The 54,338-nt window shown below is 40.9% G+C and carries 47 protein-coding genes, 3 tRNA genes and 3 pseudogenes; 30 read left to right on the forward strand and 23 right to left on the reverse strand.

The window, feature by feature from the left end:
- Positions 1 to 458 (forward strand): annotated as a pseudogene (locus MF4640_RS10265) (IS30-like element ISAba125 family transposase); the annotation flags it as partial.
- Positions 459 to 482: 24 nt separating this feature from the next.
- On the opposite strand, the gene MF4640_RS10270 reads toward MF4640_RS10265, so the two are convergent.
- A complete protein-coding gene (locus MF4640_RS10270; protein ID WP_078389502.1) occupies positions 483 to 1,364 on the reverse strand; it encodes a hypothetical protein in 882 nt (293 codons plus the stop codon).
- Positions 1,365 to 1,715: 351 nt separating this feature from the next.
- On the opposite strand from MF4640_RS10270, the gene MF4640_RS10275 reads away from it, so the two are divergent.
- From MF4640_RS10275 to MF4640_RS10345, 15 genes are all read left to right on the forward strand, one after another.
- Entirely contained in the window at positions 1,716 to 2,624 is a 909-nt protein-coding gene (locus MF4640_RS10275) for an inovirus-type Gp2 protein (RefSeq protein ID WP_078389503.1), read from the forward strand.
- Positions 2,625 to 2,728: 104 nt separating this feature from the next.
- Positions 2,729 to 3,007, forward strand: coding sequence for a hypothetical protein (locus tag MF4640_RS10280; RefSeq protein ID WP_078389504.1), 279 nt, complete (start codon positions 2,729 to 2,731; stop codon positions 3,005 to 3,007).
- Between the two features lie 22 nt (positions 3,008 to 3,029).
- Positions 3,030 to 4,061 (forward strand): DUF932 domain-containing protein, encoded by a 1,032-nt coding sequence (locus MF4640_RS10285; protein WP_078389505.1) that lies wholly within the window; start codon positions 3,030 to 3,032, stop codon positions 4,059 to 4,061.
- 176 nt (positions 4,062 to 4,237) lie between these two features.
- The gene (locus MF4640_RS10290) at positions 4,238 to 5,296 is read left to right on the forward strand and encodes a YqaJ viral recombinase family protein (RefSeq protein WP_078389506.1); all 1,059 of its coding nucleotides are present in this window, start codon (positions 4,238 to 4,240) and stop codon (positions 5,294 to 5,296) included.
- 195 nt (positions 5,297 to 5,491) lie between these two features.
- On the forward strand, positions 5,492 to 6,376 hold the full coding sequence (locus MF4640_RS10295; protein WP_078389507.1) for a hydrolase or metal-binding protein: 885 nt from the start codon (positions 5,492 to 5,494) through the stop codon (positions 6,374 to 6,376).
- Positions 6,377 to 6,455: 79 nt separating this feature from the next.
- A complete protein-coding gene (locus MF4640_RS10300) occupies positions 6,456 to 6,686 on the forward strand; it encodes a helix-turn-helix transcriptional regulator (protein WP_078389508.1) in 231 nt (76 codons plus the stop codon).
- Positions 6,687 to 7,057: 371 nt separating this feature from the next.
- A complete protein-coding gene (locus tag MF4640_RS10305; RefSeq protein WP_227518642.1) occupies positions 7,058 to 8,566 on the forward strand; it encodes a hypothetical protein in 1,509 nt (502 codons plus the stop codon).
- Entirely contained in the window at positions 8,557 to 10,617 is a 2,061-nt protein-coding gene (locus MF4640_RS10310) for a hypothetical protein (protein ID WP_227518643.1), read from the forward strand. The genes MF4640_RS10305 and MF4640_RS10310 overlap by 10 nt, the downstream gene beginning before the upstream one ends.
- Before the next feature lie 12 nt (positions 10,618 to 10,629).
- Complete coding sequence (locus MF4640_RS10315; protein WP_078389510.1) at positions 10,630 to 11,322, forward strand: hypothetical protein; 693 nt, start codon at positions 10,630 to 10,632, stop codon at positions 11,320 to 11,322.
- 459 nt (positions 11,323 to 11,781) lie between these two features.
- On the forward strand, positions 11,782 to 11,994 hold the full coding sequence (locus tag MF4640_RS10320) for a hypothetical protein (protein ID WP_078389511.1): 213 nt from the start codon (positions 11,782 to 11,784) through the stop codon (positions 11,992 to 11,994).
- A gap of 28 nt (positions 11,995 to 12,022) precedes the next feature.
- A complete protein-coding gene (locus MF4640_RS10325; RefSeq protein ID WP_161944380.1) occupies positions 12,023 to 12,958 on the forward strand; it encodes a Fic family protein in 936 nt (311 codons plus the stop codon).
- Between the two features lie 147 nt (positions 12,959 to 13,105).
- On the forward strand, positions 13,106 to 15,439 hold the full coding sequence (locus tag MF4640_RS10330; RefSeq protein ID WP_078389512.1) for a type I restriction-modification system subunit M: 2,334 nt from the start codon (positions 13,106 to 13,108) through the stop codon (positions 15,437 to 15,439).
- Positions 15,439 to 16,797 carry a restriction endonuclease subunit S gene (locus MF4640_RS10335; RefSeq protein ID WP_078389513.1) on the forward strand — a complete coding sequence of 453 codons (1,359 nt, stop codon included), beginning with the start codon at positions 15,439 to 15,441 and terminating at the stop codon, positions 16,795 to 16,797. Before MF4640_RS10330 ends, MF4640_RS10335 begins: the two co-directional genes overlap by 1 nt.
- Positions 16,794 to 20,060 (forward strand): type I restriction endonuclease subunit R, encoded by a 3,267-nt coding sequence (locus MF4640_RS10340; RefSeq protein WP_078389514.1) that lies wholly within the window; start codon positions 16,794 to 16,796, stop codon positions 20,058 to 20,060. Before MF4640_RS10335 ends, MF4640_RS10340 begins: the two co-directional genes overlap by 4 nt.
- Before the next feature lie 59 nt (positions 20,061 to 20,119).
- Entirely contained in the window at positions 20,120 to 21,991 is a 1,872-nt protein-coding gene (locus tag MF4640_RS10345; protein WP_078389515.1) for a DUF262 domain-containing protein, read from the forward strand.
- A 220-nt stretch (positions 21,992 to 22,211) separates the two neighbouring features.
- On the opposite strand, the gene MF4640_RS10350 is transcribed toward MF4640_RS10345, so the two are convergent.
- Positions 22,212 to 23,408 (reverse strand): tyrosine-type recombinase/integrase, encoded by a 1,197-nt coding sequence (locus tag MF4640_RS10350; protein ID WP_078389516.1) that lies wholly within the window; start codon positions 23,406 to 23,408, stop codon positions 22,212 to 22,214.
- A 180-nt stretch (positions 23,409 to 23,588) separates the two neighbouring features.
- A tRNA-Ser gene (locus tag MF4640_RS10355) sits at positions 23,589 to 23,679 on the reverse strand.
- Positions 23,680 to 23,800: 121 nt separating this feature from the next.
- On the opposite strand from MF4640_RS10355, the gene MF4640_RS10360 reads away from it, so the two are divergent.
- Positions 23,801 to 25,678 (forward strand): potassium transporter Kup, encoded by a 1,878-nt coding sequence (locus MF4640_RS10360; protein WP_078389517.1) that lies wholly within the window; start codon positions 23,801 to 23,803, stop codon positions 25,676 to 25,678.
- Positions 25,679 to 25,739: 61 nt separating this feature from the next.
- On the opposite strand, the gene MF4640_RS10365 is transcribed toward MF4640_RS10360, so the two are convergent.
- On the reverse strand, positions 25,740 to 26,312 hold the full coding sequence (locus tag MF4640_RS10365; protein ID WP_039890721.1) for a hypothetical protein: 573 nt from the start codon (positions 26,310 to 26,312) through the stop codon (positions 25,740 to 25,742).
- 257 nt (positions 26,313 to 26,569) lie between these two features.
- On the opposite strand from MF4640_RS10365, the gene MF4640_RS10370 reads away from it, so the two are divergent.
- Both MF4640_RS10370 and MF4640_RS10375 read left to right on the forward strand, forming a co-directional pair.
- Positions 26,570 to 27,658 carry a DNA/RNA non-specific endonuclease gene (locus MF4640_RS10370; RefSeq protein WP_078389539.1) on the forward strand — a complete coding sequence of 363 codons (1,089 nt, stop codon included), beginning with the start codon at positions 26,570 to 26,572 and terminating at the stop codon, positions 27,656 to 27,658.
- 76 nt (positions 27,659 to 27,734) lie between these two features.
- Positions 27,735 to 27,980 (forward strand): hypothetical protein, encoded by a 246-nt coding sequence (locus MF4640_RS10375; protein ID WP_078389518.1) that lies wholly within the window; start codon positions 27,735 to 27,737, stop codon positions 27,978 to 27,980.
- Positions 27,981 to 28,070: 90 nt separating this feature from the next.
- On the opposite strand, the pseudogene MF4640_RS10380 reads toward MF4640_RS10375, so the two are convergent.
- A pseudogene (locus MF4640_RS10380) lies at positions 28,071 to 28,244 on the reverse strand (aquaporin); the annotation flags it as partial.
- Between the two features lie 241 nt (positions 28,245 to 28,485).
- Positions 28,486 to 29,499, reverse strand: a complete 1,014-nt coding sequence (locus MF4640_RS10385; RefSeq protein ID WP_078389520.1) for an AraC family transcriptional regulator — start codon at positions 29,497 to 29,499, stop codon at positions 28,486 to 28,488.
- Between the two features lie 110 nt (positions 29,500 to 29,609).
- Here MF4640_RS10385 and MF4640_RS10390 point away from each other — a divergent pair, with 110 nt between their 5' ends.
- On the forward strand, positions 29,610 to 30,248 hold the full coding sequence (locus MF4640_RS10390; RefSeq protein ID WP_078389521.1) for a hypothetical protein: 639 nt from the start codon (positions 29,610 to 29,612) through the stop codon (positions 30,246 to 30,248).
- 344 nt (positions 30,249 to 30,592) lie between these two features.
- Here the strand turns inward: MF4640_RS10390 and MF4640_RS10395 are convergent, their stop codons facing one another.
- Both MF4640_RS10395 and hisF read right to left on the reverse strand, forming a co-directional pair.
- Positions 30,593 to 30,988: a hypothetical protein gene (locus MF4640_RS10395; protein WP_227518644.1), complete on the reverse strand. Its 396-nt coding sequence runs from the start codon at positions 30,986 to 30,988 to the stop codon at positions 30,593 to 30,595.
- Between the two features lie 140 nt (positions 30,989 to 31,128).
- Positions 31,129 to 31,890, reverse strand: a complete 762-nt coding sequence (gene hisF / locus MF4640_RS10400; RefSeq protein WP_319823149.1) for an imidazole glycerol phosphate synthase subunit HisF — start codon at positions 31,888 to 31,890, stop codon at positions 31,129 to 31,131.
- Between the two features lie 110 nt (positions 31,891 to 32,000).
- Here hisF and MF4640_RS10405 point away from each other — a divergent pair, with 110 nt between their 5' ends.
- Genes MF4640_RS10405 through MF4640_RS10415 form a run of 3 tightly spaced genes read left to right on the forward strand, consistent with a single transcriptional unit; the run spans position 32,001 to position 34,015 of the window.
- Entirely contained in the window at positions 32,001 to 32,951 is a 951-nt protein-coding gene (locus MF4640_RS10405) for a homoserine kinase (RefSeq protein ID WP_078389524.1), read from the forward strand.
- A gap of 13 nt (positions 32,952 to 32,964) precedes the next feature.
- A complete protein-coding gene (locus MF4640_RS10410; protein ID WP_078389525.1) occupies positions 32,965 to 33,594 on the forward strand; it encodes a DUF1294 domain-containing protein in 630 nt (209 codons plus the stop codon).
- 28 nt (positions 33,595 to 33,622) lie between these two features.
- Complete coding sequence (locus MF4640_RS10415) at positions 33,623 to 34,015, forward strand: DUF4870 family protein (protein WP_078389526.1); 393 nt, start codon at positions 33,623 to 33,625, stop codon at positions 34,013 to 34,015.
- Positions 34,016 to 34,175: 160 nt separating this feature from the next.
- On the opposite strand, the gene MF4640_RS19265 is transcribed toward MF4640_RS10415, so the two are convergent.
- Together MF4640_RS19265 and MF4640_RS10420 are read right to left on the reverse strand one after the other, a co-directional pair.
- On the reverse strand, positions 34,176 to 34,385 hold the full coding sequence (locus tag MF4640_RS19265) for a hypothetical protein (RefSeq protein WP_153042474.1): 210 nt from the start codon (positions 34,383 to 34,385) through the stop codon (positions 34,176 to 34,178).
- Positions 34,337 to 35,236, reverse strand: a complete 900-nt coding sequence (locus MF4640_RS10420) for a DMT family transporter (RefSeq protein WP_078389527.1) — start codon at positions 35,234 to 35,236, stop codon at positions 34,337 to 34,339. The genes MF4640_RS19265 and MF4640_RS10420 overlap by 49 nt, the downstream gene beginning before the upstream one ends.
- Before the next feature lie 92 nt (positions 35,237 to 35,328).
- Between MF4640_RS10420 and MF4640_RS10425 the strand changes: the two genes are divergently transcribed.
- Entirely contained in the window at positions 35,329 to 35,877 is a 549-nt protein-coding gene (locus tag MF4640_RS10425) for a helix-turn-helix domain-containing protein (RefSeq protein WP_078389528.1), read from the forward strand.
- Positions 35,878 to 35,949: 72 nt separating this feature from the next.
- Here the strand turns inward: MF4640_RS10425 and hisA are convergent, their stop codons facing one another.
- The 5 genes from hisA to hisB all read right to left on the reverse strand — a co-directional run bounded on the left by hisA (position 35,950) and on the right by hisB (position 39,486).
- Complete coding sequence (gene hisA, locus MF4640_RS10430; protein ID WP_004691558.1) at positions 35,950 to 36,681, reverse strand: 1-(5-phosphoribosyl)-5-[(5-phosphoribosylamino)methylideneamino]imidazole-4-carboxamide isomerase; 732 nt, start codon at positions 36,679 to 36,681, stop codon at positions 35,950 to 35,952.
- A gap of 79 nt (positions 36,682 to 36,760) precedes the next feature.
- A complete protein-coding gene (locus MF4640_RS10435; protein WP_078389529.1) occupies positions 36,761 to 37,429 on the reverse strand; it encodes a 3'-5' exonuclease in 669 nt (222 codons plus the stop codon).
- A 92-nt stretch (positions 37,430 to 37,521) separates the two neighbouring features.
- Positions 37,522 to 37,986 (reverse strand): DUF805 domain-containing protein, encoded by a 465-nt coding sequence (locus MF4640_RS10440; protein WP_078389530.1) that lies wholly within the window; start codon positions 37,984 to 37,986, stop codon positions 37,522 to 37,524.
- A gap of 289 nt (positions 37,987 to 38,275) precedes the next feature.
- Positions 38,276 to 38,893, reverse strand: coding sequence for an imidazole glycerol phosphate synthase subunit HisH (hisH, locus tag MF4640_RS10445; RefSeq protein ID WP_078389531.1), 618 nt, complete (start codon positions 38,891 to 38,893; stop codon positions 38,276 to 38,278).
- The gene (hisB, locus tag MF4640_RS10450; protein ID WP_078389532.1) at positions 38,893 to 39,486 is read right to left on the reverse strand and encodes an imidazoleglycerol-phosphate dehydratase HisB; all 594 of its coding nucleotides are present in this window, start codon (positions 39,484 to 39,486) and stop codon (positions 38,893 to 38,895) included. The genes hisH and hisB overlap by 1 nt, the downstream gene beginning before the upstream one ends.
- Before the next feature lie 92 nt (positions 39,487 to 39,578).
- Between hisB and MF4640_RS10455 the strand changes: the two genes are divergently transcribed.
- The 4 genes and pseudogenes from MF4640_RS10455 to MF4640_RS10470 all read left to right on the forward strand — a co-directional run bounded on the left by MF4640_RS10455 (position 39,579) and on the right by MF4640_RS10470 (position 41,324).
- Positions 39,579 to 39,956, forward strand: a complete 378-nt coding sequence (locus tag MF4640_RS10455) for a GNAT family N-acetyltransferase (protein WP_004691552.1) — start codon at positions 39,579 to 39,581, stop codon at positions 39,954 to 39,956.
- A gap of 185 nt (positions 39,957 to 40,141) precedes the next feature.
- Positions 40,142 to 40,217: transfer RNA gene (locus tag MF4640_RS10460), tRNA-Phe, on the forward strand.
- 136 nt (positions 40,218 to 40,353) lie between these two features.
- Positions 40,354 to 40,429: transfer RNA gene (locus tag MF4640_RS10465), tRNA-Phe, on the forward strand.
- A gap of 142 nt (positions 40,430 to 40,571) precedes the next feature.
- Positions 40,572 to 41,324: pseudogene (locus MF4640_RS10470) on the forward strand (class I SAM-dependent methyltransferase).
- A gap of 10 nt (positions 41,325 to 41,334) precedes the next feature.
- Here MF4640_RS10470 and MF4640_RS10475 read toward each other — a convergent pair.
- From MF4640_RS10475 to ompR, 4 genes are all read right to left on the reverse strand, one after another.
- Positions 41,335 to 41,754, reverse strand: coding sequence for a GNAT family acetyltransferase (locus MF4640_RS10475; RefSeq protein WP_004691549.1), 420 nt, complete (start codon positions 41,752 to 41,754; stop codon positions 41,335 to 41,337).
- Positions 41,755 to 41,882: 128 nt separating this feature from the next.
- Positions 41,883 to 43,400, reverse strand: a complete 1,518-nt coding sequence (locus MF4640_RS10480) for an acetyl-CoA hydrolase/transferase family protein (RefSeq protein ID WP_078389533.1) — start codon at positions 43,398 to 43,400, stop codon at positions 41,883 to 41,885.
- A gap of 206 nt (positions 43,401 to 43,606) precedes the next feature.
- A complete protein-coding gene (locus MF4640_RS10485; protein WP_078389534.1) occupies positions 43,607 to 45,067 on the reverse strand; it encodes an ATP-binding protein in 1,461 nt (486 codons plus the stop codon).
- A 304-nt stretch (positions 45,068 to 45,371) separates the two neighbouring features.
- Positions 45,372 to 46,136, reverse strand: a complete 765-nt coding sequence (gene ompR / locus MF4640_RS10490) for a two-component system response regulator OmpR (RefSeq protein WP_004691545.1) — start codon at positions 46,134 to 46,136, stop codon at positions 45,372 to 45,374.
- A gap of 336 nt (positions 46,137 to 46,472) precedes the next feature.
- On the opposite strand from ompR, the gene MF4640_RS10495 reads away from it, so the two are divergent.
- The gene (locus tag MF4640_RS10495; RefSeq protein ID WP_078389535.1) at positions 46,473 to 48,824 is read left to right on the forward strand and encodes a Tex family protein; all 2,352 of its coding nucleotides are present in this window, start codon (positions 46,473 to 46,475) and stop codon (positions 48,822 to 48,824) included.
- 57 nt (positions 48,825 to 48,881) lie between these two features.
- Here the strand turns inward: MF4640_RS10495 and MF4640_RS10500 are convergent, their stop codons facing one another.
- The 4 genes from MF4640_RS10500 to MF4640_RS10515 all read right to left on the reverse strand — a co-directional run bounded on the left by MF4640_RS10500 (position 48,882) and on the right by MF4640_RS10515 (position 52,223).
- Positions 48,882 to 49,199 (reverse strand): hypothetical protein, encoded by a 318-nt coding sequence (locus MF4640_RS10500; RefSeq protein ID WP_029575131.1) that lies wholly within the window; start codon positions 49,197 to 49,199, stop codon positions 48,882 to 48,884.
- 95 nt (positions 49,200 to 49,294) lie between these two features.
- Complete coding sequence (locus MF4640_RS10505; RefSeq protein ID WP_010327664.1) at positions 49,295 to 49,618, reverse strand: hypothetical protein; 324 nt, start codon at positions 49,616 to 49,618, stop codon at positions 49,295 to 49,297.
- Between the two features lie 131 nt (positions 49,619 to 49,749).
- Positions 49,750 to 50,625, reverse strand: coding sequence for an SDR family NAD(P)-dependent oxidoreductase (locus MF4640_RS10510; RefSeq protein ID WP_238893368.1), 876 nt, complete (start codon positions 50,623 to 50,625; stop codon positions 49,750 to 49,752).
- A gap of 320 nt (positions 50,626 to 50,945) precedes the next feature.
- Complete coding sequence (locus tag MF4640_RS10515; RefSeq protein ID WP_078389536.1) at positions 50,946 to 52,223, reverse strand: O-acetylhomoserine aminocarboxypropyltransferase/cysteine synthase family protein; 1,278 nt, start codon at positions 52,221 to 52,223, stop codon at positions 50,946 to 50,948.
- A gap of 295 nt (positions 52,224 to 52,518) precedes the next feature.
- Here MF4640_RS10515 and ettA point away from each other — a divergent pair, with 295 nt between their 5' ends.
- Entirely contained in the window at positions 52,519 to 54,180 is a 1,662-nt protein-coding gene (gene ettA, locus MF4640_RS10520; protein WP_004691537.1) for an energy-dependent translational throttle protein EttA, read from the forward strand.
- Positions 54,181 to 54,338: the final 158 nt, after the last annotated feature.

A 54,338-nucleotide genomic window follows, 5' to 3' on the forward strand; every position in this document is an offset into this window, starting at 1 on the left:
AAGACAATAAAAGTTCGATAGCAACACTTATTGAACGAAATACACGGCTCTGTATCTTGGCAACATTACCTGATGCAAAGGCAGAATCAGTGCGCAAGGCTTTAACTGAAGCTCTGAAATATTTACCCGCAGAACTGCGTAAAACATTGACCTATGACCGTGGACGTGAGATGTCAGAACATAAAATCCTCGAAGAAGATTTAGGCATAGATGTATATTTCTGTGACCCACATTCGCCATGGCAGAAAGGCACATGCGAAAATATGAATGGTTTAATTAGGCAATATTTACCTAAAGGGATTGATTTAAACCAGGCAGATCAGCATTATTTAAATCAAGTTGCCATGTCACTGAATACTCGCCCTAGAAAAGCGTTAGATTGGCTTACACCATTAGAGAAATTTGCTCAGCTTGTTGATTATCATAAGGCTTTTGAAACTGTCGCACCTCATGTTTGAATTCGCCAGCCTTTCCTTTTTTGATCACTTATATTCTCTATATTCTTCATATGCCTTATTAATCAATTCTTCTAGAACATTACTTTCAGACATATTTTTTAAATGTGCTAATTTCTCTAAATGGTTTTTTGTCTTTTTCTTTAATGGTAAGTGAAAATATTTTTTAGGGTTTTCTTTATTTTTTTCTCTAAAAATATTTTGCTGCCATGATTTTTTAAGTTTATTTATTTCAATACAATATTTTTGTAGGTCATTAATATAGAGAAAGTCCCAATATCCTAAAAGTTTCTCCAGTTGGTCATTAGAGTTAGTAGGGGTGAAATTAGGAGAAGTAATTATGCGATTTTTTCTTTCTGTATATTTTAAAGCCCAATCTATAAATTCAGGATTTTCTATATATTTACTTAGAAATACTACTGGATTGTCCTTATTGCTTATTTGTTTTAAATAATGTCTTAATTCATCAACTTGTATATTAAAATTAAATAATTCAATATGTATTAAAAAGATAAGAGAGAAATAAGGATTTCTGAAATTATATCTTCTTGGTATATCTTCTTTATATTTGTATTTAAGATTATTGATAATTGCCCAGCATAATCGACTATCTTTTTCTAAAAATTTTAGATCTTCATTCAGAATATATTTATGTTTATTTTCATAACAATTTTCTAAAAAAATCTCTAAATTCTTGGGTGTGGAATTTTTGAACTCAATTTCTAAATAATCAGCTATTTCTTTAAAATTATGTCTGTCATTAATAAGTTTAAGAACACCCATTTTACTCATATCATTTTTATCAGCCCAACGATCTACTATCCAGATTAAGGATTCATCCTTAAATTCTTTAAAAATTTTTATAGTAAGTTCATAGTTAGGATGATCTTTATCAATAGTGTTTAACATAAGATTTTTACATAAATATTTGTAGTGATTACTGTAGTATTTATAGTAGTTTTTTTCAATACTAAAACTATACTGGACTCCTCGAAATCATAGTTTATACACGTTTTTTGGTAGTCATCACTATGCTTTTGCTTAATTCTAGCTTTTTTAAGGCTAGAGACTAAGTGTAAAGCAGGGAGGAAATATGCTTAATGTGGGGATTAGATGCTGTACCACAGGTGAAGTTTGGACTCTCTAGAGCTTTGGTTATATATATTATCTTTTATTAGCTAACACCTGATTGAGAAGTAAAAATTATATATATACTGAATTCCCTATACCTATGTAACTATCACACACATAGGTTTAAACATGAGAGCTTCAATTAATCAGGCACAACTTACACTTGAGATTGAGAACTTCTTAAAACATTTAAAAGGAAAAAGTAGGGAATGGGATGAATTCTATTCACAGCTTACTAATCTGTTATTAGACTTTGATGATATTTATGATCCTGATGATGAATACCCAGGTAATCTTAAATTCTTTGTAATTCTGAGATATGACTTACAAAGCATAGACTCTGATGAAGTTGATCTTAAAGATGAATTGGAAATGATTGGGTATACAGAGATCAGACAATGGTTTTTAGATTTATCTGAGGATTTTGAAAAAGATTATAAGATGATCGAAAAACAGAAAGATGAAAATAAAATTGAAGTGCAGGAATATTGTAGGTCAATACTTAATAAATGCAGTCGAATATTAGTTGCTCGTGTAGACTTGGGTTATTTGCAAGAATATTCTAGTCGAATCAGAGTTGAAGATATTTATAAGGACTTAGATATACTGCTTAATCGTATCCAAAATAAAGATGGCATATTTAAACATGTGATCGGGTATATATGGGGAGTAGAGCAAGGTGGTAAAAGTAAAGGTTTTCATTGCCATTTAGCAATCATTTATGATACTGCCTTTCGTGATGGAAGCGCAGCATATTGGGGGAATAAAATTATCGCGCTTTGGAGTGAGATTACTCGAGATTATGGTCAAGGCTATAATTGTTGGAACCGCGAACGCGTAAAGGAGCTTCGAGGTAGAGATGAGCTAGGGATCGGTTTGATTTATCGTCGCGATTCAACCCAAGTGACAAATTTCATTGAGGCAATGGAATACCTCACTGATCATGACAAACGTACCCTTCAATACTTACGAGTTAAACCAAGAGGGCGAAGAGTATTTGGTAAAGGCCAGTTAAGAGTGCAGTATGATAGACGCTAAATGAAAATAATCTCAGATATACATTATCTAGATGAAAACGAGTTTTTTTAACTTTGCAAGGCTTGCCCATCGGTGAGCCTTTGTCATTTCTGGAGATGTATATTATGAGTTTAAATTGTCCTTATTGTTTTTCCGATCAGGTTATTCAAGTGGTTAATCAGCAGGTGAATGGTTCTGATTCTACAGGTCTAGCAGCGTCCGCATCGTTCGCAACCATCGGTGCAACCATTTCAAAGGGTTTACCTTTACCTGTATCACCACTGCTTGGCGGGCTTGCAGGTGCGGTCATTGGTGGTCTATTTAGCAGCATGTTTGATGAGCCGAAAAAGCCTGTCACCATGACCTACTATCACTGTAACCAATGTCAGCAGAACTTTCGCTGAGTCAGCATAGGAGATCGAATCAATGGCACATCACATTGAACAAATCGCCTATGTTGGCGAAACTCCTTGGCATGGTCTGGGTAATCAGCTAAGTCCGAATCAACCACTGGAGATCTGGGCACAGCAAGCCGGGATGGACTGGCGGATTGAATCCTCGAACGTCAGCTACATGGCGCAGAATGAACGTGGTCAGAGCATCATCATGCCATTTGAAGAACAGCGAGTGTTGTATCGCTCAGATACCCATGCACCCTTGTCTGTGGTCAGTCAGCGTTATCAGGAAGTTCAGCCTAAAGAGATTCTGGAGTTCTACCGAGATCTGACAGAGCAATCTGGCTTTGAGTTAGAAACCGCAGGGGTTTTGAAAGGTGGGAAGAAGTTCTGGGCTTTGGCACGTACCGGGCAAAGTACCGCTTTAAAGTCTAAGGATGTTAGTAATGGTTATATCCTGCTGGCTACTGCGTGTGATGGCACTTTGGCAACGACAGCACAGTTCACCAGTATCCGAGTGGTCTGTAACAACACGTTAGCCATTGCTCTACGCGGACAAAGTAGTAGTGCTGGTGTAGTGAAGGTTCCACATAGCACCAAGTTTGATGCAGAGAAAGTGAAACAGCAATTAGGTATTTCAGTGCGTGCATGGGATGAGCACATGTATGAAATGAAACAGCTCACGCAGCGTAAGGTGAGTCAACAGGAAGCCAAGGCTTACTTTGATGCCGTGTTTAATAATAGCACCATGTCAATTTCCGATCCTGAAGAAAACATTATTCAGTTCTATCGTAATGTCGCGCAGCAAGTTCAGGAGAAAAAGCCTGAACCGAATGGTCGTGCCATGAATAAAGCTTTGGATATGTTTAATGGTCAAGGACGCGGTGCTGACCTGTCATCCGCTAAAGATACGGCTTATGGATTACTTTGTTCGATTACGGAGTTTGTGGATCATGAACGACGTGCCATGAGTACAGATCACCGTCTTGATTCAGCTTGGTTTGGTGCAGGTGCTAGTGTGAAACAACGAGGATTGGAGCAAGCGCTTGCTTTGATCGCCTGAAATTAACTGACTCACTCATGTCGAAATCAAGTCACCCCAAACAAATGCTAGTCATAGCACTCATGTAACCCCCTCTTAATTAAAACAGCAAACAAATCGCCATACCCGACCTCGTGTCGGGTATGGCTTTTTTATGCATTTCTTTTATAGAGATCAGAATTTATAAGGATAATTCCATGAATCAAATTGTATCTATTTCCCATCAGCCTACGACGGTAGGATCAAAGATCGTAGTCAATCCAACCATCACCACCAAACGCTCAACAGCAGCCAAGCGATTGGTTAATACCAAAGGGATGGAATATCAGGATTGGCTCGAAGTTCGTAAACAAGGTATCGGTAGCAGTGATGCCGCGACTGCCTGTGGTCTCAATCCCTACATGTCGATGCTGGAACTCTGGCTGATCAAAACCGGACGACAGGCTCAATCCATAGAAGATGAAAGCTCAGGTGTAGCACCGTTGTATTGGGGCAAGCAGCTGGAACCTTTGGTGGCAGAGTTCTATAGCATGCACACCAATAACAAGGTGCGACGGATCAATGCGGTACTTCAGCATCCTGATCCCGATAAACAATTTATGTTAGCCAATCTGGATTACAGCGTTGTCAGCAGTGATGACGTTCAGATTCTGGAATGCAAAACAGCAGGTGAGCATGGGGCAAAATTGTGGCGTGATGGTGTGCCTTTATACGTGCTGTGTCAGGTGCAACATCAACTAGCAGTGACTGGTAAACAGGCAGCGCATGTTTGTGTTTTGATCTGTGGGCATGAAACCAAGATATTCAAAGTGACACGGTCTGAATCAGTGATTGAGCATATTGTTAAAGCAGAACGTTATTTCTGGGAGTGTGTAGAAAAGGATACTCCGCCATCAGTCGATGCCAGTGAATCCGCAGCTAAAGCGATTCAACAACTTTATCCAGCGCATGTACCTTTAACGGTAGAGGATCTTTCGCAAAATGAAAATGCCAATTTGATGTTCGACCAGCTCATCAAAATGAAAGAAGAGATTCAGCATCAGCAGGAACGCTTTGACGAACTTAAACATGAAATCCAGATGATGATGCAAGACAAGGAAAGGGCAGTCTTTGCACATGGTTCAGTGGTCTGGAAGAAAGCCAAGGATTCTATCAGTCTCAATACCAAGGCATTGCTTCAGCACCAGCCTGAACTCATCGAGCTTTATCCACTTGAAAAGCAGGGCAGTCGTCGATTTAACATCTATACCGACTAAGCCCTATCTACAGCACCCAATCAAAAATTCACAAAAATCGCTCCCCGCTCTCTACCCTTCGGTAGAGAGCAAATCGGTCGCGATCTCTGTAGCACTTTATCTGGCTCTACATTCTTTGGGTAACTTATTTGGTCCTTGTTCCGACCTACATACATAGACCCAAATTTGTAAGGTAATACATTAAGGAATATCAACATGATTAAAGGTTTAGCAATTACTCCACCAATTCTGGGGCGTATTAGTATCGGTCGTATGATCGAAAAGAATGGCAAGCGATTGCCTGAAAAAGATGACCAGTTCACCATTACTTCCCAGATTCAAAGCAAAGAAGGCTGGGTGAAGCATCCACTGGATGATCAGCTTCGAGCGAATACTCCCAATCAAAAGCTACGCTCAATCCCCGTCAGAATGATCTTTAATGATCCTGACTTAAACCTACGTGCTGAATACACTTTGTTTGATCGCCAGACTGGAAGACCTGTTTGCATGGGCAATGGTGAAACCTGTCAACGCTTAACCAATCAAGGCGTGGAGCAACATCCATGTCCATCCCCTGATTTATGCGCTTTGGCTCAAGGAGGGAACTGCAAGCCCTACGGGCGTTTGCATGTGAATTTGGATGAATCAGATGAGTTTGGCACCTTCATCTTTAGAACCACGGGTTTTAACAGCATTCGGACTTTGGCAGCTCGGCTCAGTTATTACCATGCGGCATCAAATGGTTTGTTGTCTTGCCTCCCATTGCAGTTGATATTGCGGGGCAAGAGTACGACACAGAGTTATCGTCAGCCGGTGTATTACGTGGATTTAACTTTAAGGGAAGGGATTAGCTTGAATGAAGCGATTATTCAGGCGAAGCAAATTGATGAGCAGAGCAAGCAGGCGGGGTTTTATCAGGAGGCTTTGGACTTTACTGCAAGGAAGGGCTTTGGGAATGGAAGGATGGACGTAGATATGGAGGAAGGTTTGGATGTAATTGAGGAGTTTTATCAGCCTGTTGAAGGCCAGCAGATTGAGGAAACGCAGCCTGAATTTAATATTCAGCAGGGATTGAAAGGATCAGTGACGGCTTTAAATTAAATCGTACAGGGTAAAACCTTACGAGATTGCCGTATCTCATGAGCGAGTTGCTCGAAATCATGAGATAGGAGTAGACATCATGAATGCATTTGTTGGTCAAACTTTCCCGATGAATCAAATCGTTAATATTAAAGAGGTGGTTCAATTTACAAGTATTAGTCGAGCTAAAATCTATGAAATGATCAATGAGAAATCAAAATACTACGATCCTACTTTTCCAAAGCCTGTGCGACTAAGTGAATCTCGTGTTGGCTGGTCAGCTTGGGAAATAAATCAATGGATTGAAGATAAGTTGGAGGGTCGTGAATAAAAAGCTTATTGAATTCTACTAAAAGTTGGATTTGTTATTAAACTTGATATTGAGAGGAGTAGCTATTCTGAATGTAGTTACTCCTTTTTTCTTATTAAATAGTTTGTTAGGTCGAGCCCCACGAAAATATGATTTGCTTAGTGTAAGCCATTTTGCGTTGTATCTAGCTTAAACGTTAGTTCATTAATATGTTCTATTAGATTTCTTATGAATAATTTTTTTGTGAAAAATCAATAAAAAAGTAAAATTGTGTGATGGAGTTAATGTTAAATTTTGTTTATTATCTGTATGTTTTATGTGTGAATAAAAGATCACTTTAAAATCTAATAAAGAAATTATAGATGTAACTAGAAACTTTAATGAAGAGGGAAATGATGAAAAAGGCTTTATTGACACTATTGTGTTTGGGCGTTGTTCAAATGAGTAATGCTGAAATCATTAAAGTGAATGGGGAAGGGGTTGCACCTGTTATTAAAAAAGATTTAAACAGTACACGAAATCAAGCATTTAATAATGCAAAAAAAGATGCTGTGATTACTCTGATTAAACGTATTAATGGCCCTCAAGCCATGAACGAAGCGAATCAATATTTAGATGATATTGTAAAACAAATCGATAGCAGCTACGTGTTAAACCGAGGCAGCAATACCAATAGTAACAATGAGCTAGTTACCCAAGTTAGTCTAGAAATGGATGATCAAGAATTTCGTTCAATTCTCAATGATTTAGGGCTGGCGAAGAAAAGTAGCCGAACAAGTCCAATTATGATTGTAATGGATGAATATTTTGGGGTACCAAAAGATAACTCAAAACCTGTTAAAGAGTTCACATCATATTTTTCTGATCGTAGTTATAGCTATGATGAAGATGCGAGTTACAAAGCTAGCGAAAGTGCCAAATCCAGTGCTTCAGATTCTTATTCTTCAAAAGGACGTTCAGCTGCTGCATCTGGTTATGCTTATGATAATTACTATGGGGCGGGTGTTGGTGTTTCCGCTCGTTCAGCAAGCCATAATAATTCAGGTAAATCAGCTTCTTCAAGTAGCTACAACGCTAGTGAATCAGCTAAATACAGTCAATCCGAACGACAAAATGATATCCAAAGCTTTGTGAAATATGTGGAATATCAGACTCCAAGTACTAAAGCTGAGCGTGATAATCAAACCTTAAATTCAATTGCGAGTTCTGCTTCACGTTATGATTTGCGGTTGCTCGATTCTGACCGTTTTAGAAGTCAGTATTTGAATGGTCGGAGTATGTCGATTCAGCAACTGATGAGTGATACAGAGTTGAATAAACTCGTAATCGCTGCACGAAAAGAAAAAGCCGATTGGTTTATGGCGGGTAGCTCTTATATTTATGATCGTGGTCGTTCGAGTGCTACTGGGCAATTTGTCTGTGATGGTGCCGTTAGCTTCAAAATTTATTCAGTCGATGATTCAACTTTGATGGGTGGTGAAACCCGTACAGAATCTTCGACAGGTGCGACTACAGATTCTTGTCGTACGAATGTTGCTAAGAAACTTGGCGAATTGGCCGTTAGCCAAGTAGGGCCACAGATTCTGGGTTATGCAAAAAATCGCACTATGTATGGTAAAGAAATTACCATTTTTGTGAAAAGTGTTTCTGGCAATGTTTCTTCTCGTTTAGGTGATGATTTATACATTGCCTTAGATGAAATGGATGGTGCAGAAAATATCGATATTCGCACTCAGGATGGAAAATTGGTCGAAATGACCATGACTTATAAGAGTGAGAAACCTGTTAGTGCAGAATTGGCTAAAGCACTACGTAAAGTAAATCCAACTCTATCAAGTGCTGAGCGTTTACAAGCTGGCAATACGATTACGCTTTGTATTGGTGGTACACAATGCAAATAAAGTTAAAAGCTTTATGTTTAGCTATGCCGATGCTTGTTTCGGCATGGGCAAACGCGAATATTCAAATCTACCCATCGAAAGGAATTTTTGGGCTAGAGCAACCTTGTCGTAATGATCCTAGCAAATACGAAGCGAATGGGTCTTCAATTGTATGTGACTTCAGTCAAGCGATTGACAATGAAAGCATTCGTAAACAAGTTGAGCAACTTTTTGTACAAAGTTTAAAGCAAGGTTTTAATGAACAGATAGTCGATACTATTTCACAAAAAACGAAAAATCGTACTTATATTGCATCACTAGAAGTTTTACGCGCAAGTGAATACATTGTGAGGAAGGATTCTACCGCCGAGATTTTTCTTCCAGTGACCTTAAGTCTCAAACTCACCAATGTGTTATCTGGAGAGGTTATATATAGTGACAGTAAGACCTTGTCACAACCTATTCAGGTACTTGCTACAGAGATTGATTCCAGCGTAACCAAAACAGCAATTAAGCAGAAATTTCAAAGTACTTTGTTGATGCTAACGCAACAAGTGACTCAAGAATTAAAATCAAAACTTAAAGTTTCTGAAATAGAAACTCAAGTGATTGATCAGTGGAAATCTTATCTGGTTTTAGATAAAGGCTTTAAGCAAGGGATTGCTGCACAAGATGAGCTCAGTTCAGCAGATGGTGATTTGATTCGTGTAGTGCATGCAGACAGTGATTATGCTGTGGCTGTACCAGTGTTGATGCAGAGCAGTAGTAAGCACTTTAGTAAAGTTTCAAACAATACACGACAGGCTATGAATAAGCCCAAAGCTTTGGTGGTCGATGTGCTGACTTATCAAGGCGAATCGAAAGATTTAATCGAACAAATTTTTTCTGATGCAGTGGGTGAGCAAGCCTCATTTACTTTAACACCAGTCAATCGGCGTTATAGTGCGATGGCACAAAGTATTAGCGAGCAAACTGGATTAGCGCAAAGTGAAGACATTAACCAACGTGAATTACCTGAATTTTTCATTCGAATAAATGTCATCCCTGTAATTGCTTATCAGCAACAAATTGGAAAAATAACTCAGCAACAGGTTTTTCATAGTGAAGTCTTTGCTGAAATGATTGATCGTTCTGGCCGGGTAATTTACTCCGCGCATGCGACCGATGATATCAAAGATGTGATTTCAGATGGAATGGGATTTTCTCTCGAGGCTCGTAAAGAAGTTGTATTGAAAAATGCACTTTTGAAATTAGGCCAACAATTTCAAAAAGGGATTCAATTTACTCGTTCTGATTTAAAAGTCTCTGGTTCAAGTGGTCAGAACATAGTTATTGATGATGCTGGAGAGCGCTTAAGTACAGGAATGAAAGTCCATGTTTATCATTCAGATAAAGCAGCAGGGCGTAATATTTTAATTCCTACATGGGAAGCGACTGTTTTAGAGCGCCAAGGCACGAAAGTTAATGCGCAATTAGATTTTCCAGTGAACAGCATTGATCGTTTACCTGTGCGTTCAGGGGACAGCGTTTTGCTTGATAGCTCTGCCCCAGTGGGAGATTCAAAACAATCTCGTGTCTTATGTTTAGGACTGCATACTGAGCAAGTTGGTGAAATTCCATTTTATGGTTTTGGTCCATTGATTTATCACGCTTTTACCAGTCAATCAAAACGACCATTCTATGCGACAGGTTCAGGCTTTAAAGGACAGACTTTACTAAAAGACTCAGTGATTGCCATGACTGAAAATGCAGGGTTTAAAAAAGATATGAAAGTTAACTTTCATATTCCAACAGATGAATGTTTACAGCCAGTGCTTAAGCTTGAAGTGAAACAAGACAGTATTCGATGTAATGCAGACAAAAGTAATTGTGATGCCACATTAGTTATGGCTAGTGGGGCGCGCAGATTTAACCAAAAGGCTGAAAAAATAGGGGCTTATGGTTTGCAACAAGAAATTGGATTGAAGGGTATTGATTATCAGCATCGTCATGAAATGTATAACATTCAGATGTTTGAGGCTTTACCAAAAATTTTAAATCAAATCGTGCAAAAAGCCGATTCTTCACAATAGGGGTAACAGGGTATGAAAAAAATTGCGATTGTTTTAGCAGCAACTGCTTCAATAAGTGCATCAGGTGTCTATGCGGGTTTTGGATCGTTGAGTAATCTTTCGTCATCATTATCTGAATCTGTAACTGGCGTATCTTCTTCAAATATGGACCTCAATGGTTTTTTCACGCAGGCTAAAGCAACAAATGCAATGTTTATTCAGAGTCGTACGGCTTTAGCTTCATTGCTTGCAAGTAAGCAGGATTCAGATGAATTAAAAGCAAAACAGAAAAGCTTGAAAACGACCTCTGACTTGAAAGAAAAAGAAGCAATTCAAAAACAGATTGTTGCATTATCAGACAGTGTTTTAGAAGCTTCACAAAAAGATGAGGAAGCAACTGTAGCTAAACTTTCGGCTCTGAATGCTGAGCAGAAAAAACATTTATTGAATTCTGCAACTAATTTTGCCATAGCAAGCCTAACTGCTCGCGAATTAGCTGTAGGAGCTAAAAAGGTGAGCACCAGTTTAATTGCAAATCCAAGCAGCCTAACTAATACAGGAATGTCTTTAGTTGATGCTAAAGGTATGGTTGGTGATATCACAGGTATTGCTAAAAATTCAACGATGGCTTTGGTGGAATACCCGAAACTGTTTAAAAAAGCGGGTATCGAATTTAAAGTCCCAACAAGTTCGTCAGAAAAACCAAAAACTCTTAGTGATATTTAAAAAAGATTGTTTTGGATTAATCGTTAAATTAATTAAAGAGCCTATTGAGTAGGCTCTTTTTTATTTTTATACCCTTGTGAGCTTTCGATTATTAAGCAACAGTTAGCCCTTGCTAAGAGGTTATTAATAAAGCTATTGAACAGTTAAACAAGCATATCCCAGAAATAAACCAGACAATTGATGACGGCGTTGATCTAAATCGTAATTTATGCTGCTCCGAGTAGGAAACTGTAAAATAGTAAATAAAGTGCATGTAGTCCATTGATATCCTCTTGTTTGTTAAATAGAGCTCATCTCAATTATTCTTAAATGGTTGTAAATTATTTTTTATATCTGCAAAAATAGCGGCAAATTTTTTTGTTAAAATAATTTATATTATTGATATTAATTAATTTATATTTTTTTATTTCGGCAAAAATAACCTACAATAATTTCAGTTGTTTTGTTAAGGTGGTTAAAGTGGATATTACCCCTATAGCACGTGTGTACTCACCTGAGCTTGAAGAGAAATTATTAGAAATAGCTCGTTTGGATGCGCGGTTGGATGCTACTGTACCTGTCACTATGCGTGAGTCGGTAGAAGGCTTACTTCGAGTAGTGAACTCGTATTACAGTAATAAAATCGAAGGTAACCCGACTAAGCCAAGTGAATTGATTGGATTGGTAGATTGATTCAACTGAGCATAAATCGAAAGGGCTTTTGGAAATTAAGCGCCATATTGAAGTTCAAGTAAAACTAAATTTTGAGAATAATCCTCGTGAGGATGTTGCGAAGCAAGATTTTATAAAAGCAATTCATAAAGCTTTCTATGCTGAATGTATACCTGATGAGCTTTTAGTTTCGTCCAGCGATAACGCTAAGTTTTATGAAATTGAGCCAGGCGAATATAGGGCTACGGATGTTGTTGTAGGACAGCACAGACCCCCAAAACCAGATTTAGTGCCTACCTACATGAGTTGGTTTGCGAGTGCTTATAAAATTGAATATTTGCATGGTTTAAGTAAGTACTACGCTATGGCCGCATCGCATCATCGCCTTGCTTGGATTCATCCATTTTTAGATGGGAATGGGCGAGTAACCCGTTTATTTACTGATTGCTTTATGCGAGCCATTGGTTTGAAAAGTTATGGATTATGGTCAATGTCTCGGGGTTTTGCTCGATCGAGTGAGCAGTACTATCGTTACCTATCGATTGCTGATAGACCACGACAAGGTGGAGAAGATGGTCGTGGAATCCTAGCTGATGCGGGTTTAGTAAGTTTTACTGAATATTTTGTGGATGTCGCAATTGATCAAATGACTTACTTCACCAGTCTTTTAGAGCCTTATAAGCTGGAAGAAAGAATCAATGTTTATTTCCAATTGCGCTTTAATGGTGGTTTGTTTGACAGTAAAGGCAAGCCATTAAAAAAACTACCATTGGAAGCGAAAGATATTTATAAAACGCTTTTATACAATGGCCCACATACGCGTAAAGAGTTACAAGATAAGTTGCAAGTGAGTGAACGGAAACTAAGGGATATCATCACTGAAATGGCGAAAGATCACCTGATCTTTGCTCCACCTAAAAGGCCTTTACAAGTTCGTTTATCACCACATGCTGTTGAGGTTTTATTTCCTTATTTATTTCAATAGCTAAAACATAATGAACAAACGATCAATAACGTCAGCACAGCATGTACAGACGTTATTTTTTTTATCTCTAGAAAATCTATGCTTTTTTCAGGCACAATCAAACTAATTTAAAAATGCTATAGCTTTCACGCTTTGGAAATTGCTGGTATGTCAAATAATAACTTTTCTCAAGTTGCAGCCTTCATTTGGTCGGTTGCAGATTTACTTCGGGGCGACTTTAAACAATCGCAATATGGACGTGTCATTTTACCGTTCACTTTGTTGCGTCGCCTAGAGTGTGTCCTTGCGGAAAGTAAAGCTGCGGTCGTGGCAGAACATGAAAGAATTCAGCCTCTTAACCTACCTGAAGAAGCACAAGAAAAGTTCTTATTACGTGTCACCAATGAATTGGCATTCTTTAATACATCGCCTATGGATTTAGGCAAGATGGGTCAAACCGATATTAAAGCCAATCTCAAAACCTATGTGCAAAGTTTTTCTAAAGATGCACGTGAGATTTTTGAGCATTTTAAATTTGATGAATTTGTTGGTTTGCTCGATGATGCCAACTTACTCTATAAAGTCGTCAAGATGTTTGCCACGACTGATCTCAGTCCTGAAGCTGTTTCTAACCATGAAATGGGTTTAGTGTTTGAGGAACTGATCCGTCGTTTTGCCGAAGGTTCGAACGAAACAGCAGGGGAGCACTTTACCCCCCGTGATATCGTGCGCTTAACTACTTCTCTGGTATTTATGGAAGATGATGAAGCCTTAAGTAAAGAGGGTATTATTCGTACCATATACGACCCAACGGCAGGTACGGGCGGCTTTTTATCATCAGGGATGGAATATGTATTAGAGCTCAACCCGAATGCGGTGATGCGTGCTTTTGGTCAGGAGCTAAATCCTGAGTCTTATGCCATCTGTAAAGCAGACATGCTGATTAAAGGTCAGGATGTCAGCCGAATCAAACTCGGCAATACTTTATCCAATGACCAGCTCTCACACGATAAATTCGACTACATGCTGTCCAATCCACCTTTTGGTGTGGACTGGAAAAAGATTGAAGCTGATATTAAAGATGAACATCAGGTCAAAGGCTTTGATGGGCGTTTTGGTGCAGGCTTGCCGCGTGTATCGGATGGTTCGTTATTGTTCCTGATGCACTTGATTAGCAAAATGCGTAATCGTGATCAAGCCAATGATCAAGGTAGCCGTATTGGGATTATCCTCAATGGTTCACCACTCTTTACGGGGAATGCAGGCAGTGGTGAAAGTGAAATCCGTCGTTATATTCTAGAAGCGGATTTGCTTGAAGCGATTATCGCTTTACCGAATGACATGTTCTATAACACTGGCATTGCGACTTATATTTGGGTACTGAGCAATAAAAAAGACGCTGAGCGCAAAGGAAAAGTACAGCTGATTGATGGCAGTCATCTATACAGCAAAATGCGTAAGTCTCTCGGCTCTAAGCGTAATGAGATGAGCGAAGATGATATTAAAACTATCATCCGCAGTTTTGGTGACTTTGAAGTGATGGATGCACGTACACTGGATAAACCCGCAGATGTAAAATCTAACCGTGGTCGCCAGTCTGCCAGTCCAAAAACTGAAACTGCTAAAACCTTTGCCAGTAAAATCTTTAACAGCTATGAATTCGGTTACCGCCGCGTGACCATTGAGCGTCCATTGCGTTTATCGGCACAGATTACAGATGAGGCGATTGCTTCTTTACGTTTTGCACCCAAGCCATTTAATGCGGTGATGCAAAGCATTTATGCGCAGTTTGGTACGACATGGACAGATGCATCCACAGACCAAAGCTATGGGGATTTATCCGAGGTTGCGCTTGAAGTACGTGCCTTAGTTAAAGCCGAATATCCCGAGCTGAAAGAAAAAGACATTAAAGATGTATTGGATAGTAAAATCTGGTTATTCCAAAAAGAACTCATGCAAAAGGCGCAAGCCTTACAAGACTACATTGGCACAGCGCAATCAGACGACTTTAATCAGTTTGATGAAACCTTAAAGCAAGCCTTTAAAGCGACTGATATCAAGCTCGACGCACGAGAGAAAAAACAATTCCTCGATGCCATTACTTGGAAAAACCCTGAAGCGGAGCCAGTCATTAGTAAAGTGGTAAAAGGTGCTGAAAACCCGCTTTATGGTCAGTTTAGCTATAAAGGTAAAGTGGTTGAGTTTGTACAAGATGGTGATTTACGTGATGCGGAAAATATTGCGCTTAATCCAAACGTAGATACCACAGATTTAATCGAGTCTTATTTTAAACGCGAAGTTCAGCCGCATGTGCCGGATGCATGGATTAATGCCGATAAGTGTGATGAAAAAGATGGCGAGATTGGCATCGTCGGTTATGAAATTCCTTTTAACCGTCATTTTTATGTTTATCAACCGCCGCGTGATTTAGCCGAGATTGATGCGGATTTAGATGCGATCAGTAGCGAGATTATGAAGCTTCTTCAAGAGGTGCATTCATAATGACGCAATATCAACAATATGCAGAGTATCAAGATTCAGGCGTTGAATGGTTGGGGGAGATTCCTAGCCATTGGAAAGCAACAGCTTTGAAAAGATATGCAAGAATTACGGATGGAAGTCATCATTCTCCAAAGATTGAAAGTGAAGGCTTTCCATTTGTATCTGTTACTGATGTAGGCATTAATAATATTAACTTTGTCGATGCAAAGAAAATTACAGAAAATGATTATTTAAGGCTAGTGAAAGAAGGTTGTAAGCCTGCTGTAAATGATGTGTTATTGACAAAAGATGGCACAATTGGTCGTGCTTGTCTTGTCACAGAAGATATGCCCGACTTTGTTATTTTATCTTCTTTAGGTTTAATTACTCCAAATACAAAAATTAGTAGTCATTTTCTTTATTATTATCTAGTGTCTGGGATTAATGTAGATCAAATGAATAGTGTCATTCATGGTTCTGCATTAAAACGTATGACAATCAATAAAATAAATGACTTGATTTTTACTTTCCCCGATTTTTACGAACAAGAAAAAATCGCCAATTTCCTCGACCATGAAACCGCAAAAATTGACAGCCTGATTGAAAAGCAACAACAGTTGATTCAATTACTTAAAGAAAAACGTCAAGCGGTGATTAGTCATGCGGTGACCAAAGGTTTAAATCCTAATGTTCCGATGAAGGATTCTGGGGTGGAATGGTTAGGGGAAGTGCCGGAGCATTGGGATATTGTACAGGCAAAATATATTGCTGATATCACTAGAGGTGCGATATTAAGACCTGTTGATGCTCCAGAATACTTTGATGAGGAAGGGGAATGGGCTTATTTGAATATTTCTGATGCAACTAAATGTGATAAGTATTTAGATGAGTCAAAGTTAAGACTTTCACAATTAGGAAGTACCAAAAGTGCAAGAGTTTATCCAAATAATTTAATAATCACGGCATCAGCTACTATAGGTAAAGCATTTATTAATAGAATAAAAGTCTGTGTCCATGATGGCTTTATTCCTTTTTGTAATATCAAATTAGATATCAACTACTTGTATCATTATGTATCTAATCCTTACTTATATGCAGCGATGGGCAAGTCCAATACACAAAAGAATATCTATTTGGATGAAGTGAAAAATATGATGGTGACTGTTCCCCCTAGATGTGAACAAGTTGCGATTGTTAAGCATATAGAATCTAGCCAATTTAAATATGATGGTCTAATGCAAAGTGCAAATTCTGCTATCAAATTAATGCAAGAACGCCGAACCGCACTCATCTCGGCCGCCGTCACCGGCAAAATCGACGTCCGCAACTGGCAAAATCCAAATAAAAACAATGAAGCTAAAACGGAGTTTAGCGCATGAGTCTAGATGCAACCCGGGAAAATAATTTCCAAAACGACATGATTCAGCACATGCAAGCCAACGGTTGGGTATTGGGTACAGCCAAACATTATGACCGTGAAAATGCACTGTATCGCGCAGACGTTTTAAACTTTGTACAAACTACCCAAGCAGAAGAATGGAAAAAGTTTTGCCAAAACTATCCTGTCGACTCAGAACAAAAATTTATTGATGCCTTAGTGGTACAACTCAAAAAAGCCGACATCAATGCCACAGATCAAGCTTCACGTAGTTACGGTACATTGGGTGTGTTACGTCATGGATTAAAAATCCGTAATGCCCGTTTTAAATTGTGCCAGTTTAAACCTGAGCATAATCTCAATGCCGATACCTTGGCACGTTATGAACAGAATATTTGCCGTGTCGTGCCTGAGTTGGTGTATAGCCCATACGCGACAAAAGCAGAATTAGAAAGTACCGGTGTACAAGCCAAAAAATGGCGCATTGATCTGGTACTGTTTATTAATGGTTTACCTGTTTCTACATTGGAGCTTAAATCTGAATTTAAGCAAACTGTGCAAAATGCCATTACCCAATATAAAAAAACGCGCTTACCGAAAGACCCCGATACCAATAAGCCAGAACCTTTACTGACCTTTAAACGTGGGGCATTGGTGCATTTTGCCGTGAGTCAGTATGAAGTCTATATGACCACACACTTGGCAGGCGATAGCACCTTTTTCTTGCCCTTTAATAAAGGGACGCATGACGGCGGTGCAGGCAATGATGCACCTGAAGACCAAACCCGCTATGCCACAGACTATTTATGGAATGAAGTTTTAACGCCTGATAATTTGCTGAATATTCTCGGACGTTTTGTTCACTTGAATATTGAAGACAAAGAAGATGCCGAAGGACGTAAATACAAAAAAGAAAGCCTGATCTTTCCACGTTACCATCAGTGGAATGTGGTAACCAAACTGGTTCAAGATGCCAAAGATAATGGCACAGGGCATAAATACCTGATCCAGCACAGTGCCGGTTCAGGTAAATCTAATTCGATTGCGTGGACAGCGCATCAGCTTTCTACCTTGTACGATGAACGCGGCAATAAACAGTTTGATTCTGTAATTGTGGTGACGGATCGCACCATTCTAGATGCCCAGTTACAAGATACGATTTATCAGTTTGAACATGCCGATGGCGTAGTGGGACGGATTAACAATAAAGAAGGCGATGGCTCCAAGTCGGAAAAACTGGCAACGTCACTGGAAAAATCTCAACCGATTATTATTGTCACCATTCAGACTTTTCCCTTTGTCCTTAAAGCCATTGAGAACAGCACGGCACTCAAAGAAAGATGTTACGCAGTCATTGCCGATGAAGCACACTCATCACAAAGCGGCTCAACGGCGCGACAACTCAAAGAAGTCTTGATGACCGACAGTAATGATGAAGATGTCATGCTGTCCTCGGAAGATATTTTGGATGCAACCTTGGCAGCGCGTCGTGCTAATCCAAACGTCAGCTATTATGCCTTTACCGCAACCCCGAAAGCCAAAACCCTAGAATTGTTTGGACGTTGCCCAAATCCTTTATTACCACCATCGGCAGAGAATAAACCTGAAGCCTATCATGTCTATTCCATGCGCCAAGCTATTGAAGAAGGCTTTATTTTAGATGTCTTGAAGAACTACACCAACTATAAAGTGGTGTATAAACTGACGCAAAAACTGGCTGAAAAAGACCATGAGGTGGATGCCAAAAAAGCCAAGGTGAAGGTCAATCAATGGGTACGTTTGCATGACCACAATATTTCACAAAAAGTAAAAGTGATTATTGAGCATTTTAAAAAGAATGTGATGGGCTTATTGGGTGGTCAAGCCAAAGCCATGGTGGTAACCAGTTCACGTAAAGAAGCCGTGCGCTATAAACTGGCCTTTGATAAATATGTCACCGAACAAGGTTATCAGTCGATTCAAGCCATGGTGGCATTCTCGGGTGAAGTAGAGTTTAACGATTCAGATCCGAATAGCAGTGCATTAGTCGGGCAGAAATTTACTGAAAACAACATGAACCCGAATTTAAAAGGGCGTGAAATGCGTAAGGCATTTGACAGTGATGATTATCAGGTGATGCTGGTCGCCAACAAGTTCCAGACTGGTTTTGATCAACCGAAACTCTGTGCCATGTACGTGGATAAAAAACTCGGTGGGGTAGAGTGTGTACAAACCTTGTCGCGTTTAAACCGTACCTATCCGGGTAAAGCTGAGTCAGGCACTTTTGTGCTCGATTTCTTTAATGAACCTGATGAAATTTTAGAAGCATTTCAGCCGTATTATCAAACTGCTGAACTGGCAGATGTCACTGATCCCGATAAAGTTTTTGAGCTGTTTAACAAGCTCAAAAGCAATGGCGTCTTCTTGTGGTCGGAAGTCGAGCAGTTTGCTACGGCATTCTTTAGCCGTAATAAGTCCAATGCAGTACTGGCAAATATCTGTAAGCCTGCCATTGAGCGTTGGCAGCAGCGCTATAACACGGCGATTGCTGCATACAGTAAAACCAAAGACATGCTGGAACGCTGTAAACAAACGGGTGATGCTGTCTTGATTGGTAATGCAGAAAAGGATTTTGCTGAAGCCAAAAAAGTCAAAGATGAACTGGAAATCTTTAAAAAGGATTTAGGCACTTTCACTCGCTTTTATGAGTTCATGTCACAGATCGTTGATTATGATGATAAAGAGCTGGAGAAGCTAAGTCTGTTTGCGCGTAACCTGAGACCGATGCTACGTGAAAATATCATCTTAGATGATGAAATTGATTTAAGTAATATCGAGATGAGTCACTATCGGTTGTCTAAACTGCGTCAGATTGATATTGAGCTACAAGCCAATAGTACCGAACATCAGCTAGAGCCAAGTAATGATGTCGGCAGTGCAACAGCGAAGGACAAAAAGGAAGATTTTTTATCCAGCATTATTCATCGTTTAAATGAAGTCTTTGTGACAGATAAGCTGACCGATCAAGACATGGTTAATTATGCCAATACCATTGCAGATAAGGTCTATGAGAACAATGGGGTGATGTCACAGATTGCCAATAATACACGTGAGCAAGCGATGCTAGGTGATTTCCCTCGTGCTATTGATGATGCCATTCTAGGCAGTCATGAAGCGCATAGAGAGCAAATGATGCAATTGCTTTCAGATCCATCTAAGGCACATATTTTTGGTCATTTGATTTTTGATATGTTGGCGAATCGTGAGCAGATGCCACTACGTTAGGTAATTAGAGAATGCGGTACTTAAAAAGTTAATAATTTTAGAGATGGAGAGGGGGTAAAATGCAAATTGATGCTCAAGTAAAAAGTATTTCAGATATTAATCAATTCTTTATTGTTCCAGATTATCAGAGAGAATATGTATGGAAAGCTAATGATCAAGTAAAACAATTTATCACAGACATAGATAATGCTTTTGAGACTTCGAATAATGATTCGAGTTACTATTTAGGATCAGTCATTATTGTTAAAAAACAAGATAATTATGATGTCATAGATGGTCAGCAACGTCTTACTACAATTGTATTAACTCTTTGTGCATTAAAAGATTTTTTAGAAAGCATTACCCGTACTGAATCTGCTGAAAACTTTTATAATGCGATTAAATCATGGTTGTCTACTTTCAACATGAAGACGGCATCCCATCAAAACCGCGTAGAGTTGCAATACGAAGAAAGCCAAAATTATTTAAGCTATCTTATCCATAAAAAAGAATACAAAGGAAAAGTCACGCCATCTATTCAAAAAATGCAGGCTGCCTATGATGCAATGTATGAGTATGTTGCAAGTTTGAATAATGAAAGACAAGAGCATTTAGTTGATTTTATTGCTTTCTTCTTTAATAAAATAGTCCTAGTTTTTATTGTTTCTGCAGATCTTCATGGCGCATTGAAAATATTTGAAACCAGTAATCAGCGTGGCGCAAGTCTAGATGCTATGGATTTGGTTAAAAATCTGATTTTTAGTGAAGCTAATGAAAAAGACTTTCCTGATATTAAAGCTAAATGGAAAATAGTTGTTGGTAATATTCATGCCTGCAAGGAAGGGGAGAATCCATTACGCTTTCTACGCTATTTTTTAATGGCACGCTACTGTGATAATGGAATTTTACGTGAGGAAGATATCTATAAATGGATCATTTCTGAGGGCGAGCCATTAATCAACTATAAAAATAAGCCAATAGAATTTGTGAATGCATTATTAAGTGCTTCAGAGCGCTATTCTAAATTGGTTAATGCGACAAGTTTGGTCGATCACCATCAAACTTATCCTGCTGTGGTTAACATAGGCTACATTAATAAATATATGTCCAGACAGCATTTATTGCTATTATTGGCATTAGATGTGAATTGTGAAGATGAAGTAATTAATTATCTAGCGAAACAACTAGAAACTTTATTTTTTGTGAACAATACCTTAGGTATACAAGCTAAATATAATGAGAATAATTTTAGTATTTGGGTGCAATATTTCCGCGGTTTAAAAACTATTGAACAAGTAAAAGTTGCTGTTGAAAAAACCATTGCAAAATATATTACTAAAAAGGCAGCGGAATTTAAACAAACTCTCTTAACGAAACGTCATGATGCTTTTAATCCTCTTTATCGTTTACGTTATATTTTAGGTACTTTAGAAAATAAAGCAGCTGAACTTTGTAATATGCCACTGAAAGATCATGGATTTATCCAAAATCTTCAAGTCGAACATATTTTACCTCAGACACCTAAAGCAGATGTAATTCCTGAAGCATATGGAGCTGACTATTTAGAATATTCTAGTCAGGTTTACATGTTAGGTAACGTGACATTATTAGAAAGTCAGATTAATCAGGCAGTTAATAATTTTAATGACTTAAGTGCAGATTGGTTTAAGCAAAAGCAATCTGAATATAAAAATTCAGCACTAGTATTGAGCAAAATGCTAGATGTTGAATTTAGTATTGGTAAAAATACCTCAACGAATCAATTTATTCATGATTATAAATATGCTTTTAATGAATGGAATAAGGAGCAGATTCAACAGCGTCAGCAAGTTTTACTTAATTTAGCTCTTTTGTCTTGGACAATTAATGGACAAAGAATAGACCAATATAAGTTTACTGATGAAGATGAGCAACGTAAAAACATAGATCAAGTAACTATAGAGATATTATAAGAAACTATAGGTCAAGGCGATCTTAAGTTATTTTACCTAGTTCACTATGCTGTTTAATTATTTAAATAATATCCAAATTTTATTTCAGCAGCCACTTCGGTGGCTGCTGAAATAAAAAACCTACCATAGAAACTTGTAAAAATTTTAAGTAGAAAAAGTATTGTCTCTGCAAAATAGCCATATAAAATGGAATCAGAAATTGAGTTTATTACATAGACTTTTACATCACCTTTCGCTTAGGAAAAGGCACTATTTTGTTTCTCAAACTATCAATAAAGTCTGACCATTCCTGCATCATCTTAGTTCTATATTCTAAATGTTGTGCATGGTTGTAGGCTTGAGAGACGGCATTTCCGACAGTATGTGCTAACTGTATTTCAATTGCATCATGCATATAGCCTTGCTCATGTAGTGTAGTAGATGCAAGTCCACGGAAGCCATGACCAGTCATTTTTCCCGTATATCCCATGGTGCGAATCGCACTTAACAGAGCATTGTTGCTCAGAGGCTTAGCTGTACTGTGGTTATAAAAAACAAATTGCTTATTACCAGTAATGGGCTGTAACCCTTTTAGTAATTCAATAGCCTGCCTAGATAAAGGAACAATATGTGGTAACGCCATTTTCATCTTATAAGCTGGAATTCTCCATAAATGATTATCAAAATCAATCTCATTCCATTCCATGTTAATGAGCTCGGCAGTTCTTACAAATGTTAGAGTCATAAACTGTAAAGCTGTCTTAACCAAGATATTGCCGTGATAACGATCCATCCGTTCTAAGAAAGGCGGAAACTCAGAAATATCTAGGCGAGCCATATGTTTTACTTTACGTGGCTTGAGAGCTTCTTTAAGGTGGGGTGTAGGGTCGTTCTCAATGAGTCCTTTACGGATCGCATAACGAAAAATACGCCCAGCTAAAGGAATAGAGCGTTTAGCCATCTCCTGAGCACCACGTGCTTCAATTTGCTTAGCACAAGCAAGGACATCTTTTCCTTTAATTTGATCAATAGGTATATTACCTAAAGCAGGGAACAGGTCTTTTTCAAATACAGATAGGTCACGTAAATATGTACCTTCTTTAATAACAGTTTTACGATCCTCCATCCACTCCATAGCAAGCGCTTTGAAAAGAATGCTTTCATCGGCTTGTTGTTTCTTTTGCTTTTTCTCTTTATTGGGATTAATCCCATCTTTAAGCTTTAATCGTGCTTCATCTCTAGCACGGCGAGCCTGTGCAAGCGTAGTTTCAGGGTATGTACCAATACTGAAGATATTCTCTTTTCCATTCAAACGAAACTTCATTCGCCAATGCATTCCTCCAGAAGGAGTGACCTCTAGATACATGCCTTTTTCATCAGAGTATTTAGTTTTCTTTTCTGAAGGTTTTATTTTTCTGACTTGAGCATCTGTAAGCATGGCAATAATTCCGCAGAATTGGGGGTATAATTTTAGGGGTAAAATATTATACCCCTAGTTATACCCCCAATTGCATCCAGCTTGCAATAGATCAAGTAGATTGTATAAGACGTAAAAAAAGCTTAAACCCTTTAGATTTAAGCTTTTTTAGACCTTATGGGACTTCATAAGAGTTAAATTTGGCGGTGAAAGAGGGATTCGAACCCTCGAAACGCTATAAACGTTTACACACTTTCCAGGCGTGCTCCTTCAGCCACTCGGACACTTCACCATGGCGGAGGATAATATCGAAAAACATAGCCATCGACAAGGTGAAACAATTGAATTCGAGCAAAAGTTTTAGCTCAATGATATGATTCGCAAAAATAGTGTCGATAATTGAAGACAAGCTTATGCAAAGTACTGCAAAAAAAGCCGCCTTGCCTGCGATGACCTTGGCAGCATTAGGGGTCGTGTTTGGGGATATTGGAACCAGTCCACTCTATGCATTGAAAGAATCCTTCCACGCTGCACATGGCTTGGGCATCACCCCTGCAAACGTATTAGGTATTTTGTCCATTATCTTCTGGACCATGACCATGGTCATTACCATTAAATATTCTGCAATTGTCATGCGCGCAGATAACAATGGTGAAGGTGGGATTATGGCTTTGCTTGCACTCAATTTGCGCAATACCAATTTTAGCCATCGGAAAAAATTACTGTTAATTTCGATTGGCTTTATTGGGGCTTCACTATTTTTTGGGGATGGGATCATCACCCCAGCCATTTCAGTCTTGTCTGCCGTAGAAGGCTTATCCATCGCAACCGATGCACTTGACCCTTATATTGTGCCAATTGCGATTAGCATCGTCACTGCTGTATTTGTCATGCAAAAGTATGGGACGGCCTTTGTCGGTAAGTTCTTTGGCCCACTGACCTTATTGTGGTTCTTCTCTCTCGGTCTTCTAGGGATTTCGAGCATTATTCAAACACCTTTGGTTTTGGGCATGCTGAGCCCACATTGGGCATTTCAGTTTATCGTGACCAACCCTTTAATGGCCTTTTTCATTATGGGTGCGGTAGTGTTGACCGTCACAGGTGGCGAAGCTCTGTACGCCGATATGGGACATTTTGGTCCTGTGCCGATTCGTTTGGCTTGGTTTATTGTAGTTTTGCCGTGTTTACTGCTTAATTATGCAGGACAAGGTGCATTGCTGCTGCGTGATCCGACTGCGATTGAAAATCCATTTTACCTGTTGGTGCCAGAGTGGGGCTTGTACCCAATGATCTTCTTGGCCACTATGGCCGCAGTTATTGCTTCACAGGCGGTAATTTCAGGCGTCTTCTCTTTAGCGCGTCAGGCTATTCAATTGGGCTATTTACCACGTTTAAATGTGAAACATACTTCAGACTCGGAACAGGGGCAGATTTATGTACCTTTATTGAACTGGATATTGTTGGCATCGATTATTGTCTTAATTTTAATCTTCCAAACCAGCTCACAGCTTTCGCATGCCTATGGTCTGGCGGTCACCATGACCATGTTGTGTGACACCTTATTGATTGCGGTATTTATTCGCTATACATGGAAATGGAGCATGCCAAAATTGGTGCTGCTAATTATTCCATTCCTTGTTTTAGATTTGGTCTTGGTGAGCGCGACCTCACTTAAAGTATTATCGGGCGGTTGGGTTCCATTGCTGATTGGCGGTATTGCGTTCATGTTATTAATGACATGGAAACAAGGTCGCGAGTTAACCTTTGCCAAGCTTCAGCAAGATACCTTGCCACTCGATTTATTTGTACAAAGTATTGGTGAACAAGCCAATTGGGTGGAAGGCGAGGCCGTTTTTTTAACAGGAACGCCGACCGTTGTGCCACATGCCATGTTGCACAATATGAAGCACAATAAAGTACTGCATCAAAAGAACATTATTCTCACCGTTAAAATCCAAGATGTTCCTTATGTGGAAGAGACCAATCGCTTCCATGTCGAAACCATGAATCAGCATTTTTATCGTCTTGAATTGTACTATGGCTTTAAAGATGAAATGAACATTCCACAAGCACTTGAAGCGGTGTATCAAGCGATTGATCTGGAATATAACTTAATGCAGATCAGCTTCTTTGTATCGCGTGAGCGGATTATCAGTACCGTGGGGGATGGTATGGCGCCGTGGCGTGAAAAGCTCTTTATCTCAATGCAACGGAATACCAGTCCTGTGAGTGACTTCTATCAGATTCCACCCAACCGTGTGGTTGAGCTCGGTAGTCAGATCGAGATTTAAAACATCAATAAAAAAACCAGCATATATGCTGGTTTTTTTGGAGGATAAATCAGTTGAAGTCTTAGTTCATTGGATCATTTAAAGGTGCTTCAGGCATCGCTTGAGCAGGGGCATCTGGTGATGGCAGTGAATCAGGCTCAACCGCATTGACAGGTGCCTCTGCTGATGAATCTAATGGCGGTGCAGCAGCTGGGGCAGCATTCATGTCTGTATTTACCGTGGGTGCGACAGCATCATTTAATGCCGCTTCAGCTTGTTGTGCTGAGAGTTCTGCATTCGGTGCCAGTGGATGTTGCTCTGTTGGAGTCGCAGCGACTTGTTGTTGCACTGTGGTATCAGGTGCGGCCTGTTGAACAGGGGCTTCACTCTGTGGTACGGTTGGCATCACTGCTTGGTCATTGGGTGCACCTCGGCCCGCTGGACTGATAGGTGCAGCATTTGGATCAAGTAATTTAATTTGCCCTGAGCTTACGAGTTCTTGAATAGAACCTGGTTGACCATTAACAGTAGTCATGACTTTGGCTTGAGAGAGACTTTCTAAGGTATCACCCGGTTGGATCGGTGGCTCCGCGAAGGCTGAAGCACTTATCACTGTGCCGATTAAACCAAGAGAAGCTAAAATCTTAGAATGCATAAGAACTCCGTAAATTGCATGTATTATTTCGTTGAATTCATTTTTACCTTGGCATATTTTTTGAAGCGACAGCAATCAAAGATACGCAATCGCATCATGTTGTCGTAGAAAAACTCTACAAAAAAGACATTTTGTTACATGCAAAATCATCTAAATATGGCGTTTTGTTTAATTGTTATGCGAATAGAACTCGAGCGATATACTTCGTATACGCTGATTGTTAAGCTCGTGAAAAACCGATGTTTATTGTAGTTGTTATGGCGAAGAAGAAAAGCAGTTCAGGTAAGTCAGTCTTTAACATGTTTAATCAAAATGGCCTGAAAGTGATTTTAGGATTGGTGGCAACGGGAAGTTTTGCGATTGCCTTTGGTCAAGAAAAAATTCAGCAATACGTGTCTTTTAGCCCAAGCTCAAATTCAGCCTGTTTAGAACAATTTTATCGGGAAATTCCGCCTTATTTACTCAAAGAAAGTTTAAGTAAACACAGCTATGCACTGTGCTTTAACGGTTTTAATGTGATGTATTCGGGCGTTTCGAAAACACCTCTCTGGGTTGCAGAGGCCCTGACGCCAAAGCGTCTGAGCCAAAAAATTCCACGTGAAGATAGTTTTCACGAAGAAAATAATGTCGCAACCGAGCATCGAGCGACATTGTCGGACTACCGTGGTTCAGGCTATGACCGTGGACATATGGCACCGAATGCGGATATGCCCAACAAAGCCGCACAATTTGACAGTTTTTCTTTGGCCAACATGGTGCCACAGGCCCCTAAAAATAATCAGCAAGTGTGGCGTGAATTGGAAGAAGCCACACGGGCGCTTGTGACCAAGCAAAAGCTAGATGTTTTTGTGGTGACTGGGCCAGTGTTTCACGGCAAAAAGCTCAAGACCATTGGTCAGGGAGTGATTGTTCCGAGTGCGGTTTACAAAGCGATCTATATGCCAAAAACGGGTGCAATTGGCGCTTATTACGCACCGAATGATAATTCACAGCAGGTAAAAATTGTCAGTGTCTGCTATTTGGAAGAGCAGTTGGGTGTGAATTTATTTCCGCAACTGACAGAAGAGCAAAAACGTAACACCTATAAACTACCGTTGACAGCAACGGCGGTAAAAGCCAATAGCGCAATTCAATACTCACATTGGGATGCGGAAAGTCAGTGTGCTGAGGAGGTTTCATCCGAGCAGCTCAAAGCCTTACAAAAAAACTTTAAATCGGGCTCTACTCAGTCGAGTAGTGGTAGCACCGTCACAAAGGGCACGGGTATTGGTGCGGCGGATCAAGATGCGATTGTTAAACAATTAGTCGACGTCTTATTGCAATATATTTTGCAGCTGTTACGTTAAAGTTCTAGGCAGTTGGATGTATAGACATTCGACTGCAGTGCCCAATGCCTGAAAAATAAATACGAGTAAAAATAAAATGTTTAAACCTTTTGTACAAGGCAACGAGTCTCATGCCATTCATGATTTGACCCTTGAAAATGACACAGACTGCGTCAGTATTTATGGCAATTTACAACTCACCAAAGACCAAGCTGGCCTAGCTGCGGCCAAAGCATTGCAGGCGTATCTGAATGCCATTGTGCAACAGCTTGAAAGTGAAGCTCAGCTTCCTGAGAAAATTGAACGTCCGCAGTCGGATGAAATTGACAATCCATTTTTATAACATAAGTCTATCTATGTTCCATGTGGAACAATAACAAACCCTACAGATTGTAGGCTTTGTTATTAATGGGGAGAGAAAAAATTAATCCTCGCCAGAGATATGTCTAAGTGCAAAGGCACCCGTTAAAACGGTTAAACCAAAGGCAAGTGCAACGCCAAGAAAGCCGATGCGCAACTCGGGAAAAGCTGCTGCAAAAATGGCACTGCCACAGCCTCCGAAGACCAACCAAAACGTTCCGATGAATTCAGCAAGATATTTATTCATAATGCGCTTTTTGTAGTTATTGATGTTTTATTCGCATAGAACTTTATATCTAACGAGAAAATACTCGTTTTTCAATCAATTTAACAAAAAAAGCATGACATCCTGATGACGTGGATTAAACAGGTCAGATTTTAGTGAAAATGGGCTTTGTTGCACAAAGATTTCATAACTATATGATTTTAAAAGTTTTGATTATTTTTTGATCCAAAATTAAATTTATTTAAATCAGATGCTTACATATTTATGCAACAAAGCCGTGAAAATGCTGAATACGCCACTGCTGAGGTGTGACTTGTGTCCAGTGTTTAAAGGCACGTTGAAAAGCACTTTGTTCAGAGTAACTCAGCAACAGTGCAATTTCCTGTAAGCTGAGGTGTGGATCTTTTAAGTATTGCTCCGCCAAAATACGTCGAACTTCTTGCATCCGCTGTTGGTAGGTCGTGCCTTGTTGTTGTAAGTAACGTTGCAGCTGTCGGACTGAAAAATTCAGTTGCCGAGCAATATGTTCAATTTGATATTGGTTTTTTTGTAGCCCCGTTAAAATCGCATGCTGTAAGCGCTGGTCGATGTGGGTGGAGTTGGGAAGTTTTTCCAGTAAGGCTTCGGCCTGCTGTAAGAGCAGTTTTTGCAGGGTTTGATCACCTTGCTGAAAGGGCATGGATAATTCGCTGAGGGGAATCATCATCATAGGTCGGCTTTGAGAGAAGCGAACTTTACAATTAAAGTACTGCTCATACAGTGCCGTATTTTTCGGGGCAGGGTGAGTAAAATGAACCTCGCTGAGCTGGATGTCATCATGGGCGACAAAGTGCTTCATAAACTGAATGATCAGCGCCATTGCCACTTCATTGCTGAGTTGTGTGGTCAGTTCAATTGGCATCTCCACCCAACCAAAGCATAGATTTTCACCTTCAACTGCAACATATAGCGAGCTGCCATCATAAATGAGACGGTGAAAGTCATGATAACGGGTGAGCGCTTCGCCTAAATTTTCGCAGGACAGCGCAATATAGCCCAAAATGCCTAAATGCTTGGGCTGTACATACTTTGCAATCTCGAGTCCGAGCGCAGGGATATGCAGATGGCTGTCAAGATCATTCAGTAACTCTAACCACAGTGCATAATCAAAACGTTCTAAGTTCTGTGCTTTTTCAAGCTGTTCAGAAATGGGGTAGCCCACAGCTTGGCAATAGGCATAGAGTAAATGCCCCAGTCCACCGTAGACAGAACCTGTGTAGTCTTTGAAATGTTGCATTTATTGGCTCTATTGTTCTTGTCGTAATTTGTCAATGAATTTGAATGCTAGGGTCAATATTTAGCATAGTTTCCACATTATATTCAATCTGAATATAGGAGGAATTTGCCATGTGGAAGGGTTTTGTCGCAGGATTGGTGGTTGCCAATGCGTTTGAGTGGGTTGCACATAAATATATTTTGCATGGAACACACCGTGCTGGAAAGCCACGCTATAGCCCTGTGCCTGACAGCATGAAATCGCATTGGGAGCATCACCGAGAAGTACGGAAAACTACGTTTCACGATCATGGTTATGTTGAAGGTTGGAGCAACTGGCGTACCCAAAATGAAATCGTGTCACTTGCTGTCGTGGCGGGTGTTTTTGGGACATTATTTTATCCTGTCTCCAAAGGCATGACGTTGTCTGTGTTGTACAGTGCAGGAAATTATTACTACATCCACCGCCGTGCGCACTTAGAGCCAGACTGGGCAATGCGTAAGATTCCTTGGCATTATGATCATCATATGAACTCTAATCAGGATGCCAACTGGTGTGTGACCAAGCCGTGGTTTGATTATATTTTAGGAACGCGGGTCATTTCCTCGTTGGATTTGCAAGAGCAAAATCCGTTGGGTATTGCTTTACCCCAAGTGGTGTCGAATAAGCTCACCCAGTGGGTCAATCAGGTCTTCCCTGCAAAATGGGTTAAGGCACCAGAAGCAATTCCACTGAACTCAGCGCAGACGACGGAAACGGTTGCAGGATAACTGAAATAGGTATTTTTGTCGTGATTTGTCAATAATATTGGTATGTATTGTCAATATTTCGTCATTTGAACATTCTATAGTAAAGCTGTTGATGAGGTGAAATCATCTCATGAGCACTAGTACGTCATTTTTCATTTTCCAGTTTAACAAGACAATGTTGTAGTTATTCTAGGTTTATAGGGAGTCGCAAGACTCCCTTTTTTTATCTCAACAATTCAGAGCATAATTGCGGTCAAGATCCAGCGACCATTCTAAGCTTTAACATTTGCTGCGTAATAGAAGCGATAGTACTGTCCGACTTAGCATTAGCTCAGCTGTGCCAAAGTACAGCGTAACTGAGCCTTTTAATTCGCCTGCTTTTTAAAGCCCGTTAAAATATAGCGATCCATTTCATCGGTATAGTCAGGGGAAAACTGAAAGCAAACATGCTCGTTGATGTTTAAGCTTTTGAGATCAGGGAAGCTTTGTCTAGCACGCGGACTATTGCTAAATAAAAAACCTTGTCGATCACTCTGAAAGTAAAACACTTTTTCAGTACTGATGTTGTGCCGTCGATAATGAGTGACCTCTGACCATTGTGTAAAAATACCACAAGCCCGAATTTGATCAGGTGCAATCAGCGCTTTTTCATAATACTGTTTAAACTGATATTTGCAGAAGCTGATATAGCTAAACAGGCATAAACCAAGGAGTAACAGTACAGCCAGCATACCGAAAGGGCGGTCAGCATATTTCTTCATCAAAAGGATGAAAACAAAACAGATCAATAGACCACAAATAAATAAGATTAGCTCTAAGTGATACATTTTTTCTCATCTTTAAAATGATAAAAAGAGTACTCGAAAGCACTCTTTTCATAGGTTTTACGGTTATGGTCTGTTTATAGACGCATTTCGATGCCTTGATTTGCAAGGTATTTCTTCGCTTCAGGAATGGTGTGTTGTCCAAAGTGGAAGATAGAAGCAGCCAGTACAGCGTCTGCGCCACCTTTTAAAATACCATCGGCCAAGTGTTGTAAGTTACCGACACCGCCCGAAGCAATGGTTGGAATGGTGACGCGGTCATTGATTTGACGCATCAGCTCGAGGTCATAACCTGCTTTGGTACCATCGGCATCCATCGAGGTAATCAGCAGTTCACCTGCACCAAAGTCGGCCATTTTCACGGACCATTCAATCGCATCAATACCGGTTGGTTTACGGCCGCCATGGGTAAAAATTTCCCATTTGTTCTCGCCCGTTTTTTTTGCGTCAATGGCAACCACAATACATTGTGCGCCAAAGCGTTGCGATGCTTCTTGTACAAATTCTGGGTTAAACACCGCTGCTGAGTTAATGCTGACTTTATCCGCGCCAGCATTGAGTAAGAGGCGAATGTCTTCAACTTTGCGAACGCCACCACCGACCGTTAAGGGAACAAAAACCGTTTCAGCCATACGTTCAACCGTACGATAAGTCGTGTCACGACCATTCGAAGTTGCGGTAATGTCTAAGAAGGTAATTTCATCAGCACCTTGTTCGTTATATCGACGTGCTACTTCTACTGGGTCACCTGCATCACGAATATCAAGGAATTGAACACCTTTCACTACACGACCGTTGTCTACGTCGAGGCAAGGAATAATACGTTTAGCTAGCATAATTTTTTCCAAAAATAACAGCCGATTATGAAACTTCGCGACTTAGATGCTACACCTTAATAGTCGGAGCGGGTATTCTATCAAACTTATGTAAGTTTTTTTGCAGGTTTTATATGTCGGTTTATACCACTTTGACTTTACAGGAAGTTCAGGCGTTTGCAGCACCTTATGGACTTGAGGTAATCGATCTGATCCCAATTCAAGGCGGTATTCAAAATACGAACTATTTTATTGTGTGTGAAAATGCTGTGCAGTATGTATTGACTGTATTTGAAGAAATGGATGAACAGGGCGCAGGCGAGTTGGTTCCTGTGCTTGAGCATTTAGGTCAGGCTGGTTTAGTGGTTCCTGTACCTTTAAGTCACTCAGGCAAAGCCATTCATAGTTTAAAAGATAAACCTGCCCAAATTGCCCCACGGATGATGGGCAAACATCCCATGCCTGCGACCCTTGAGCAAGCCGAGGCGATTGCGGTTGCACAAGCGCAAATGCACGTCGCACTGCAAGATTTTCCATTGGAGCGTGCAGAATACCGTGACCATGATTACTGGCTCGCTGTAGCGTTACAAATGAAACCGACATTAAGTGAGGCGGATCAAGCACTACTCAATAAGTTATTGGGGTTATATGACGCATTATCGGCGGTTTATCCGAATCGTCCAAAGGGCTTTATCCACTCAGATTTATTCCGTGACAACACTTTGTTTGAGGGCAATCAGCTCAAAGGCATTTTAGACTTTTATGAACTGAATAAAGATGAGTTCTTGTTTGATATTGCGATTACCCTGAATGACTTCTGTACCGAATATCCAAGTGTGCACTTAAATGAAGACAAGGCCATCGCATTCTTAAGCGCCTATGAAAGTATTCGTCCTTTGACGACTGATGAAAAATCTTGCCTAGGGCTGTATCTGGCAATGGCTGCTGCACGTTTTTGGATGATGCGTTTACAAGTGGCACAAAAAAATGCTGAACAAGGCCGTACGGGGGATGACATTTTGCAGAAAAATCCTGCCGAAATGCGTAATATGGTGATTGACCGCCTAAAATTTGTAACTGCTTAAATAGGAAAGAAAAATGCGTGACCAAGGACGACTCGTTGAATGGTTTGATGAAAAAGGCTATGGCTTTATTCAGCCCAACGATGACAGCAAAGATCGCGTGTTTTTACATATCAAGGACTTTGCTCGGCAAGGTCCTCGTCCTATTTTAGGTTGTGCGTTGGAATACAACGTGCTTGTGGATGCGCAAGGGCGTTATCGTGCACAGCAAGTTAGTTATTTAAAAGCATCACAAACCCAAAAGAGCCGTACCTCAAAAGTCTCATCGATAAAGACTGAACAGGGTCAACGTTGGAATCCAATGCAAATTGCGTCGGTGGCATACATCGTGTTTTTGGCACTATTGGTATTGCTGGGGCGTTTGAGTGGATTGGTGCTGCTGTTGATTAGTGTGATGAATGCGGCCAGTTATTGGTTCTATGCGCAAGATAAAGAAGCTGCGCAAAATGGACAGCGCCGTGTACCTGAAAATACATTACATCTCCTTTCATTTTTGGGCGGTTGGCCTGCAGCATGGTTAGCGCAGCAAAAGCTACGACATAAAACACAAAAACAACCCTTTAGAAAGATTTACTTTTGTACAATTCTATTCAATATTCTTTTAATTTTATGGCTTATTTCTCCTTTCAATAGTTTGCCTATTTAAAGTTCAAGCCCACTTCATGAGGGACAATATGAATTATTCAGTCGATCAAGATCCGAATCGTAGTCTGACTTTTATTCTTTATATTTTGTATATCGTTGCGATTTTTTCCGCAGGGATTTTAGCCATTATTGCTTTAGTGATTAATTATGTGAAGCGTGGCTCTGTGCGTGGTTCCATTTTTGAGAGCCATTTTACTTGGCAGATTCGCACCTTTTGGTGGTATTTGATTTGGAACGTGATTGCCTTTGTGCCATTTATTTTCTTATTCTTTACGGGTGAAAATGTCACCGCTTTCGCAGGTGTCGCACTCGGTGCTTCAACATTCTGCGTATCTGTGATTGGGTTGTCATGGGTGTGGATTGTATATCGTGCCATTAAAGGCATTATTCGTTTAAATGACAATCAACCGATGTATCAATAACAAGTGGTGAGATTTAAAAAGGGCAGTGTGCCCTTTTTTTATGATTTTTTTATAACAAGGTTTATGCACCGAGATGAACCAAGCTGATGCAGCAGTGTCTCTGTTTTTGTGTAGGCTTTTAAAAAGCACCTTACAAAATTGAATTTCAATCTTTACTTTTTTATATGGCTTCGCTGCATAAATATTTTTCAAGATACTGATTTTTAAGACGTTCTCGAAATTTTAATAAAAATAAATATAATAAAATCATAGATTTAGGTGTTTGTCTAGCAAAGCCCCATTGATCACGCGATTCAGCAGTTTTTTCGTTTCGGAGATCGGCTAAAGTTGTTCGAGGTTCTTTTTCGACTTCAGCAGTTTCGGTTTCCATTCACTAATCATAATGCCAAACACCACCAAAAGTCCGCCCAGCAAAGCTAGTGGTGCCAAACGTTCTCCTGCAAGGCGCCCAAATAGTGCTGCCCATACTGGCTCTCCTGCGTAAATAATTGCCGCTTGAGATGGATTGACTGAGCGCTGTGCCCAATTCATTACATATTGAATCACGGCGCTGGCAAGCCCCAAGCCGAGTGCGATACTCAGTAAAGGCCATGAAAAGTCTGGAATGTAGTGTTCACCTGCCAATGGCATGGCTGCAAAGGCGAGTACAGAGGCAACTGCAAGTTGAATCACCGTTACTCGACCAATATCGACTGTTGGAGCAAAATAACCAATCAGAATAATTTCCATTGCTATAGCGATTGCACCGAGTAGGGTTAAGGTCTGACCAAAATTCAGTGAAATTGAATTCAGGCTATTCCCTGTAAGTAAGACTAAGCCCATAAACGCACAGAGCGCACCAATCCAAATCATAAAATGGGGTACTTTACGAAAGATCAGCCACAACAATACAGGTACCAAAGGCACATACAGTGCTGTTAAAAAGGCAGATTCACTGCTACTGACTGTTTGTAGTCCGACCGTTTGTGTGCCATAGCCAATCGTGACCATACAACCAATGAGTGCACCTGCGCACAGGTCTTGTCGGGTGATGTGTTTTAAATGGTGATAGGAAAATAAGCCAATAATTGTCGCGGCGCAGGCGAAACGACAACCCACAAAGAACATGGGGGAGCTGAAATTTAAGGCATATTTCACGGCCAAGAAGGTGCCGCCCCAAATAAAAGTAATGAGAATTAGCGCAATGACAGGCGCTTTAGAACCGAGCTGAGTATTCAACATAAAAAGACTGGTGTGCAATATATTGCACATAGCTTGTCATGCTTTGTTTTTGTGTGCAATATATTGCTCAATATTTTTTTTGATTTATCTGTATGAACTCTCCTGCGGTGCTACAACACGTCAGTCAAAATGTGCGTCATTATCGAAGTTTAAAAGGCCTGAGTCAGCAGCAACTGGCAGATTTGGCCGGGTTAAGCCGTCGCATGGTGGCTGGGGTTGAATCAGTGCAGGACAATATTAGTTTGGCGAAACTCAGTTTGATTGCCGATGTGCTTGAGGTCGATTTTGTACAGATCATTGCTGCACCTGAACAGCAAGGGCAAGCGGTGGTCAATATTTTGGCTTGGCAGGGTACACAAGCACACAGTGAAGCAAAATTAATGGCTTCAGCAGCAGCAACACAAAAAGTTGAACTGTGGACATGGGTACTTGCCCCAAATGAGCACTATAGTGCAGAACCCGACCCATTCGGTTGGCGTGAGATGCTCTATGTGATGGAGGGGGAGTTAACTTTGGATTTGGCAGGTGACATAAAAGTCTTAGGTGTAGGAGAGTCGATTGTGTTTTCGAGTGCCATCGAATACCAATACATCAACCGTGGAACTGTACCGTTAAAATTTATTCGTAATGCAATTTATTAAGAAGCAGATCTTAAAAACTGATATTTAGCGCATAAAAAAGAGGTCAAAAGACCTCTTTTTTAAATTCAACAATTAGAGTGATTGTTCATCTAACAGCAATTGTGCTTCACGTAGGTTTAAACTGCCTTCGTAAATCGCACGACCGGTAATTGCACCCAAAATACCCGGTTGACCTTTGAGGTTACGTACGTCATCAAGGTTGGTCACACCACCTGATGCAATCACAGGTAGGCCAGAGTATTGTGCCAGTTGAACAGTTTGCTCAACATTGACCCCTTGCATCATCCCGTCACGCGCAATGTCGGTATAGACAATGCTCGATACGCCCGCATCGGCAAAACGTTTGGCCAAATCGGTTGCTTTCACATCGGTCACATTGGCCCAACCATCGGTGGCCACCATGCCATTCATGGCATCGATGCCGACAATGATATGACCTGCAAATTTCTTACAAGCTTCTTCAACAAACTCAGGGTCTTGAACTGCCTTGGTGCCAATAATGACAAAAGACACACCTGCTTCTAAGTAGTGTTCAATGGTTTCTAGTGAGCGAATACCACCGCCAATTTGAATTGGCAGTTCAGGTTGTGCGCGAGCAATGGCTTCAACCACAGGTTTATGAATTGGCGTACCAGCGAAAGCACCATTCAAATCGACCAAATGTAAGCGACGCGCGCCTTCATTTACCCAGTGCTGTGCAGTTGCAACAGGATCATCAGAAAAAACCGTATCGTCTTCCATACGACCTTGTTTTAAACGAACACATTTGCCATCTTTCAGGTCAATTGCAGGGATGATCAGCATGCTTTCGCTCCTAGCCAAATCTTAAATAAAATCAATGTCCGTCATCTTAGCAAAGTATTGGCAATTTTCTAAGCATCTGTTACAGCTTTTCATGACGACAAGGTTTTGTTGTTTTTTCTAATTCTTTGGAAATATCTTTTGGGAGTTGCTCTAAACGCCGCAATTCTTCAAAAACCAACAGCGCCGCATAGGCATCCGCAGCGGCATAGTCAACTTGTTCAGGCGTGAGTATTTTCCTCGCCCAATTTGAAGTGCTGACTTTTTTGCTTTTCGGGAAGTTGAGTTGAAACAGCAGGGCGATGGCATTTTTAATGCCGACAGGGTTGGTCAAACCAAAGCTGGCAAAGCATTTTGACAGCTCAACCACACCCTTGAGTTCAAAACCCTTTTTGCGGAATAGATGGGCATCATTTTTTAAACCAAAGCCCACTTTGAGCTGGTCTGGATTCGCCAAAAATGGTGCAAGGAAGCTCCAAATGGGTGGACTCATTTGAAACAAATAAGCCTGCTCGACGCTGGCCAGTTGAATGAGATGCGGACCCGTGGAGACTTCTCCCACTTGAAAGGTCGGTTTGGACTCGCTGTCAAAACCGAAGATGGAAACCTGTTCTAGTTCAGCGCGGATTGCTTCACACTGTTCTAAGTTTTGAATGACATGAATTGCTTGTTTTGGCAAATTTTGAAAACGAGGAAATTTTTGAATTTCGACTTTGCTGGGAAGGATGTGTTGAAAAGAAGAATCCATCATGCTTTGACTATGCCACTGTTGCTTAAGCCTAAAGCTTTTGCGTTGATTTAGCAAAACAGCCGACCTAGGTAGGCTGTTTTGCACAGGTGATTTTAGGACATAAAACCAGCCGCAATGCCGCCGATAATCGCTAAAACGAAAATCACGATGTAAATCCATGCCAAAACGGCTTCCCAGCCTGCCGTTGGGCGTGGTGAGCCATAGCTGTTGCTACGATCATCGCCTGGTGCGAAAATCAGGTAAAGCATTAGGATCACGTTGGCAAGAGGCACCAGCATCAACAGTGATAACCATCCCGTATGGTTGCGGTCATGTAGGCGACGAATAGTAAATACAAACGTGAAGTACATCAGCGCAACATAGATCAGGACGATAAAAATCATGCCGCCACCGAAGTTGCCTGTTTCCAAGTTCACAAATGTATTAGGAAAGATGGCGATGAAAATACCAAGAATAATTGACGCTACAATGGCAAGTAGACAGTTCCATGCTAGGTATGAAAAACGTCCGAAACGACCTGCGGCATTCAGCGCAGATTCTTGTGCATATTGAGTCATAGTGACTTACCTTATCGTTGTAAATTAAGTTTTTTATAAATAAAAATGTCTAAAAAGCAGGCAAAGCATAATCAAATTTGGTGACAATGAAAAGGCATCTCAGCCATCTTGAGTACACTAGTCTGCTGTAAAGCAAAGATTTTATACATTGAAAGGCACAGGAGTGGGGTCACACGCCTCATTTACTTAAGCTGTTTCTGATTTATTTTTAGTCTAGATGCATCAATTTTGGATAAACAAAAGCCCAACCGAAGTTGAGCTTTTTCAATCAAACAGAGGCTGGAATAAATTAAATTTTCCATTCCACAAAGTTTTTCAGCAGTTGCAAACCTGCGGTATGACTTTTTTCAGGGTGAAACTGTGTCGCAAACAAATTTTCTTGATGAATTGCCGTGCAGAACTCTAAACCGTAGTCACAGGTCGCCGCCACAATGCCAGAGTTCTTCGGTTCAACATAAAAGCTGTGCACGAAGTAAAAACGTGCATCTTGCTCAATGTCTTTCCACATTGGATGACTCGGATCAGCCTGATAAACTTGGTTCCAACCCATATGGGGTACTTTCAAGCCGTCTACATCAGGAAAGCGTTTCACACTGCCTTCAAAAATACCGAGAGCATCGACTCCGCCATTTTCTTCAGAGCGTTGCATGAGCGCTTGCATACCTACACAAATCGCTAATACAGGCTTATTAAATGCCGCATGACGAACGACTTCATCAATCCCTGCTTCATGCATACCTTGCATACAGTCACGCATAGCACCTACGCCGGGGAACACAATTTTATCAGCTTGAGCCACTAACTTGGGATCATTGGTTACATCGACTGTTGCACCAACATGCTCAAGCGCTTTTGCGGCTGAGTGTAGGTTACCCATACCATAGTCAAGAAGGGCAATACGGGTCATTACAAACTACCTTTGGTTGAAGCAATGGTGTTGGTTGCACGTGGGTCAATTTCACAGGCCATACGAAGTGCACGCGCAAACGCTTTGAACACACTTTCAATTTGGTGGTGGCTATTTTTACCTTTGAGGTTATCAATGTGTACCGTCATGAGCGCATGGTTCACAAAGCCTTGGAAAAACTCCGAGAAGAGATCCACATCAAAACGACCAATCATGGCGCGGGTAAATGGAATATCCATAAACAAACCCGGACGGCCTGATAAGTCCACCACAGCACGGCTTAAAGATTCATCTAACGGTGCATAAAAATGACCATAACGACGTAAACCTTTTTTGTCACCTAAAGCTTTGGCAAAAGCCTGTCCAAGCGTGATACCACAGTCTTCAACCGTGTGGTGATCATCAATATCTAAGTCGCCATCACATTCAATATCAATATCAAATAAGCCGTGTCGCTTGATTTGATCAATCATATGATCTAAAAAGGGAATACCTGTGTTGAGCGTGCCTTGACCCGTACCATCGAGGTTTACACGAACTCGAATTTTGGTTTCGTTGGTATTTCTTACCACTTCACTGATACGTTCTGTCATAGACACGTTCCTCAAAGACGTCAAATAATTGATGTAAAATGTTTCGCCGTAACGAAGTCACCGCATATTAGATTGCTCAGGAGGGTTTATCAATGCCTATTACCGTACACGCTTATACTTCACTGGAAAAAGAAGAGTTGCGCAGCCAGCTAGAGCGACTGTACGACACCAGTCCTGAATTTGGCGATGGGCATGATGCCGTAGAACAACTTGAGCAAAATCTAGCTCAGTATACCTTACTTTACACCGCAGAATTTAATACTAAAGTCATTGGCGCCATTTGGTGTAGTGGGCAGGGTGAAAATAAAACCTTAGAATACATCGTAGTACATCCTGCTAACCGTGGACGAGGGGTTGCGGAGCGGTTGGTTGAAGAAGTCTGTCGTATGGAAGAAGCCAAAGGTGTGAAAGTGTTCGAGCCGGGCTGTGGTGCGATTCATCGTTGCTTAGAGCACATTGGTAAAATTTAAGCTTTTTTAAAGCAGTCTTTGGGCTGCTTTTTTCATGAATAACGATGGTGATGCGCTTTAAGTGCAAAGAATGACTCAAAAAATGTACGAAGGGTGCTGGGTTTGCTGTAAAAGTAAACACTCAACTGATTTTTTTGAAAACGGACTTGACGCTGCTTCGCTTAAACTGTTTAATACGCGACATCGGCGTGATAGCTCAGTAGGTAGAGCAACGGATTGAAAATCCGTGTGTCCCCAGTTCGATCCTGGGTCTCGCCACCATATTCAAAATCTTATTTAAAGATTTCAATCCCTGATCCCATCAGGGATTTTTTTTGCCTGAAATTTATCCGATCAAATAAAAAAGTGATGATTTTTATTGACTATTCATCCGAGATACGGCTTAATACACGGCATCGGCGTGATAGCTCAGTAGGTAGAGCAACGGATTGAAAATCCGTGTGTCCCCAGTTCGATCCTGGGTCTCGCCACCATATTCAAAAAAGCCTCAAACACTGTTTGGGGCTTTTTTTTGTCTTATGAAAAGTTGGATTGTATAAGGTGTTGGACAACATCATGCTTTAGTTAATGGAAAATGTGCTAATTTTGAGTCAAAAATAAGACTGAGAATGGCTTATGAAAGACCGCTTTTCATCGGGAAGTCAGCTTTATCAACTCGCACGTCCGAGTTATCCAGTGAGTTTGATTCAAGAAATACTCAAGCATGTAGTAACTCCTCAATTTGCGTGGGACTGTGGTGCAGGATCGGGGCAATTAACTCAATTGTTGGCGCCGCATTTTGATGCCGTGGTGGCGACAGATATCAGTGTGCATCAGTTACAACATGCACCTTATTTTGAAAATGTTAGTTATCAAGTTTAGTCTGCAGAGCACACCAGTTTTGCCGAGCAGAGTTTTGATTTAATCACGGTGGCTCAAGCCATTCATTGGTTTGATTTTGATGGTTTTTATGCAGAGGTGCTGCGGACTTTACGACCTGAAGGCATTTTGGCGGTCATTGGCTATGGTTTAATTCAGCTGCAGCAACTTGAGTTACAGGGTTGTATTGAGCGACTTTATTTTAAGACTTTGAAAGGCTATTGGGATGCCGAACGTCGCTATATCGACGAGGCCTATCAAACCATTCCTTTTCCCTTTGAGAAAATAGCGACGTCTGAATTGTCGATGTCATTTCAATGGTCTGCTGCTCAATTGTTGGATTATTTAAATACATGGTCTGCACTGAAACATTATCGAGCGAAAAATTCAGATGACCCCTTATATGAGTTCAAAGCATTCTTTGCGTTGGATGATCACGCGAACCAACTCTTTGAGCTTAAATTTCCGATTTTTTTAAGATTGGGTCGTCTACCTGTATCGGCGCATTGAGTGTCTGAGCTTAATCGGCAATAAGACGTTTACCAAAGCACACGACTTCGATTTCCTCATAGCCTAGCTGCTCATAGAAGCTTTGCACGTCGATGTTTTCTTTACGTACAAGCAGTTGTAGTTTGGGGCAACCTAAGGCAATCAGGCGCTTCTCGAGCTGCTGTATGAGTGCAGTTGCGACTCCATTGCGTTGAAAGTGTGGATGTACTGCCAAATAATTAATCCAGCCGCGATGGCCATCATAACCACCCATCAATGTGGCGATGAGTTGTTCATCTTTAACAGCCAGTAAAAATAAACCATCTTTTTGCGCAGTTTTTCTAAAAATATCAATTTCAGGGTTATTCCAAGGGCGAGTGAGGTCGCATACCTCCCAAAGTGCAATGACGTCTTCTAAATCTGTTTCGAGATAGGGGCGAATAATGAACATGAGCTTGGCATTTTTATTTTTTGGATGCCTTTAGATTAATTGAGTTTTTTTATTTTGATAAGTGTTTTCTTACACTTTTCATCAGCCATAAAAAAACGCCCAAGAGGGCGCTTTTCTTAAACTTTAAATTAAGCAGATTTTGCTTCTGCTTGAACAGGAAGCATGTGGCCTGTTTCTTCAAAGTTAGAATGCCAAGACAACGCTTCACGAAGAAGGTGAGGTGTATGACCACCTTTTGCACATGAACGATCGAAGTAGTCATTTAATGCATCACGATACAGTGGGTGCGCACAGTTGTCGATAATCGCACGGGCACGTTCACGTGGTGCTAGACCGCGAAGATCTGCCAAACCTTGTTCAGTCACAAGGATGTCAACATCGTGTTCAGCATGATCGATGTGCGATGCAAACGGTACGATTGAAGAAATGTCGCCACCTTTTGCAATTGATTTGGTCACGAAGATCGCAAGGTGTGCATTACGTGCGAAGTCACCTGAACCACCGATACCATTCATCATTTTTGTACCACAAACGTGAGTTGAGTTTACGTTACCGTAAATATCAAATTCAAGCGCAGTGTTGATGCCGATAATACCTAAACGACGAACCAATTCAGGATGGTTCGAAATTTCTTGCGGACGTAAAACCAATTTATCTTTGTAGGCTTCAAGGTTATTAAATACTTTCTCGCCATATTTTGCAGAAAGGGTAATTGAAGAACCTGAAGCAAATTTCATTTTACCTGCATCAATCAATTCAAAGGTACAGTCTTGGAGTACTTCTGAGTACATGACAAGGTCTTCGAAGTTCGAATCTTTAAGGCCTGTAAGTACAGCATTGGCAATTGAGCCAATCCCTGCTTGTAATGGGCCTAAGTTCTTCGGTAGACGCTCTTCAGCTACTTCTTTTTCAAAGAATGCGATTAAGTGGTCTGCAATGCCTTGAGTTTCATCATCTGGCGCAGTTACCGTTGATGGAGAGTCGTGTAAGTCGTTGTTGATGACGATACCCACGATTTTTGCAGGATCGATATTGATCGCGTGCGTACCAATACGCTCATCCACTTGAGTCAATGGAATCGGTTGACGGGTTGGACGATAAGTTGGGATGTAAATATCGTGTAAGCCTTCAAATGCAGGGCTTAAGTTGGTATTGATTTCAACAATCACTTTTTCTGCGAAAATTGCGAAGCTTGCAGAGTTACCTACAGACGTTGTTGGAATGATACCGCCATCTTCAGTGATCGCAACTGCTTCAATGATCGCTACATCTGGCTTTTTCAACTGAAGGTTACGCATTTGCTCAACAGTTTCAGACAAGTGTTGGTCAATGAACATCACTTCGCCATTGTTGATGGCTTTACGTAAAGTGTTGTCCACTTGGAACGGTAAACGACGTGCCAATACACCCGCTTCAGTCAATTGCTTGTCTAGGTCATTACCTAAAGAAGCACCAGTAATTAATGTGATTTTTAAAGGATTTATGTGTGCACGTTTAACCAATGCCAAAGGTACAGCTTTCGCTTCGCCAGCACGAGTGAAGCCACTCATACCTACAGTCATGCCATCTTCAATAAAAGCAGACGCTTCTTCCGCACTGATGACTTTATCGTGAAGTGAAGCTAAACGGATACGATCTAAAGACATGGTTTACTCTCGTTAATATTCTGGATCTGGCACCGATTGTACCGATCAAGAACGACATTGTGCATACCTGTTAGGCTAAGGTCTAATTTTTTGAAAAAATGTGGGTATAAGGGATTCTGATGATTTGTAAGTGTTTGAAATATATTTGGTAAAATTAAATTGTTGAATAGTTGAATAAAATCGTTTGATCAACTATTGTACAAAGTTTAAAAATGTTCAACCAAGGTTTGCTTTAATTTTTCGAGTGGGTTGTTGCTGGAAATTTCAACATCTTGATTGTGATGAAGAGGCAGCGAAATAATTGCTTCAAGTCCGCCTTGTTCCCGATTATGAATAGTCAGTTGACCTTGGTGAATGTCGACAATTCGTTTCACAATGGCGAGACCTAAACCACTGCCTTGAACTGTTCTGGCTTCATTGCCACGCACAAAAGGTTGCATGAGCTCTTCAATTTGATCGTCAGGAATGCCTTCACCATGGTCTGCTACGCTAATTAAAATATGTTCATTTTCCACTGTTGCGGAAAGTTCAATCGGCTCAGCACCGTAGCGTTTTGAATTATTAATCAAGTTACCAATCAGGCGTTTAAGAGATAGACTACGTGCCTGAATAATCGGTAATTCAGCAGGTTCAAAACGAATATCCAGCGGTTTGAATTGCACCACCAATTCTTGTAACAGCATATTTAAATCGGTGTCTTGAATTTCCTCATCTGAGCCGTCACGCATATAGGAAATGAACTGATTTAAGATCGCGTCCATATCTTCAACGTCATAAATCAGCCCTTCTTTTAAAAAATCATCATCGGGCATCATTTCTGCACTGAGTCGAATACGGGTCAGTGGGGTGCGTAAGTCATGTGAAATCCCTGCCAACATAATCCGGCGGTCACGTTCAGTCTGATCTAGGGTGTAAATCATGTGATTAAAAGCTTGGTTGACCTCGCGAATTTCTTGAGGGCCGTGATTAGTCTCTAAATAAGGCGCTGTGCCTGTTTTACTATAACTGTTGGCAGCATTTTGCAGACGACGCAGCGGGCGATTGAGCTGACGAACCAAGGTTAAAATAATGGCTGCTGCAATAAGGGGTACGCCAAGCAGCCAACCGAAAATTAGCTCAGGGCTGTAGTTGGCATAGGTTTTCAGTGGTTCGCGGACCCAGTTACCGTTCATTTCAGGAGTTTGAATCCAAATCCGCGGGCTAGGTTTAAACTGGAAATATACCGTGGCATGTTCGACTTTTAATTCTTTGGCCAGCTTAGCTTCAATTTGGTTGGTAAAGAACTCGGCAATCACCTTATCTTTAACATTGGGATATTCTTTGGGATCGGTGACGTATTCAATGCCAACACGACTTCTTAGCCAGTCATCGACATCGACTTCAGTATTTTGATGATAAATCCGTAAATCGGGGTTGTTAAGAATTTCTATTTCAACAGCAAGATAACGAGCATGTTGTTGAATTTCTGGAAGATATAAGGTGCGCCAAAAGAACCACAAAGACATAAATAAACTGAAAAATACAATGAAGAGTACCAGTACGGTGGTGCGCATGGCAGCAGAACGCGGCTTGATTTTATCTAAAAAGCGTTCCCAGCGTGTGCGTTTCCGTTCTGAATACGCTTCGTAATCTGTAAATTTTTGAGGGTCGATGGGTTCGAGTTTCACGTGATTTCCTGTTTCTATGTAAGTGACATAGTTCAATGGTGACAGGTATGCGATACGCGAAAAGTCATCTGCAATTGTTCGAGGCAGGAGGTCTAAATGTTATAAAGTTTCTGCGAGCATGATGTTGAAATGCAGAAATATGCCGAGTTTTGCAGATGACAATGGTTTTGCTTACTTTTGTCGAAACAAAAGTAAGGCGAACCGCAGGTTAATCGATAAAGTTGAGCTTAATTTTAGGACTCCGACGTGCTGATTATTGCTACTCAGTTTAAAAAGACCGAAGCCGTATTTTTCAGTTTTTGAATTATTCCGCGCCATCTGGAACGAACACATAACCTACACCCCAAACCGTTTGAATATAGCGTGCACGCGCAGGGTTTTCTTCCACAAGGCGACGTAGGCGCGATACTTGAACATCAATTGAACGTTCCATTGCACCCCATTCACGGCCACGTGCAAGGTTCATCAATTTGTCGCGAGTCAAAGGCTCACGTGGATGTTGTACCAAGGCTTTCAGTACCGCAAACTCACCTGTAGTTAGGGTTACGACTTGACCTTCACGCGTGAGAGTGCGTGTTGATAAATCAAGTGACCATGGACCAAAGCTGACTACTTCCATTTGTTGGCTTGGTGCGCCTGGAACTTCACGGACTTGGCGGCGCAGTACAGCGCGAATACGTGCTAACAACTCATTTGGATTAAATGGTTTCGGTAAATAGTCATCTGCACCTGCTTCTAGACCTGCAATACGGTCTGAGTCACTGCCACGTGCGGTGAGCATAATAATAGGCGTATCGATATTGGATTGGCGTAGACGACGACAGATACTTAAGCCATCTTCAACAGGAAGCATGAAGTCGAGCACAATCAGTGAAAAAAGTTCACGTTGTAAGAGACGATCCATTTGAGTTGCGTCATGCGCTGTTTTTACCACAAAGCCTTTATCTTCTAAAAAGCGTTGAAGTAGCGTACGTAAACGCACATCGTCATCTACCACTAAAATGCGTTCAACGCGATCTGCATCGCTATGTACAGCATCTGTTTTTTCAGCAGGTACAACTAAACTCATTGAAGTGCTCCTTTATTCTTTATTGTCATCGTAAACAAAAGTCGGGATATTCTTGAGTATACGACTCATTTGTATGTCTTTACTATGCTCTAAAGCAACAAATATTGCAGGTAAAATCAAGACATAGATACCAAATGTATACATCTTAGCCCATAGAAAAAAATGGCAAAGAATACCTAAAAATAAGATTTAACACTGAAAATGAGATGGATTTATGAAATTTGCCTGAAATATGTCACATTTAAGCCATTAAATTAATAAAAACAGTTGTGGATTTTATAGTCTTGGTCTTTATAATCATGGCTTTTAGTACATATCCTTGTGGGATCACATACGATGACTGACTTAGTTCAGCAGTTGGCAAAAGAAATTGCCGTACGTCCAAATCAAATCGAGGCTGCCATCAAGTTGATTGATGAAGGTGCTAGCGTTCCATTTATTGCGCGTTACCGTAAAGAAGTCACGCAAGGCTTAGATGATGCGCAGTTACGTCAGCTCGATACACGTTTGGCTTATTTACGTGACTTATTTGAACGTCGCGACAAGGTAATCGAATCATTAAAAGAACAAGACAAATTGTCTGATGATTTATTGGCACGTGTAAATGCTGCTGAAACTAAAAATGCCTTAGAAGAAATTTACGCACCGTACCGTCCAAAACGGACCAGTAAATCATTTAAAGCCAAAGAAGCAGGCTTGGGCCCGATTGCAGAGAAAATCTTTGCAGAAGCGGTTGATCCAGCTGAAGCATTGGCAGGCTTTAGCCATGAAGATTATCCAGATCTAGAAAGTCAGTTGGATGCGATTCAACATATTTTAATTGATGACTGGGCGCAGAACATTGCACTGACAACTGAACTTAAGGCCACGTTTGCAAAAACAGCCACTTTAAAAAGTTTAGTGGCAAGTGATGAGAAAAAAGAAGTTGGCAAAAAATTCCGCGATTACTTCGACTTTTCTGAAAATTTAAATAAAGTCCCATCACACCGTTTATTGGCTATGTTACGTGGTCGTCAAGAAAACGTTTTAGGTTTAAAAGTTGATGGCGAAGATGATGCACCATTGGCGCGTATTGAAACAGAATACAGCCTTGAAACTGCACAGCCACAAGCACGTCAAGACTATTTAAAACAAACGGCTAAATTGTTCTGGTTAGGCAAGGTTCGTCTAAGTATCGAACATTCGTTGCTCACCGAAAAACGTCTTGCAGCCGAATCTGAAGCAATGGATGTTTTCGCTGAAAACTTACGTCATTTGTTGTTGTCTGCACCCGCGGGCGCACGTACAACCTTAGGTGTAGACCCTGGCATCCGTACAGGGGTGAAATTGGCTGTGGTGAATGCATCAGGTGATGTACTTGCACATAGCACGATTTATCCATTTGCACCTAAAGACGATAAAGCGGGTTCAATTGCAGAACTTGCTCGTTTATGCCGCGAGTTCAATGTTGACCTGATTGCCATTGGCAATGGTACAGCAAGCCGTGAAACAGAAAGCGTTGTAGCTGAAATGATGGCGGCAAACAGTGATTTAAAACTGACCCGTGTTTCAGTATCAGAAGCGGGTGCATCGGTTTATTCAGCATCTGAATTGGCTTCTGCGGAGTTACCAGAGTTAGATGTGTCGATTCGTGGTGCAGTGTCGATTGCACGTCGTTTACAAGACCCATTGGCTGAACTGGTGAAAATCGATCCAAAATCGATTGGTGTAGGTCAGTACCAGCATGATGTGAACCAAACTGGTTTAGCGAAAACCCTTGAAGCAGTCGTTGAAGACTGTGTGAACTCGGTAGGTGTAGATGTTAATACTGCATCATCTGCTATCTTGGGTTATATCGCAGGTTTGAATAAGTCGATTGCGCAGCAAATTGTCGATTTTCGTAAAGAAAATGGCCGTTTCGACAACCGCCAAGATTTGAAAAAAGTACCGCGGTTAGGCGAGCGTACTTTTGAACAAGCGGCAGGTTTCTTACGTATTCAAGATGGTTCAGAGCCACTGGATGCTTCTGCTGTTCACCCAGAGTCTTATGCGCTGGTCGGTAAAATTGTTGAAGCGAAAGCGACGACGGTGAAAGATATCATTGGTAACTCTGAAATCATTCGCCAAGTGAATGCTGAAGAATTTGCAGATGAGAAATTTGGTTTACCAACTATTCAAGATGTACTGTCTGAACTGGAAAAACCAGGTCGTGATCCGCGTCCAGAGTTCCGTACAGCAAAATTCCGTGAAGACATTACGGAAGTTGCGCAACTGACTGAAGGCATGCAGCTTGAAGGTGTCGTGACCAATGTGACGAACTTCGGTGCTTTTGTGGATGTGGGTGTACACCAAGATGGTTTAGTTCATATTTCAGAGTTGGCCAATGAATTCGTTGCAGATCCGCATAAAGTGGTGAAGCCGGGGCAAATTGTGCAAGTACGTGTACTCACTGTAGATGCTGAGCGTAATCGTGTGAATTTGTCGATGCGTCCGGAAGGTGCTGAAGCGGCTAAAGCTCCGCGTCAACCACGTCGTGAAAATACAGAGCGTAGTGAACGTAAACCACAAGGTAAACGTCCACAACAAACACGTCCTCAAGGCGAGCGTGCTCAAACAAATAAGAAGCCGCAAACGGCTAAACCTCAAGAAAATAAAATTGGTGGTTTAGGTGCATTGTTACTTCAAGCAGGGATTAAAGGTTCGAAATAATCTTTAAGATTTGAATAAAAAAACCTCCCAAGTGGGAGGTTTTTTTTATGGTTACTTTTATCCGTTGATGATGGGCACGATCCAACTGGTGATAATCAGCATAATGCCAAAGTGCCCAAGCTTTCGGCAAACTTTGACAAAAGTTGGAGCGGGTTGTTCCAGTCGAGTGGCATAATCTTTGAGGCTTATGGCTTGGGTGCTGCGGCTATGCCACAGGAAAACAGCAAGGTCGATACAGATTAGAATCGTCCCGACATTGGCCACGATATCCATCAATACATAATCTTGTAAATACAGGCTACTGCCTACTCGGTAGCAGAGATAAATCGCAAAAGCGATACACACATATTGCAGTACGAAAGTAAAAGCGCGCATAAATTCACAAAATAAAAAAAGACGGCTGTTTATAACACAAAAAGTAGAAGGGTCACGTCGTCTTTATTTTTTGTCCACAAAAAAAGGTATGAGTCTTAACTGATTAGGCTTTGTGCAATCAGGCTGGAAAAAATGGAGACTAAACCTATTTTTGAAAAAATATTGCAATACATGCTTGAGGGTTGTGAGGTTGGCTTGTTTTTTGTTTCTAGAGAGTATATTTCGCTCGTCAGTGGGGTAGGCTGTTGCGGTGCGCGTTGGCTCTTAAAGCCAAATTCGAGCAAGATCATCAGCAAACCGCCATGAATCAGCACTTGCCAAATTGAAATATGAGAGAGGGTAAGTTCTGTATATAGATTAAAAGCAGTGGTTGCAGCAAAGATGAAGCAAAAAAGCTTGAATAAATAAAATGTCTGCATTTCTTTTCCCCTTTTATTGTTGCTCTTATGATGGGCTTTTTTTCTTAAGCGAATATTAATAACTATAAAAGAGTTGTAAAAAATTTAGCTACCCAACCTTTGATCAAAGGTTGGGTAAATTGTAAGAAAACTTACCAGTGTTCACCTGGGAATAAGCGTGCATACGCTTTTTGCACCCAGTTGAGTTTTTGCTGTTCACCTACAGACGCGGTAGAACTTGGGAATAAGTTATAACCAATCGACATGAGCTTATTGTTGATGTCTGGTGCGATTGAATAAGTGATTGATGCCAAACGACCTAAGTTAGTTGCCACTTTCTTCGGGCGTTTCACAATCGCATAAGCAACTAGATCTGCTGCTTGTTCAGGCGAAAGAGTCGGAACGTATTTATAAATTTTCGTCGGCGCAATCATTGGAGTGCGTACCAAAGGCATATAAACCGAAGTAATCGCAATTTTATGTGAATGCACTTCGGCAGAAAGACAGCGACTGAATGCATCTAATGCGGCTTTAGACGCCACATAGGCTGAGAAACGAGTGGCATTTGCCAATACGCCAATCGAGCTAATGTTAATAATATGCCCATCACGACGAATCATCATTTGTGGCAGGATGTTCATGACTAAACGTACAGCACCAAAGTAGTTGAGTTGCATGGTGCGTTCAAAGTCGTGGAAGCGTTCTGCTGACTCATGTACAGCACGGCGGATCGAACGACCTGCGTTATTAATTAAAATATCAATATGATCGACTGAAGCTAAAATCTGCTTAGAGACTTCATCAATCGAGTCTAAATCATTTAGGTCACATGGAAAAACAGAGGCTGAACCACCTTTGGCTTCGATTTCTGCTTTCACTTCTTCTAGTGTTTCTTTGGTGCGCGAAACTAAAAGGACGTGCGCTCCTGCGTCAGCCAGTTTGTGTGCAACGGTTAAACCAATACCACTTGAAGCGCCTGTAATTAAGACGGTTTTTCCATTTACACGTTCTTTAAAAAGTCTATCCATTCTTGAATTCACGTTATCATTCCTGATCTAAGTCAAATATTTTAGGGTTATGGCTGTTTTTATATTCGATTATTAAGGCTGCATTTTCGGAGAAATGTAGCGGCTTTCCTTCACGGTATAATACCTAAACTGCTTAAAAATATCACGGCATAAGTTATTGAAATAATAAATAATTTTAGAGCAAAAGCTCTATTTTATTGGTTCTAATTACTTGTTTTTACCACGAATTCAAGCGAAGTGAAAGGGCTATAAATATAAAAGACAAGCGTATAAAAAACCTCAATCATGTGATTGAGGTTTTAAGTTTAGTGGTCTGTATTTTAGACTTGAGCCAAGGCCTGTTCTAAATCTGCAATCAAATCATCAATATGTTCAATGCCTACAGATAAACGCACCATGTCAAGACTTACTCCAGCAGACTTTAATTCCGCTTCATTCAGTTGGCGATGTGTGGTGGTGGCGGGGTGGCAGGCCAGACTTTTGGCATCGCCAATATTGACCAAGCGAGTGAAGAGTTGTAGAGCATCAATAAAGCGGGTGCCACCTTCGCGGCCATCTTGTACCCCAAAGGATAAAATTGCCGAAGGTTTTCCTTTGACATATTTTTGCGCTAAGCCATGCTGAGGGTGATCTTTCAGGCCAGCATAGTTGACCCATTTCACTTTGGGATGGGCTTGTAAATATTCTGCGACTCTCTGCGCATTTTCAGTATGACGTTCCATACGTAGGTTTAGCGTTTCTAAGCCTTGTAGAATCAAGAACACGCTTAAAGGGCTAATCGCAGCGCCGGTATTACGTAGTGGTACCACGCGGGCACGCGCGATATAAGCTGCTTCGCCTAGAGCTTCGACATAGTTCACGCCGTGATAGCTTGGGTCTGGCGTATTCAGCACTTTAAAACGTTCAGGATATTTGCCCCAAGGGAATTTACCGCTATCGACAATGGCACCGCCAATTGAGTTACCATGCCCGCCAATATATTTGGTCAGGGAATGCACCACAATATCCGCCCCATATTCAAAGGGTTTCAGCAGTGCAGGGGTTGCGACAGTATTATCGACCACCACAGGCACACCATATTCATGTGCGATTTTGGCGATCGCTTCTAGGTCGATAATATTGCCCAGTGGATTGCCAATCGATTCAACAAAAACCAACTTGGTTTTTTCATCAATTAAATCACGTAGGGCTTCAGGGTCTTGATAGTCAAAGAAACGCACATCGATACCTTGTTTCGGTAGAGTGTGGGCAAACAGGTTATAGGTGCCGCCGTACAAGGTTGAAACAGAAGCAATGTTGTCCCCTGCTTCGGTAATGGTTTGAATGGCATAGGTGATGGCAGCCATGCCAGAGGCTAAAGCCAACGCACCAATTCCGCCTTCGAGTGCGGCTAAACGTTGTTCTAGCACCGCAGTGGTCGGGTTCATAATTCGGGTATAAATGTTACCTTGTGCTTTAAGGTCAAATAAATCCGCACCATGTTGCGTATTATCAAAGGCATAAGAGGTGGTTTGATAAATCGGTACGGCCACTGCTTTGGTGGTGGCTTCGGGGCTATAACCAGCATGGATAGCCAAAGTTTCATCTTTATAGGTCATGGGACTTCATCTACGTGAGTTAAATATTGCACAGTCTACCATCAATGAATATGAGTGAAAGTGTGAAAATAATGAATATTTATCTAAAAAATTCATAAAGATGAGCTGAGCGTAGCTTCTTGTCTGCGGAAAAGTAAGATAAAGAGAGTGTTTAAAAAATAACCGCACTGAAAGTTGTAACATTGCATTGAAGATCGGTTTCATGCCTTATTTTTTCAACGTATTCATCGTATAATGCCCGCAAATATTTTTTCGCTTCTTGCGATTTTTTGGTTTTTCTATTGAGGAGTCCTACGTGGCCCAATATATTTATACGATGAACCGAGTGTCTAAGATGGTTCCGCCTAAGCGCGAAATCTTAAAAGACATCTCTTTGTCATTTTTCCCGGGTGCAAAAATTGGTGTACTTGGTTTAAACGGTGCAGGTAAATCGACCTTGCTTCGTATTATGGCGGGCGTAGACAAAGATTTCTCTGGCGAAGCGCGTGCGCAACCGGGTATCAAAATTGGTTACCTAGAACAAGAGCCGCCACTTGATCCAAATAAAGATGTCCGTGGAAACGTAGAAGATGGTTTACGTGAACCATTGGATGCTTTGGCGCGTTTGGACGAAGTATTTGCTGAATATGCAGCAGAAGATGCAGACTTTGATGCGTTGGCAAAAGAGCAAGAAAAACTTGAAGCGATTATCCATTCATGGGATGCGCATAACCTGAGCAACCAAATGGATCAAGCCGCAGCTGCCTTGAACCTTCCAGCTTGGGATGCGGATGTGACTCTACTTTCAGGTGGTGAGCGTCGTCGTGTTGCATTGTGTCGTTTGCTTTTATCTAAGCCAGACATGTTACTTCTAGACGAACCGACGAACCATTTGGATGCAGAATCTGTGTCTTGGTTAGAGCGTTTCTTGAAAGACTTTGCCGGCACGATTGTGGCGATTACGCACGACCGTTATTTCTTGGATAACGTAGCGGAATGGATTCTTGAGCTTGACCGCGGTATGGGTATTCCATATCAAGGCAACTATTCTTCTTGGTTAGAGCAGAAGAATGCGCGTCTAGAACAAGAGAACAAGCAAGAAGAGTCTTTTGCTAAAGCATTGAAGAAAGAACTTGAATGGGTTCGTTCAAATGCCAAAGGTCAGCAAAAGAAAAACAAAGCGCGTATGGAGCGTTTTGAAGAGCTTAACTCACGCGAATTCCAACAGCGTAACGAAACTTCTGAAATCTATATTCCACCTGGCCCACGTCTAGGTAATAAAGTAGTAGAAGTGGAAGGCATCAGCAAATCATTTGATGGTCGCGTACTGTACGAAAACCTGAGCTTTACCGTACCGCCTACAGCAATTGTGGGTATCGTAGGTCCAAACGGTGCGGGTAAAACCACACTGTTCCGTATGATGACTGGTGAACAACAGCCAGATACGGGTACGGTGACTTTGGGTGAGTCGGTTAAAGTAGCGTATGTGGGTCAGATTCGTGACACCTTAGATAACAACAAAACCGTTTGGGAAGAAGTTTCTGGCGGTTTGGATATCTTAAGAATTGGCGATTATGAAATTGCATCACGTGCTTATATCGGTCGCTTTAACTTTAAAGGTCAAGACCAGCAGAAGCGTGTAGGTGAGTTGTCAGGTGGTGAGCGTAACCGTTTACAACTGGCGAAAATCCTGCAAATGGGCGCAAATGTGATCTTACTAGATGAGCCATCGAACGACTTGGATATCGAAACCTTACGTGCGCTTGAGGATGCAATTCTTGTATTCCCAGGTACGGTAATGGTGGTGTCGCACGACCGTTGGTTCCTTGACCGTATTGCAACGCACATCTTGTCGTTTGAGAACGAACAGCCTGAATTCTACGAAGGTAACTATGCTGAGTATGAAGCTTATCGTTTAGCGCGTTTAGGTGATGCTGCGGTTCAAAAGCGTACCAAATACAAGAAAATTGGTGGTTAATTTCCCCGCATAAAAAAACCAGCCTTCGGGCTAATGCTGATCAGTTAAGACAAAATAGCTGAAATGCGGTAAAAATGAGCGTATCCAGATACGCTCATTTTTTTATGACTTTTTCTCAGAATTTAAGTTCAGCATTTCAGCAGACAGCTCCTTCACTT

The sequence above is a fragment of the Acinetobacter sp. MF4640 genome (assembly GCF_002018895.1).
Lineage (GTDB): Bacteria > Pseudomonadota > Gammaproteobacteria > Pseudomonadales > Moraxellaceae > Acinetobacter > Acinetobacter johnsonii.

Excerpts from the sequence above, each read along its gene's own strand:
- MF4640_RS10270 (WP_078389502.1), bottom strand. The coding sequence starts at position 1,364 with ATGTTAAACACTATTGATAAAGATCATCCTAACTATGAACTTACTATA.
- MF4640_RS10275 (WP_078389503.1), top strand. The coding sequence starts at position 1,716 with ATGAGAGCTTCAATTAATCAGGCACAACTTACACTTGAGATTGAGAAC.
- MF4640_RS10280 (WP_078389504.1), top strand. The coding sequence starts at position 2,729 with ATGAGTTTAAATTGTCCTTATTGTTTTTCCGATCAGGTTATTCAAGTG.
- MF4640_RS10285 (WP_078389505.1), top strand. The coding sequence starts at position 3,030 with ATGGCACATCACATTGAACAAATCGCCTATGTTGGCGAAACTCCTTGG.
- MF4640_RS10290 (WP_078389506.1), top strand. The coding sequence starts at position 4,238 with ATGAATCAAATTGTATCTATTTCCCATCAGCCTACGACGGTAGGATCA.
- MF4640_RS10295 (WP_078389507.1), top strand. The coding sequence starts at position 5,492 with ATGATTAAAGGTTTAGCAATTACTCCACCAATTCTGGGGCGTATTAGT.
- MF4640_RS10300 (WP_078389508.1), top strand. The coding sequence starts at position 6,456 with ATGAATGCATTTGTTGGTCAAACTTTCCCGATGAATCAAATCGTTAAT.
- MF4640_RS10305 (WP_227518642.1), top strand. The coding sequence starts at position 7,058 with ATGATGAAAAAGGCTTTATTGACACTATTGTGTTTGGGCGTTGTTCAA.
- MF4640_RS10310 (WP_227518643.1), top strand. The coding sequence starts at position 8,557 with ATGCAAATAAAGTTAAAAGCTTTATGTTTAGCTATGCCGATGCTTGTT.
- MF4640_RS10315 (WP_078389510.1), top strand. The coding sequence starts at position 10,630 with ATGAAAAAAATTGCGATTGTTTTAGCAGCAACTGCTTCAATAAGTGCA.
- MF4640_RS10330 (WP_078389512.1), top strand. The coding sequence starts at position 13,106 with ATGTCAAATAATAACTTTTCTCAAGTTGCAGCCTTCATTTGGTCGGTT.
- MF4640_RS10335 (WP_078389513.1), top strand. The coding sequence starts at position 15,439 with ATGACGCAATATCAACAATATGCAGAGTATCAAGATTCAGGCGTTGAA.
- MF4640_RS10340 (WP_078389514.1), top strand. The coding sequence starts at position 16,794 with ATGAGTCTAGATGCAACCCGGGAAAATAATTTCCAAAACGACATGATT.
- MF4640_RS10345 (WP_078389515.1), top strand. The coding sequence starts at position 20,120 with ATGCAAATTGATGCTCAAGTAAAAAGTATTTCAGATATTAATCAATTC.
- MF4640_RS10350 (WP_078389516.1), bottom strand. The coding sequence starts at position 23,408 with ATGCTTACAGATGCTCAAGTCAGAAAAATAAAACCTTCAGAAAAGAAA.
- MF4640_RS10360 (WP_078389517.1), top strand. The coding sequence starts at position 23,801 with ATGCAAAGTACTGCAAAAAAAGCCGCCTTGCCTGCGATGACCTTGGCA.
- MF4640_RS10365 (WP_039890721.1), bottom strand. The coding sequence starts at position 26,312 with ATGCATTCTAAGATTTTAGCTTCTCTTGGTTTAATCGGCACAGTGATA.
- MF4640_RS10370 (WP_078389539.1), top strand. The coding sequence starts at position 26,570 with ATGGCGAAGAAGAAAAGCAGTTCAGGTAAGTCAGTCTTTAACATGTTT.
- MF4640_RS10375 (WP_078389518.1), top strand. The coding sequence starts at position 27,735 with ATGTTTAAACCTTTTGTACAAGGCAACGAGTCTCATGCCATTCATGAT.
- MF4640_RS10385 (WP_078389520.1), bottom strand. The coding sequence starts at position 29,499 with ATGCAACATTTCAAAGACTACACAGGTTCTGTCTACGGTGGACTGGGG.
- MF4640_RS10390 (WP_078389521.1), top strand. The coding sequence starts at position 29,610 with ATGTGGAAGGGTTTTGTCGCAGGATTGGTGGTTGCCAATGCGTTTGAG.
- MF4640_RS10395 (WP_227518644.1), bottom strand. The coding sequence starts at position 30,988 with ATGAAGAAATATGCTGACCGCCCTTTCGGTATGCTGGCTGTACTGTTA.
- MF4640_RS10405 (WP_078389524.1), top strand. The coding sequence starts at position 32,001 with ATGTCGGTTTATACCACTTTGACTTTACAGGAAGTTCAGGCGTTTGCA.
- MF4640_RS10410 (WP_078389525.1), top strand. The coding sequence starts at position 32,965 with ATGCGTGACCAAGGACGACTCGTTGAATGGTTTGATGAAAAAGGCTAT.
- MF4640_RS10415 (WP_078389526.1), top strand. The coding sequence starts at position 33,623 with ATGAATTATTCAGTCGATCAAGATCCGAATCGTAGTCTGACTTTTATT.
- MF4640_RS19265 (WP_153042474.1), bottom strand. The coding sequence starts at position 34,385 with ATGGAAACCGAAACTGCTGAAGTCGAAAAAGAACCTCGAACAACTTTA.
- MF4640_RS10420 (WP_078389527.1), bottom strand. The coding sequence starts at position 35,236 with ATGTTGAATACTCAGCTCGGTTCTAAAGCGCCTGTCATTGCGCTAATT.
- MF4640_RS10425 (WP_078389528.1), top strand. The coding sequence starts at position 35,329 with ATGAACTCTCCTGCGGTGCTACAACACGTCAGTCAAAATGTGCGTCAT.
- hisA (WP_004691558.1), bottom strand. The coding sequence starts at position 36,681 with ATGCTGATCATCCCTGCAATTGACCTGAAAGATGGCAAATGTGTTCGT.
- MF4640_RS10435 (WP_078389529.1), bottom strand. The coding sequence starts at position 37,429 with ATGATGGATTCTTCTTTTCAACACATCCTTCCCAGCAAAGTCGAAATT.
- MF4640_RS10440 (WP_078389530.1), bottom strand. The coding sequence starts at position 37,986 with ATGACTCAATATGCACAAGAATCTGCGCTGAATGCCGCAGGTCGTTTC.
- hisH (WP_078389531.1), bottom strand. The coding sequence starts at position 38,893 with ATGACCCGTATTGCCCTTCTTGACTATGGTATGGGTAACCTACACTCA.
- hisB (WP_078389532.1), bottom strand. The coding sequence starts at position 39,486 with ATGACAGAACGTATCAGTGAAGTGGTAAGAAATACCAACGAAACCAAA.
- MF4640_RS10455 (WP_004691552.1), top strand. The coding sequence starts at position 39,579 with ATGCCTATTACCGTACACGCTTATACTTCACTGGAAAAAGAAGAGTTG.
- MF4640_RS10475 (WP_004691549.1), bottom strand. The coding sequence starts at position 41,754 with ATGTTCATTATTCGCCCCTATCTCGAAACAGATTTAGAAGACGTCATT.
- MF4640_RS10480 (WP_078389533.1), bottom strand. The coding sequence starts at position 43,400 with ATGTCTTTAGATCGTATCCGTTTAGCTTCACTTCACGATAAAGTCATC.
- ompR (WP_004691545.1), bottom strand. The coding sequence starts at position 46,136 with ATGAGTTTAGTTGTACCTGCTGAAAAAACAGATGCTGTACATAGCGAT.
- MF4640_RS10495 (WP_078389535.1), top strand. The coding sequence starts at position 46,473 with ATGACTGACTTAGTTCAGCAGTTGGCAAAAGAAATTGCCGTACGTCCA.
- MF4640_RS10500 (WP_029575131.1), bottom strand. The coding sequence starts at position 49,199 with ATGCGCGCTTTTACTTTCGTACTGCAATATGTGTGTATCGCTTTTGCG.
- MF4640_RS10505 (WP_010327664.1), bottom strand. The coding sequence starts at position 49,618 with ATGCAGACATTTTATTTATTCAAGCTTTTTTGCTTCATCTTTGCTGCA.
- MF4640_RS10510 (WP_238893368.1), bottom strand. The coding sequence starts at position 50,625 with ATGGATAGACTTTTTAAAGAACGTGTAAATGGAAAAACCGTCTTAATT.
- MF4640_RS10515 (WP_078389536.1), bottom strand. The coding sequence starts at position 52,223 with ATGACCTATAAAGATGAAACTTTGGCTATCCATGCTGGTTATAGCCCC.